Annotated in this window: 51 protein-coding genes, 1 tRNA gene and 1 riboswitch (1 of these 53 running past the window's edge); of the genes, 17 read left to right on the top strand and 35 right to left on the bottom strand. The window is 73.8% G+C overall.

Annotated features, from left to right (window positions below; genetic code table 11):
* The 5 genes from IE170_RS09630 to IE170_RS09610 all read right to left on the bottom strand — a co-directional run.
* Positions 1-180, bottom strand: partial view of a Na+/H+ antiporter gene (locus IE170_RS09630; RefSeq protein WP_189808888.1) — the 5' portion only. It extends 1413 nt beyond the left edge of the window; only the first 180 of its 1593 coding nucleotides appear in the window; its start codon is at positions 178-180; the stop codon falls past the left edge of the window.
* A gap of 39 nt (positions 181-219) precedes the next feature.
* Positions 220-744, bottom strand: coding sequence for a GNAT family N-acetyltransferase (locus IE170_RS09625; protein WP_373298963.1), 525 nt, complete (start codon positions 742-744; stop codon positions 220-222).
* On the bottom strand, positions 741-1682 hold the full coding sequence (locus tag IE170_RS09620; protein WP_125547351.1) for an RluA family pseudouridine synthase: 942 nt from the start codon (positions 1680-1682) through the stop codon (positions 741-743). Before IE170_RS09620 ends, IE170_RS09625 begins: the two co-directional genes overlap by 4 nt.
* A 44-nt stretch (positions 1683-1726) precedes the next feature.
* On the bottom strand, positions 1727-2287 hold the full coding sequence (gene lspA, locus IE170_RS09615; protein WP_189808887.1) for a signal peptidase II: 561 nt from the start codon (positions 2285-2287) through the stop codon (positions 1727-1729).
* A 140-nt stretch (positions 2288-2427) separates the two neighbouring features.
* Entirely contained in the window at positions 2428-3234 is an 807-nt protein-coding gene (locus IE170_RS09610) for a TraR/DksA family transcriptional regulator (protein WP_189808886.1), read from the bottom strand.
* A 582-nt stretch (positions 3235-3816) separates the two neighbouring features.
* Between IE170_RS09610 and ileS the strand changes: the two genes are divergently transcribed.
* Complete coding sequence (ileS, locus tag IE170_RS09605) at positions 3817-6963, top strand: isoleucine--tRNA ligase (RefSeq protein ID WP_189808885.1); 3147 nt, start codon at positions 3817-3819, stop codon at positions 6961-6963.
* Positions 6964-7034: 71 nt separating this feature from the next.
* Here ileS and IE170_RS09600 read toward each other — a convergent pair.
* From IE170_RS09600 to rsmH, 17 genes are all read right to left on the bottom strand, one after another.
* A tRNA-Ala gene (locus IE170_RS09600) sits at positions 7035-7107 on the bottom strand.
* Between the two features lie 126 nt (positions 7108-7233).
* Positions 7234-8403: a DivIVA domain-containing protein gene (locus IE170_RS09595; RefSeq protein WP_114057189.1), complete on the bottom strand. Its 1170-nt coding sequence runs from the start codon at positions 8401-8403 to the stop codon at positions 7234-7236.
* 82 nt (positions 8404-8485) lie between these two features.
* Positions 8486-8782, bottom strand: coding sequence for a YggT family protein (locus IE170_RS09590; protein WP_030155988.1), 297 nt, complete (start codon positions 8780-8782; stop codon positions 8486-8488).
* Positions 8783-8842: 60 nt separating this feature from the next.
* Positions 8843-9451, bottom strand: coding sequence for a cell division protein SepF (locus IE170_RS09585; RefSeq protein ID WP_189808884.1), 609 nt, complete (start codon positions 9449-9451; stop codon positions 8843-8845).
* A 151-nt stretch (positions 9452-9602) separates the two neighbouring features.
* Positions 9603-10322, bottom strand: coding sequence for a YggS family pyridoxal phosphate-dependent enzyme (locus IE170_RS09580; protein ID WP_189808883.1), 720 nt, complete (start codon positions 10320-10322; stop codon positions 9603-9605).
* A gap of 3 nt (positions 10323-10325) precedes the next feature.
* On the bottom strand, positions 10326-11057 hold the full coding sequence (pgeF, locus tag IE170_RS09575; RefSeq protein WP_189808882.1) for a peptidoglycan editing factor PgeF: 732 nt from the start codon (positions 11055-11057) through the stop codon (positions 10326-10328).
* Positions 11054-12262, bottom strand: coding sequence for a cell division protein FtsZ (gene ftsZ / locus IE170_RS09570; RefSeq protein ID WP_189808881.1), 1209 nt, complete (start codon positions 12260-12262; stop codon positions 11054-11056). Before ftsZ ends, pgeF begins: the two co-directional genes overlap by 4 nt.
* Before the next feature lie 280 nt (positions 12263-12542).
* The gene (locus tag IE170_RS09565; protein ID WP_189809019.1) at positions 12543-13268 is read right to left on the bottom strand and encodes a cell division protein FtsQ/DivIB; all 726 of its coding nucleotides are present in this window, start codon (positions 13266-13268) and stop codon (positions 12543-12545) included.
* Positions 13269-13657: 389 nt separating this feature from the next.
* On the bottom strand, positions 13658-14752 hold the full coding sequence (gene murG / locus IE170_RS09560) for an undecaprenyldiphospho-muramoylpentapeptide beta-N-acetylglucosaminyltransferase (protein WP_114057193.1): 1095 nt from the start codon (positions 14750-14752) through the stop codon (positions 13658-13660).
* Positions 14753-14758: 6 nt separating this feature from the next.
* Positions 14759-16153, bottom strand: coding sequence for a putative lipid II flippase FtsW (gene ftsW / locus IE170_RS09555; RefSeq protein WP_189808880.1), 1395 nt, complete (start codon positions 16151-16153; stop codon positions 14759-14761).
* Positions 16154-16218: 65 nt separating this feature from the next.
* On the bottom strand, positions 16219-17658 hold the full coding sequence (murD, locus tag IE170_RS09550) for a UDP-N-acetylmuramoyl-L-alanine--D-glutamate ligase (RefSeq protein WP_189808879.1): 1440 nt from the start codon (positions 17656-17658) through the stop codon (positions 16219-16221).
* Positions 17640-18710, bottom strand: a complete 1071-nt coding sequence (gene mraY / locus IE170_RS09545) for a phospho-N-acetylmuramoyl-pentapeptide-transferase (RefSeq protein WP_125546296.1) — start codon at positions 18708-18710, stop codon at positions 17640-17642. The genes murD and mraY overlap by 19 nt, the downstream gene beginning before the upstream one ends.
* Positions 18707-20131, bottom strand: a complete 1425-nt coding sequence (locus IE170_RS09540) for a UDP-N-acetylmuramoyl-tripeptide--D-alanyl-D-alanine ligase (RefSeq protein ID WP_189808878.1) — start codon at positions 20129-20131, stop codon at positions 18707-18709. The genes mraY and IE170_RS09540 overlap by 4 nt, the downstream gene beginning before the upstream one ends.
* On the bottom strand, positions 20128-21855 hold the full coding sequence (locus IE170_RS09535; protein ID WP_189808877.1) for a UDP-N-acetylmuramoyl-L-alanyl-D-glutamate--2,6-diaminopimelate ligase: 1728 nt from the start codon (positions 21853-21855) through the stop codon (positions 20128-20130). The genes IE170_RS09540 and IE170_RS09535 overlap by 4 nt, the downstream gene beginning before the upstream one ends.
* Before the next feature lie 47 nt (positions 21856-21902).
* A complete protein-coding gene (locus IE170_RS09530; RefSeq protein ID WP_189808876.1) occupies positions 21903-23912 on the bottom strand; it encodes a peptidoglycan D,D-transpeptidase FtsI family protein in 2010 nt (669 codons plus the stop codon).
* 117 nt (positions 23913-24029) lie between these two features.
* On the bottom strand, positions 24030-24593 hold the full coding sequence (gene ftsL, locus IE170_RS09525; RefSeq protein ID WP_229884663.1) for a cell division protein FtsL: 564 nt from the start codon (positions 24591-24593) through the stop codon (positions 24030-24032).
* A complete protein-coding gene (rsmH, locus tag IE170_RS09520; RefSeq protein WP_229884670.1) occupies positions 24590-25519 on the bottom strand; it encodes a 16S rRNA (cytosine(1402)-N(4))-methyltransferase RsmH in 930 nt (309 codons plus the stop codon). Before rsmH ends, ftsL begins: the two co-directional genes overlap by 4 nt.
* A 342-nt stretch (positions 25520-25861) precedes the next feature.
* Here rsmH and IE170_RS09515 point away from each other — a divergent pair, with 342 nt between their 5' ends.
* The 4 genes from IE170_RS09515 (at position 25862) to IE170_RS09500 (ending at position 31370) form a co-directional block, all read left to right on the top strand.
* The gene (locus IE170_RS09515; RefSeq protein ID WP_223856803.1) at positions 25862-26431 is read left to right on the top strand and encodes a beta-class carbonic anhydrase; all 570 of its coding nucleotides are present in this window, start codon (positions 25862-25864) and stop codon (positions 26429-26431) included.
* A gap of 138 nt (positions 26432-26569) precedes the next feature.
* Positions 26570-27577: an AAA family ATPase gene (locus tag IE170_RS09510; protein WP_125543020.1), complete on the top strand. Its 1008-nt coding sequence runs from the start codon at positions 26570-26572 to the stop codon at positions 27575-27577.
* On the top strand, positions 27577-28935 hold the full coding sequence (locus IE170_RS09505) for a DUF58 domain-containing protein (RefSeq protein WP_189808875.1): 1359 nt from the start codon (positions 27577-27579) through the stop codon (positions 28933-28935). The genes IE170_RS09510 and IE170_RS09505 overlap by 1 nt, the downstream gene beginning before the upstream one ends.
* Positions 28932-31370: a transglutaminase TgpA family protein gene (locus tag IE170_RS09500; protein WP_189808874.1), complete on the top strand. Its 2439-nt coding sequence runs from the start codon at positions 28932-28934 to the stop codon at positions 31368-31370. Before IE170_RS09505 ends, IE170_RS09500 begins: the two co-directional genes overlap by 4 nt.
* Positions 31371-31482: 112 nt before the next feature.
* Here the strand turns inward: IE170_RS09500 and tnpB are convergent, their stop codons facing one another.
* The 5 genes from tnpB to IE170_RS09475 form a co-directional block, all read right to left on the bottom strand.
* A complete protein-coding gene (gene tnpB / locus IE170_RS09495) occupies positions 31483-32940 on the bottom strand; it encodes an IS607 family element RNA-guided endonuclease TnpB (protein ID WP_189808873.1) in 1458 nt (485 codons plus the stop codon).
* Positions 32937-33530 (bottom strand): IS607 family transposase, encoded by a 594-nt coding sequence (locus tag IE170_RS09490; protein ID WP_189808872.1) that lies wholly within the window; start codon positions 33528-33530, stop codon positions 32937-32939. Before IE170_RS09490 ends, tnpB begins: the two co-directional genes overlap by 4 nt.
* Before the next feature lie 361 nt (positions 33531-33891).
* Positions 33892-34524: a TetR/AcrR family transcriptional regulator gene (locus tag IE170_RS09485; protein ID WP_125543023.1), complete on the bottom strand. Its 633-nt coding sequence runs from the start codon at positions 34522-34524 to the stop codon at positions 33892-33894.
* Positions 34525-34553: 29 nt separating this feature from the next.
* Positions 34554-36641 carry a YhgE/Pip domain-containing protein gene (locus tag IE170_RS09480; RefSeq protein ID WP_189808871.1) on the bottom strand — a complete coding sequence of 696 codons (2088 nt, stop codon included), beginning with the start codon at positions 36639-36641 and terminating at the stop codon, positions 34554-34556.
* Positions 36613-37410 carry an ATP-binding cassette domain-containing protein gene (locus IE170_RS09475; protein WP_189808870.1) on the bottom strand — a complete coding sequence of 266 codons (798 nt, stop codon included), beginning with the start codon at positions 37408-37410 and terminating at the stop codon, positions 36613-36615. The genes IE170_RS09480 and IE170_RS09475 overlap by 29 nt, the downstream gene beginning before the upstream one ends.
* A 199-nt stretch (positions 37411-37609) precedes the next feature.
* Here IE170_RS09475 and IE170_RS09470 point away from each other — a divergent pair, with 199 nt between their 5' ends.
* The 5 genes from IE170_RS09470 to IE170_RS09450 all read left to right on the top strand — a co-directional run bounded on the left by IE170_RS09470 (position 37610) and on the right by IE170_RS09450 (position 41814).
* Entirely contained in the window at positions 37610-38119 is a 510-nt protein-coding gene (locus tag IE170_RS09470; protein ID WP_189808869.1) for an SAV_6107 family HEPN domain-containing protein, read from the top strand.
* Positions 38120-38202: 83 nt separating this feature from the next.
* Entirely contained in the window at positions 38203-38958 is a 756-nt protein-coding gene (locus tag IE170_RS09465; RefSeq protein WP_189808868.1) for a methyltransferase, read from the top strand.
* A gap of 258 nt (positions 38959-39216) precedes the next feature.
* Complete coding sequence (locus IE170_RS09460) at positions 39217-39618, top strand: SCO2097 family morphological protein (RefSeq protein WP_189808867.1); 402 nt, start codon at positions 39217-39219, stop codon at positions 39616-39618.
* 111 nt (positions 39619-39729) lie between these two features.
* The gene (locus IE170_RS09455; protein WP_189808866.1) at positions 39730-40365 is read left to right on the top strand and encodes a DUF4126 domain-containing protein; all 636 of its coding nucleotides are present in this window, start codon (positions 39730-39732) and stop codon (positions 40363-40365) included.
* A 30-nt stretch (positions 40366-40395) separates the two neighbouring features.
* Positions 40396-41814 carry a phytoene desaturase family protein gene (locus IE170_RS09450; RefSeq protein WP_189808865.1) on the top strand — a complete coding sequence of 473 codons (1419 nt, stop codon included), beginning with the start codon at positions 40396-40398 and terminating at the stop codon, positions 41812-41814.
* 34 nt (positions 41815-41848) lie between these two features.
* Here IE170_RS09450 and IE170_RS09445 read toward each other — a convergent pair whose 3' ends face one another.
* The 5 genes from IE170_RS09445 to IE170_RS09425 form a co-directional block, all read right to left on the bottom strand.
* On the bottom strand, positions 41849-42757 hold the full coding sequence (locus IE170_RS09445) for a hypothetical protein (protein WP_189808864.1): 909 nt from the start codon (positions 42755-42757) through the stop codon (positions 41849-41851).
* A 40-nt stretch (positions 42758-42797) separates the two neighbouring features.
* Positions 42798-43715 carry a methylenetetrahydrofolate reductase [NAD(P)H] gene (metF, locus tag IE170_RS09440; protein ID WP_189808863.1) on the bottom strand — a complete coding sequence of 306 codons (918 nt, stop codon included), beginning with the start codon at positions 43713-43715 and terminating at the stop codon, positions 42798-42800.
* Positions 43716-43785: 70 nt separating this feature from the next.
* Positions 43786-44439, bottom strand: coding sequence for a thiamine phosphate synthase (gene thiE / locus IE170_RS09435; protein WP_189808862.1), 654 nt, complete (start codon positions 44437-44439; stop codon positions 43786-43788).
* An 84-nt stretch (positions 44440-44523) separates the two neighbouring features.
* Positions 44524-44889 carry an Rv2175c family DNA-binding protein gene (locus tag IE170_RS09430; RefSeq protein ID WP_125543032.1) on the bottom strand — a complete coding sequence of 122 codons (366 nt, stop codon included), beginning with the start codon at positions 44887-44889 and terminating at the stop codon, positions 44524-44526.
* Positions 44890-44972: 83 nt separating this feature from the next.
* Positions 44973-46193 (bottom strand): NAD(P)/FAD-dependent oxidoreductase, encoded by a 1221-nt coding sequence (locus IE170_RS09425; RefSeq protein WP_189808861.1) that lies wholly within the window; start codon positions 46191-46193, stop codon positions 44973-44975.
* A gap of 113 nt (positions 46194-46306) precedes the next feature.
* A riboswitch (TPP riboswitch) is annotated at positions 46307-46422 on the top strand.
* Between IE170_RS09425 and thiO the strand changes: the two genes are divergently transcribed.
* The 5 genes from thiO (at position 46418) to IE170_RS09400 (ending at position 51859) form a co-directional block, all read left to right on the top strand.
* Positions 46418-47587, top strand: coding sequence for a glycine oxidase ThiO (gene thiO, locus IE170_RS09420; RefSeq protein ID WP_189808860.1), 1170 nt, complete (start codon positions 46418-46420; stop codon positions 47585-47587). It overlaps the preceding riboswitch by 5 nt.
* Positions 47584-47784 carry a sulfur carrier protein ThiS gene (thiS, locus tag IE170_RS09415; protein ID WP_189808859.1) on the top strand — a complete coding sequence of 67 codons (201 nt, stop codon included), beginning with the start codon at positions 47584-47586 and terminating at the stop codon, positions 47782-47784. Before thiO ends, thiS begins: the two co-directional genes overlap by 4 nt.
* A 5-nt stretch (positions 47785-47789) precedes the next feature.
* Positions 47790-48584 carry a thiazole synthase gene (locus IE170_RS09410; protein WP_189808858.1) on the top strand — a complete coding sequence of 265 codons (795 nt, stop codon included), beginning with the start codon at positions 47790-47792 and terminating at the stop codon, positions 48582-48584.
* 408 nt (positions 48585-48992) lie between these two features.
* Entirely contained in the window at positions 48993-50939 is a 1947-nt protein-coding gene (gene pknB / locus IE170_RS09405; RefSeq protein ID WP_189808857.1) for a Stk1 family PASTA domain-containing Ser/Thr kinase, read from the top strand.
* Positions 50940-50941: 2 nt separating this feature from the next.
* Positions 50942-51859 carry a deoxyribonuclease IV gene (locus IE170_RS09400; RefSeq protein ID WP_189808856.1) on the top strand — a complete coding sequence of 306 codons (918 nt, stop codon included), beginning with the start codon at positions 50942-50944 and terminating at the stop codon, positions 51857-51859.
* 104 nt (positions 51860-51963) lie between these two features.
* Here the strand turns inward: IE170_RS09400 and IE170_RS09395 are convergent, their stop codons facing one another.
* The gene (locus IE170_RS09395) at positions 51964-52596 is read right to left on the bottom strand and encodes a sulfite oxidase-like oxidoreductase (RefSeq protein ID WP_189808855.1); all 633 of its coding nucleotides are present in this window, start codon (positions 52594-52596) and stop codon (positions 51964-51966) included.
* Between the two features lie 171 nt (positions 52597-52767).
* On the opposite strand from IE170_RS09395, the gene bfr reads away from it, so the two are divergent.
* Positions 52768-53247: a bacterioferritin gene (gene bfr / locus IE170_RS09390; protein WP_189808854.1), complete on the top strand. Its 480-nt coding sequence runs from the start codon at positions 52768-52770 to the stop codon at positions 53245-53247.
* 41 nt (positions 53248-53288) lie between these two features.
* Here the strand turns inward: bfr and IE170_RS09385 are convergent, their stop codons facing one another.
* Positions 53289-53546: a (2Fe-2S)-binding protein gene (locus tag IE170_RS09385; protein ID WP_189809017.1), complete on the bottom strand. Its 258-nt coding sequence runs from the start codon at positions 53544-53546 to the stop codon at positions 53289-53291.
* Positions 53547-53733: 187 nt separating this feature from the next.
* Positions 53734-55089, bottom strand: a complete 1356-nt coding sequence (locus tag IE170_RS09380; RefSeq protein ID WP_125546050.1) for a class II 3-deoxy-7-phosphoheptulonate synthase — start codon at positions 55087-55089, stop codon at positions 53734-53736.
* Between the two features lie 281 nt (positions 55090-55370).
* Between IE170_RS09380 and IE170_RS09375 the strand changes: the two genes are divergently transcribed.
* Entirely contained in the window at positions 55371-57284 is a 1914-nt protein-coding gene (locus tag IE170_RS09375) for an anthranilate synthase family protein (RefSeq protein ID WP_189808853.1), read from the top strand.
* Positions 57285-57671: the final 387 nt, after the last annotated feature.

The raw sequence follows: 57671 nt of genomic DNA, 5'->3' as shown, positions 1-57671 counted from the left end.
CAGCACCAGCGGCAGGATGTACTCGGGCGGGATGTCGACGTTCGGGACGGCGGGCACGAGGGCGAGCACGGCCCCGGCCAGCGTCATCAGAACGGGCGCCGGAAGCCCCAACCGGTCCCCGAGGGGCACCGAGACGACCGCCCCGAGCAGCAGCACGAACAGCAGGGCAAGCTGATCCACTCCCCCACCCTGCCAGCCCGCCTCCCGGGGTGCGGGTATTTAGGCGTCCCCGGCGTCCCGGGCGTCCCCGGCGTCCAGCGTGCGCCGCATCGCGCGGTGGGTGATGCCCGCCTCCTCGTACGCGGGGCCGTACGGCTCGTAGCCGAGCCGCTCGTAGAAGCCGAGGGCGTGGACCTGGGCGCCGAGGGTGAGCGCGGTCAGGCCGAGCCGGGCGGCCTCCGCCTCGATCGCCCGGACCAGCGCCGCCCCGACGCCGAGGCCGCGGGCGGGCGCGGCGACGGCGAGGCGGCCGAGCGCGCCGGCCGCCGGGTCGCCGGTCTTGCCGAGGGCGGCCGGGCCGTGCAGCAGCCGGCCGGTGCCGAGCGGGGTCCCGTCGGCCGCGACGGCCAGGACGTGGACCGCCTCCGCGTCGTAGGCGTCGTACTCGACGGACTCCGGTACGGACTGCTCGACGACGAACACCTCGGTCCGCAGCGCGAAGCAGGCCCTCAGGTCCTCCGGCGAGACGGCGCGCCGGACGGTGTACGGGGCGGGCGGCGCGGCGGGGTCCGGCACGTCCGTCACTCGCTCTCGGCGCGGATCACGTCCAGGGCGTGCCGGAGGTCCGCCGGGTAGCCGCTCTCGAACTCCACCCACTGCCCGTCGGCGGGGTGCTCGAACCCGAGGCGCACGGCGTGCAGCCACTGGCGGGTCAGCTTCAGCCGCTTCGCGATGGTCGGGTCGGCCCCGTAGGTGAGGTCGCCGACGCAGGGGTGCCGGTGGGCGGACATGTGGACGCGGATCTGGTGGGTGCGCCCGGTCTCCAGCTTGATGTCGAGCAGGGAGGCGGCGCGGAAGGCCTCGATCAGGTCGTAGTGGGTGACCGACGGCTTGCCGTCCTGGGTCACGGCCCACTTGTAGTCGGCGCTGGGGTGCCGGCCGATGGGGGCGTCGATGGTGCCGCTCATCGGGTCGGGGTGTCCCTGGACGAGGGCGTGGTAGCGCTTGTCGACGACGCGCTCGCGGAACTGGTTCTTCAGCGAGGTGTAGGCGCGCTCGGACTTGGCGACCGCCATGAGGCCGGACGTGCCGACGTCGAGGCGGTGCACGATGCCCTGGCGCTCGGCTGCGCCGGAGGTGGAGATGCGGTAGCCGGCGGCGGCGAGGCCGCCGATGACGGTGGTGCCGGTCCAGCCGGGGCTCGGGTGGGCGGCGACGCCGACCGGCTTCATGACGACCACGACGTCGTCGTCGTCGTGGATGATCTCCATGCCGGGGACGGGCTCGGCCACGACCTCCACCGGGCGCGGCGGGGCGGGCATCTCGACTTCGAGCCAGGCGCCGCCGTGGACGCGCTCGGACTTCCCGACGACGCTGCCGTCGACCGAGACCTTCCCCGCGGCGGCGAGCTCGGCGGCCTTCGTCCGGGAGAAGCCGAACATACGGGAGATGGCGGCGTCGACGCGCTCGCCTTCGAGGCCGTCGGGTACGGGCAGGGTGCGGATCTCGGGAATCGTACTCACCCGTCGAGTATGCCGGACTCGGCGGACCCCCGGATCCGGCCCCGTCAGTCCTTGTGGACCGTGCCGTCCGGGTCGAGCCCCCGGAAGGACAGCAGGACGATCAGGATGCCGCCGCAGACGATCGCCGTGTCGGCGAGGTTGAAGACGGCGAAGTGGGCGGGCGCGATGAAGTCGACGACGGCGCCGCGGAACACGCCCGGCGAGCGGAAGATCCGGTCGGTGAGGTTGCCCAGCGCCCCGCCGAGCAGCAGGCCGAGCGCGATGGCCCACGGCAGGCTGTACAGCTTGCGGGCAAGGCGGACGATCACGACGATCACGGAGGCGGCGATCACCGTGAAGAGGATCGTGAAGGCCTCGCCGAAGCCGAAGGCCGCGCCGGGGTTGCGGACGGCCTCGAACCGCAGCAGGTCGCCGATGATCCGGATGGGCGGCTGGTGCTCCAGCTTCGCCACGACGGCCATCTTGGTGCCCAGGTCGAGCAGGTAGGCGATGACCGCGACGACGAGCAGCGCCGCGATCCTCCGGCGCCCCCTGGGCGCCTCGGGCTCGGGCTGGGCTTCGTCCCCGACCTCCGGCGTACCGATGATGCGCTCCGCCTCTGCCACGTGAGTCCCTCGAACTAGCTCGAACCGGTTCCCGCCAGGTTCCGGGGACCCTGACGAGACACGAGGGTACGTCAGGGTCCGCCGCCCGCGCCGCCCGGGACGGCTCCCCGAGGTGCGGAAGACCCGGTCCCGGAGCCCCTCTAGTGCCGCCGCTCCTGCTTCTGTTTGCAGTCCACGCACAGGGTGGCCCGCGGGAAGGCCTGCATGCGGGCCTTGCCGATGGGTTTGCCGCAGCTCTCGCACAGGCCGTAGGTGCCGGCGTCGAGGCGCTCCAGGGCGCGCTCGGTCTGCTCCAGCATCTCGCGGGCATTGGCGGCGAGGGCCATCTCGGACTCGCGGGTGATGTTCTTCGTGCCGGTGTCGGCCTGGTCGTCGCCGGCGCCGTCCCCGGAGTCCCGCATGAGGCCGGTGATCGCCTCGTCCGATGCGTGGAGCTCGTTGCGCAGCCGTACGACCTCGTCGGTCAGCCCGGTTCGGGCCTCGGCGACCTCGTCCTGCGTCCACGGGTCCTCGCCCGGCCGTACGGCGAGCTCGCCGGGGGCGGCGGGGGCCGCGGTGGTCCCCGCCGGCATCCCGCCGCCGACGGCGTCGGCCGTCTTCCTGGCCGTGCCGGTGCTCTTCTTGGCAACCACTTTCCGGGCTCCCGTCTGTTGCGCGGCCTGGGCCGCCCCCTCGGCCCCGGCCGGGGCGGCCGCGGCCTTCCTCGCGGTCGCGGCCGTCCTGCGGGCCGCGGCCGGCTTGCGGGCGGCCTTCCCGGCGCCCTCGGCGCCGGCTGCGGCGCCCGCCTCGGCAGCGGCCGTCTTCACGGCCGTCCGGGCGGCGCCTCCGTCCTTGCGGCCCGCGGCGGACGCCCGCCGCGGGGCTGCGGCCCCGGCTGCCGAAACCTTTCGGGCGGCCTTGCCGACAGCCTGCTCGGGAGGACTCCCGGCGGTCTTCTTCGCCACCATGGCCGCGGCCCCTTCACATACTGTGACCTTGCTCGCGAATCGTGCCGGAACGATAAATCGGCTCCTGTCCCGCGGCAACGGGGCACGCGTCCGTCGAGGCAAACCTGCATCCGTTGTGCCCAGCCGGGGCCCCGGTAATCCGCCCCGCCCGCCCCGCCGCCGCCCGCGCGGGCGCACCGGTCCGTTCGGGTCACTCGCCCCGCACGGGCGGGCGGCCCGCGCGGACACCGCAAAACCGGTCCGCCCCGCGGCGCCCCGCCCCGTACACTGGCCCCAGCGAAAGGCATGGACGGGGACGAGTAGCGTCGGACGCAGCCGTGAGCGACCCGGGGACGGTGAGAGCCCGGGGGCGAGCGCGACGCGAAGGATCACCCCTGAGCCGCCGGAAGAAAGCCGCCACGGCTCCGCGCGCGGAGTCCCGTACGGCAAGTAGAACCGGCTTCGCACCCCAATGAGGGGGCCGCCGGACCCGTCCGGAGGCCAAGGAGGGTGGTACCGCGGGAGCCCGTCCCCGCCGCGGGGGCGGCAGGCTCTCGTCCCTCCGGACGGAAGTGCAGACCGCCGGAGGAAGAGCCCAGCCCCATGACGACACCGCCCCAGTACCGCCCGGTACCCGCCCAGGTCGACCTGCCCGCCCTCGAACACGCCGTTCTCGACTTCTGGCGCGAGAACAAGACCTTCGCCAAGACCCTGGAGCAGTCCGAGGGCCGCCCGGAGTGGGTCTTCTACGAGGGCCCGCCGACCGCGAACGGCATGCCCGGCGCGCACCACATCGAGGCCCGCGTCTTCAAGGACGTCTTCCCCCGCTTCCGCACCATGCGCGGCTACCACGTCGCCCGCAAGGCCGGCTGGGACTGCCACGGCCTGCCCGTCGAGCTCGCCGTCGAGAAGGAGCTCGGCTTCAACGGCAAGCAGGACATCGAGGCGTACGGCATCGCAGAGTTCAACGCGAAGTGCCGCGAGTCCGTGACCCGGCACACCGACGCGTTCGCCGAGCTGACGACCCGCATGGGCTACTGGGTCGACCTGGACGAGGCGTACCGGACCATGGACCCCGAGTACGTGGAGTCCGTCTGGTGGTCGCTGAAGGAGATCTTCAAGAAGGGGCTGCTGGTCCAGGACCACCGCGTCGCCCCCTGGTGCCCTCGCTGCGGCACCGGCCTGTCCGACCACGAGCTTGCCCAGGGCTACGAGACGGTCGTCGACCCCTCCGTCTTCGTCCGCTTCCCGCTGGCCTCGGGCCCGCTCGCCGGCGAGGCGGCCCTCCTCGTGTGGACGACGACCCCCTGGACCCTGGTGTCCAACACCGCGGTGGCCGCCCACCCGGACGTGGAGTACGTCGTCGCGACCGACGGCACCGAGAAGCTGGTCGTCGCCCGCCCGCTGCTGGAGAAGGCCCTCGGTGAGGGCTGGGAGGCGACCGGGCAGTCCTTCACCGGCCGCGAGATGGAGCGCTGGGCGTACGAGCGCCCCTTCTCCCTCGTGGAGTTCCCCGAGCCGGCGCACTACGTCGTGAACGCCGAGTACGTCACCACCGAGGACGGCACCGGTCTCGTCCACCAGTCCCCCGCCTTCGGCGCCGACGACCTCGTGGTCTGCCGGGCGTACGGGTTGCCCGTGGTGAACCCGGTCCGCCCCGACGGCACCTTCGAGGAGGACGTCCCGCTGGTCGGCGGCGTCTTCTTCAAGAAGGCCGACGAGAAGCTGACGGCCGACCTCGACGCCCGCGGCCTGCTGTTCAAGCACATCGCCTACGAGCACAGCTACCCGCACTGCTGGCGCTGCCACACCGCGCTGCTCTACTACGCGCAGCCGTCCTGGTACATCCGCACCACCGCCGTCAAGGACGCGATGCTGCGGGAGAACGCGAAGACCAACTGGTTCCCGGAGTCGGTCAAGCAGGGCCGCTTCGGCGACTGGCTGAACAACAACATCGACTGGGCCCTGTCCCGCAACCGCTACTGGGGCACCCCGCTGCCGATCTGGCGCTGCGAGGACGGCCACCTGACGTGCGTCGGCTCGCGCGCCGAGCTGTCCGAGCTGTCCGGAGCCGACCACTCCGGCCTGGACCCGCACCGCCCGTACATCGACGACGTCACCTTCGCGTGCACCGCCGAGGGCTGCGCGCACACCGCGGTCCGCGTGCCGGAGGTCATCGACGCCTGGTACGACTCGGGTTCGATGCCGTTCGCGCAGTGGGGCTACCCGTACAAGAACAAGGAGGTCTTCGAGAAGCGCTACCCGGCGCAGTTCATCTCGGAGGCCATCGACCAGACCCGCGGCTGGTTCTACACGCTGATGGCGGTCGGCACCCTCGTGTTCGACAAGTCCTCGTACGAGAACGTGGTCTGCCTCGGCCACATCCTCGCCGAGGACGGCCGGAAGATGTCCAAGCACCTGGGCAACATCCTCCAGCCGATCCCGCTCATGGACCAGCACGGCGCCGACGCGGTCCGCTGGTTCATGGCCGCCGGCGGCTCCCCGTGGGCGGCCCGCCGCGTCGGCCACGGCACGATCCAGGAGGTCGTCCGCAAGACGCTCCTGACGTACTGGAACACCGTCGCCTTCCAGGCCCTGTACGCCCGCACCTCGAACTGGGCGCCTTCGGCGGCGGACCCGGCGCCGGCCGACCGCACGGTCCTGGACCGCTGGCTGCTGTCCGAGCTGAACGCGCTGGTGGCCGAGACCACCGAGGCGATGGAGGCGTACGACACGCAGCGTGCGGGCAAGCTGCTGTCGGCCTTCGTGGACGACCTGTCGAACTGGTACGTGCGCCGCTCGCGCCGCCGGTTCTGGCAGGGCAACGCGGCGGCGCTGCGCACCCTGCACGAGGTCGTCGAGACGGTCACGCGCCTGATGGCCCCGCTGACGCCGTTCATCACGGAGCGGGTGTGGCAGGACATGGTCGTCCCGGTCGCCCCGGACGCCCCGGAGTCCGTCCACCTGTCGACCTGGCCGGTCGCGGACGCGTCCGCCATCGACCCGGAGCTGTCCCGGCAGATGCAGCTGGTGCGGCGCCTGGTCGAGCTGGGCCGCGCCACGCGCGCCGAGTCGGGTGTGAAGACCCGCCAGCCGCTCTCGCGGGCGCTGGTGGCCGCGGCCGGCTTCGACGCGCTGTCGCCCGAACTGCAGGCGCAGATCACCGAGGAGCTGAACGTCTCCTCCCTGGCCTCCCTGTCCGAGGTCGGCGGCTCCCTGGTCGACACCACGGCGAAGGCGAACTTCCGGGCGCTCGGCAAGCGCTTCGGCAAGGGCGTCCAGGACGTCGCCAAGGCGGTCGCCGCGGCGGACGCGGCCGCGCTGTCGCTGGCGCTGCGCTCCGGCGAGGCCACGGTCGAGGTGAACGGCGAAACGGTCGTCCTCACCCCCGAGGAGGTCATCATCACGGAGACGCCGCGCGAGGGCTGGTCGGTCGCCTCGGACTCGGGCGCGACGGTCGCCCTGGACCTGGAGATCACGCCGGAGCTGCGGCTCGCGGGCCTGGCCCGTGACGCGATCCGCCTGATCCAGGAGGCCCGCAAGAACTCCGGCCTGGACGTCGCGGACCGGATCGCGCTGCGCTGGACCGCCGCCGACCCGGAGGTCGTGACGGCGCTGACCGGCCACGCGGACCTCATCGCCGAGGAGGTCCTGGCCACGGACTTCGCCGAGGGCGGGGCCGACGACACGTACGGGGAGGCGTTCACCGACGAGTCGCTGACGCTCTCCTTCCGCCTCCGCAAGGCGTAACGGCACCGGAACGGCGAACGGCGCCCTCCCCGCTCGGGGAGGGCGCCGTTTCCGTCGTCGGGGGCGCGCAGCGGGGCGGACCGGATTCGAACCGGCGTCCTCCCTCTTGCCGAGAAGGCGCGACGACCTCTGCGCTACCGCACCGCTGCGCGCGCGGACCACTGTAACGGCGGGCGCACGCACGCGAACGGGCCGGGCCCGGGTTCCGTGGGGAACCCGGGCCCGGCCCGTGCTGCTGACTGCCTGCCGGCCGCTTGGCGGCGGCCTACGTCAGTTGTCGTCCTCGTCGATGAGGAAGCCGCGCATCGGGGACGGCGCCTGCATGGGCGAGGGCCCTGCCGGCCGCACCGGAGCCATCGGCTGCGTCATGGCGGGGGACATCTGCTGCTGTCCGCCGTACGACGGTCCGCCCATCGGGGAGGGGCCGCCCATCGGGGACGGTCCGCCCATGCCCATGGCACCGGCCGGGGCCATCGACGGGGACGGCGACGCCGGCAGCGCGGGGCCCGCGGGGTTCCGCGGCGGGGCCAGGGAGTCGTCGGCCTGGGTCTCCAGCTGCCGCAGCTGGGACTCCAGGTAGGACTTCAGGCGCGTGCGGTACTCGCGCTCGAAGCCCCGCAGGTCCTCGACCTTGCGCTCCAGCGTGGCGCGGGCGGACTCCAGGGAGCCCATCGCGACGCGGTGCTTCTCCTGGGCGTCCCGCTCCAGCGCGTCGGCCTTGGCGCGGGCGTCGCGCTCCAGGCCCTCGGCGCGGCTGCGCGCCTCGCCGACGATCTTGTTGGCCTCGGAACGGGCCTCCGCGATGGCCTGGTCGGCGGTCTGCTGCGCCAGCGACAGGACGCGGGCGGCGCTGTCGCCGCCGGGGCCCTGCTGCGGAAGCTGCGGCTGCTGGCCCATGGGCTGCATCTGCTGGCCCATCGGCTGCATGGGCTGACCCATCGGCTGCATCTGCTGGCCCATGGGCTGCATCTGCTGGCCGAGCGGGTTCTGGCCGCCCATCGACTGCTGGCCCATCTGCTGCATCGGCTGGCCCATCGGCTGCATGGGGCCGCCCATCGGGCCGGGGCCGCCGGGGCCCTGCGGGCCGGGGCCGCCGGGACCGGCGGGAAGCTGCGGCTGGCCGCCCGGGAGCTGCGGCGGGCCCATCTGCGGCGGGCCCTGCTGGGCCGGCGGGCCGGATATGGCGGCGGGCACCGGGGCGCCGGGTCCGCGCTGGTCCTGGGGTTCGGGCTTGCGCATGCCCTGCTGCTGCTGGTTCTGCGCGGCGGCGCGCGTGGCCGCGGCCAGCTTCGCGCGCAGGTCCTCGTTCTCGCGCAGCAGGCGCGTCAGCTCGGCTTCGACCTCGTCGAGGAAGGCATCGACCTCGTCCTCGTCATAGCCTTCTCGGAGGCGGACGGTCGTGAACTGCTTGTTCCGCACGTCCTCGGGAGTCAGCGGCATGTCTTCTTCACCTCTACGTAGTCGTCGGCAGTCGGCAGGACCGTATCGGGACTGTCCCCGCGCTCGCGGGAAAGCTCATCGTTCACACGCTTCTCGCAGCGGTGCTCACGAAGCTGATGAGGATGTAAACGATGATCATCAGAACGAAGAAGGACAGGTCCAGTGCCACGCCCCCGAGACGCAACGGCGGAATGAACCGCCGGAGAAGCTTGAGCGGCGGATCGGTCACAGTGTAGGTCGCCTCCAGGACGACCACCATCGCCTTGCCGGGTGTCCATGAACGTGCGAACTGGAAGACGTAGTCCATCACCAGCCGGAAGATCAGCACGATGAGGAAGCACATCAGAGCGATGTAGACCACCTGTAGTGCGACACCCATCCCGTGCTTCCCTCTCCCCTGCTTCCGCTCTGTTCCCGGCCCCGTGTCTGACGGATCGGTCTAGCTTTGGTTGAAGAACCCGCCCTCCGCGATGCGGGCCTTGTCCTCCGCCGTGACATCGACGTTAGCAGGCGAGAGCAGGAACACCTTCTGTGTCACTCGTTCAATGCTGCCGTGCAATCCGAACACGAGACCGGCGGCAAAGTCGACAAGTCGCTTCGCGTCGGTGTCGTCCATCTCCGTGAGGTTCATGATCACCGGGGTGCCCTCACGGAAGTGTTCCCCGATGGTACGGGCCTCGTTGTAGGTCCGGGGGTGCAGCGTCGTGATGCGGTACGGCTCCCGCTCGGAGACGACCTTGGGCATGATCACGGGGGCGTTCTTCTCCAGGTTCGTGCGTTCAGGTGTGATGGATGCCACGGGGGCGATTCGCGCAGGACGTCCGCTTTCCACCGGGGACGGGACGGGTTCCCGTTGCGCCGGAGGCTGTACGGCTCGTACCGGTTCGTCCGCTACGGGCGGTTGGTGCACGGGCTGCTGGCGCCGGCGGTCCCGCTCCGGTTCCGGCTCGGGTTCGAACTCGTCATCGGGGTCGTACCCCGGGTTGTCGTACCGGTCGTCCTCCACGAGGCCGAGGTAGACCGCCATCTTGCGCATCGCGCCGGCCATTCTCCGAGTCCTCCGCTCTGTGGTGGATCGCCCTGTCGCAGGTGTGTCGTCGTGTCACCAAGGTCACCAACTGCCCGCGATCCACGTGGCCTGCCCGCTCACCAGCGGGAATGACCATATTTTCTGCTGTGGTCCGACTTTCTTCGCGACGTTACCCGAGCCGGGGTCTCGCGCCGAGTACCGCGGTGCCGACGCGTACATGTGTCGCACCGGCCGCCACGGCCTCTTCCAGGTCCGCGCTCATCCCGGCCGACACCATCGTGGCAGCCGGATGGTCTGCGCGCAGGCGGGATGACAATTCCACCAGCCGCTCGAAGGCGGCGCGTTCGCGTCCCGCGTAGGCGCCCGCCAGCGGCGCGACGGTCATCAGGCCGTCGATCCGCAGTCCGGGCGCCGCGGCCACGAGGTCCGCCAGTTCGCCGAGCTGTTCGGGGGCCGCACCGCCGCGGCCGCCGCGCTCGCCGGACTCCGCGTCGAGGGCGACCTGGACGAGGCAGCCGAGCTCCCGGCCGGCCTGTTCGGCCGCCGCCGACAGGGCGGTCACCAGCTTCGGGCGGTCGACCGACTGCACGACATGGGCGTAACCGGCAACGGAACGGACTTTGTTCGTCTGCAACTGGCCCACGAAGTGCCAGGTGAGGGGCAGATCCGCACAGGCCGCCGCCTTGGGCGCGGCATCCTGGTCCCGGTTCTCCGCCACGTGGCGGACCCCGAGCTCCGCCAGCAGTCGTACGTCGCTCGCGGGGTACGTCTTGGTGACCACGATGAGGGTCACCTCCCCGCGGTCGCGGCCCGCGGCCGCGCAGGCGGAGGAGATCCGCTCCTCCACGCGCGCGAGGTTCGCCGCGAGTTCCGCCTTACGATCCGTCATCACCTAGTCCAACCAGACATATCCGGCAAGCCGCCCGGTCACCCGGTCGCGGCGGTACGAGAAGTGGTCCCGCGACTCCAGTGTGCAGACCGGGGAGCGGTGGCGGTTCACCACCCCCGCCTCCGCGAGCTGGGCGTGCACGCCGGCGGCCACGTCGACGGCGGGAGTGCCCCAGCTCGTCTCGGACCGGGCGGCCGGGACCGCGGCCGCGACCTCGTCCCGCATCGCGGCAGGCACCTCGTAGCAGCGGCCGCAGACCGCCGGGCCTGTGCGGGCGATGATCCGCCCGGGCTCCGCGCCCAGAGCGGCCATCGCCTCCAGCACCGCGGGCACCACCCCGGCGACCAGGCCGGGGCGGCCGGCGTGGGCGGCGGCCGCGACCCCGGCGACGGGGTCGGCGAGCAGGACGGGGGTGCAGTCCGCGGTCAGCACCGCGAGGGCGAGGCCCCGGCGGTCGGTGACCACGGCGTCGACCTGCGGGATCTCGGCGCCGGCGGGCCAGGGGCCGGTGACGGTGGCCACGTCCCGGCCGTGGACCTGGTTCATCCAGACCACGGATTCCGGTTCGAGGCCGAGGGACTTCGCCGCGACCGCCCGGTTCGCCAGAACGGCGGCCGGGTCGTCTCCGACCGCGCCGCCGAGATTGAGCTCCTCGTACGGAACGGCGCTCACCCCGCCCCACCGGTCGGTGAAGGCGAAGTGGGCGCCGTTCTCGGTGTGCTGCCCCGGTGTCACTTCAAGAAGTCCGGGACGTCCAGCTCCTCGGCCGGGCTGTCCTGGTAGGGGCGGGCCGTCGGGACCTGCGTCGCGGGGGCCGGCGGCTCGGGCGCGGGGGCCGGCTCGACCGGGGCCGGGGGCTCCTCGCGCGGGGTGACCGTGCCGAGTCCGCCGAAGGCCGGGCGGACCGGCTCGGGGGCGCGGGCGGGGACCGGTGCGGGCTCCTCGCGCTTGGTGGACGCGGCACCGATGACGTTGTCGCGGCGGGCCGGCGGCTGGCCGCCGTCGAAGCCGGCGGCGATGACGGTGACGCGCACCTCGTCGCCGAGGGCGTCGTCGATGACGGCGCCGAAGATGATGTTCGCCTCGGGGTGGGCGGCCTCGCTGACCAGCTGGGCGGCCTCGTTGATCTCGAAGAGGCCGAGGTCCGAGCCGCCGGAGATGGACAGCAGGACGCCGCGGGCGCCGTCGATGGACGCCTCCAGCAGCGGGGAGGAGATCGCCATCTCGGCGGCCGCCACGGCGCGGTCGTCGCCGCGGGCCGAGCCGATGCCCATGAGGGCGGAGCCGGCCTCGGACATCACGGACTTGACGTCGGCGAAGTCGAGGTTGATGAGCCCGGGGGTGGTGATGAGGTCGGTGATGCCCTGGACACCGGAGAGCAGGACCTGGTCGGCCGACTTGAAGGCGTCGAGCACCGAGACCTGGCGGTCCGAAATGGACAGCAGCCGGTCGTTGGGGATGACGATGAGGGTGTCGACCTCTTCGCGGAGCTCGGCGATGCCGTCCTCCGCCTGGTTCGCGCGGCGCCGCCCCTCGAAGGTGAACGGGCGGGTGACGACGCCGATCGTCAGGGCGCCGAGCGAGCGCGCGATGTTGGCGACGACGGGGGCGCCGCCGGTGCCGGTGCCGCCGCCCTCGCCGGCGGTGACGAAGACCATGTCGGCCCCCTTGAGGACCTCCTCGATCTCCTCGCGGTGGTCCTCTGCCGCCTTGCGGCCGACAGCCGGGTTGGCTCCGGCGCCGAGCCCCCGGGTGAGTTCGCGGCCGACGTCCAGCTTGACGTCGGCGTCGCTCATCAACAGGGCCTGTGCGTCCGTGTTGATGGCGATGAACTCGACGCCCTTGAGACCGACCTCGATCATTCGGTTGATGGCATTGACACCACCGCCGCCGACACCGATGACCTTGATGACTGCGAGGTAGTTCTGCGGTGCTGCCACGTCGAAGGCCTCTCGCCTCGAGTTACGTGTCGCCGCCTCGCGGGCCTGCGGTGCGACGACTGATGCCGAAATGTGGGACGGTCCGTACGCGCCGACCCGAACCCTAACCCTGAAGTTTAGGGTTAAGTATGTGCCTGTTCCCTGGACTCTTCCGAACAGGACACTAAGTCGACAAGTAGCGCGTGTTCAACGAACACGCCGAACCTCCCGTTTTTCTTTTCACCCTATGTGATCACCCGTATCGGTGGCCAACCAGGGTGCGCCGCTGTTCGATCCGGCGTCAACTCCCGGACACGGCAGGGGCCGTGGGGACGCTGACGTCGAAGTGCCCCGCCTTGGGCGCGGCCTTGAGCAGGGCGTTCAGCGCACGGCCCTTCGCCGCCCCCTGCTCGCCGCTCCCCCACACCACCTTCCGCCCGCCGGTCAGCTCCAGCACGACCGAGTCGTACGAGGCGACCTTGACCTGCACGGTGTCCTTCGCGACGGGCGCCGGCAGGTCCCCGGCGACCCCCACCGCCTCGCGCAGCAGCCGCTCCTCGTCGAAGCGGCGGCCGCTCGGCGAGCGGGAGGCGTCGAGGGCGAGGAGGGGGACGCCGGCCGGTGCTTTCGCAACCGTGTCGAAGCGCACACCCGAAGCGTCCACTTCCACGAAGTTGGCGTCCTTTTTGATGAGCAGGACGGGTTTGCGCTCCGTCACTTCCAGACCGATTCCGCGCGGCCAGGACCGTTCCACTTCGACCGAATCGACGCGGGGCAGCCGGGCCCGTACGCGGCGTTCGATCTCGCCGGTGTCCACGCTCGCGAGCGGGGCGCCGACGGGCACGGCCGCCGCGGCCAGGACCTGCTCGGCCGTCAGCACCCGGGTGCCGGCGGCGGTGACCTCCTCGACGCGGAACCAGGAGGAGCCGTACAGCACCCAGCAGGCGCCGCCGGCGAGGAGCGCCGCCGCGGAGCCGAAGGCGAGCAGCCGGCCCCGGCCGCGCAGCCGCCCGGCCAGGCGCCGCATCCGGGGCCCGGGACCGGCCGGCCCGCCGCCCGCCCCCGCCGGCTTCGGCCGCCCCGACGGCGCGGACGCCTTCGCGGGCTTGGGCGCCTTCGCGGGCTTGGGCGCCTTCGGGGGCTTCGCGGGCTTGGCCGCCTTGGGCGGCTTGGGCGCCTTCGGCTGCTTCGGCCGGGCGGGCCGTGCCGGCTGCTCGGACGGCTTCGGCACCTTCGGCCGCGCGGGCCGCTCGGGCGCCTCGGACGTTCCGGACGCCCCGGCGGGGCCGGAACCCGGGCCGGAGCCGGGGCCCTTGCGGGCCGGCCGGTCGGACGACCGGTCGGGGAACGGCGTCCCGCCCTGTGTGCTCCTGGCTCCGGCCACTGCTGTGCCTCCTGCGTCTGCGCTGTCCCGCCTCAGCGGTTCCTGTGGGCTGCGACCGCCTCGTACACCATCGCGACCAGCAGCTCGTCGGCGTCCCGGCGGCCGAACTCGGAGGCCGCGCGGGACATCTCGTACAGGCGGTGCGGGTCGGAGAGCACCGGCAGGACGTTGCCGAGCACCCAGTCGGGCGTCAGCTCCGCGTCGTCGACGAGCAGGCCGCCGCCGGCCTTGACCACCGGCTGGGCGTTGAGCCGCTGTTCGCCGTTGCCGATCGGCAGCGGGACGTAGGCGGCGGGGAGCCCGACGGCGGAGAGTTCGGCGACGGTCATCGCGCCCGCGCGGCACAGCATCATGTCGGCGGCGGCGTACGCGAGGTCCATCCGGTCCACGTACGGTACCGGGACATAGGGCGGCATCCCGGGCATGTTGTCGACGTGCGGCAGTTCGTTCTTCGGGCCGACCGCGTGCAGGATCTGGATCCCGGAGCGCTGGAGGGTCGGCGCGACCTGCTGCATCGTCTCGTTGAGGCGGCGGGCGCCCTGGGAGCCGCCCGAGACCAGCAGGGTCGGCAGGTTGGGGTCCAGGCCGAAGGCCGCACGCGCCTCGGGGCGGACCGCGGCGCGGTCCAGGGTGGAGATGGTCCGGCGCAGCGGGATGCCGACGTAGCGGGCGCCGCGGAGCTTGCTGTCGGGCGTGGAGACGGCGACGGCGTGCGCGTACCGGGAGCCGATCTTGTTGGCGAGGCCGGGCCGGGCGTTGGCCTCGTGGACGATGATCGGCACGCCGAGCCGCTTGGCGGCGAGGTAGCCGGGCAGGGCCACGTAGCCGCCGAAGCCGACGACGACGTCCGCCTTGGTCCGCTCCAGGATCTCCTCGGCCGCCTTGATGGTGCCGCGGAGCCGCCCCGGGACGGTGATCAGCTCGGGGGTGGGCTTGCGGGGCAGCGGGACGGCCGGGATCAGGCCCAGCTCGTAGCCGCGCTCGGGCACCAGGCGGGTTTCGAGCCCGCGCTCCGTGCCGAGCGCGGTGATGCCCACGGAAGGGTCCTGCCTGCGCAGGGCGTCCGCGAGGGCGAGCGCCGGCTCGATGTGGCCGGCGGTCCCCCCACCGGCGAGTACGACATGCACCGAATTTCACCGCTCTCCGGACGGACGCCTCGTGACGCGCCGTCTCATCGTCTTCCATCTCTGCCCGGTCCGCAGCCGGCCGTTCTTCGGCCGGCGCATCGCGAGCGCCGCGCGTGCGGCGGGCTCCTCCCGCGCGAAGGCGATGAGCAGTCCGACCGCGAACATGGTCGGCAGCAGAGCGGAACCGCCGTACGAGAACAGCGGGAGCGGGACCCCGGCGATCGGCAACAGGCCGAGCACCGCACCGATGTTGATCACGGCCTGGGCCGTGATCCAGGTGGTCACGCCTCCCGCGGCATACCGTACGAAGGAGTCCTCCGTGCGTCCGGCCACGCGGATACCCGCATAGCCTAGAGCCGCGAACAGGGCGAGTACCGACAGCGTCCCCGCCAGTCCCAGTTCCTCCCCGGTGATGGCGAAGATGAAGTCGGTGTGGGCTTCGGGCAGTTGTCCCCATTTTTCCACACTGGCACCCAGTCCGGAACCGAACCATCCGCCGGAGGCCAGGGCGTAGATCCCGTGGACGGCCTGCCAGCACAGGTCGTCTTTGCCCGGTTCCGTCGCTCCGATGCAGGACAGCCGGGACATGCGGTGAGGGCTGGTCTTGATCAGCAGTGCGATGATCACACCCGCGAAGGCGAGGACCCCCGCGAACAGCCGCGTCGGCGCCCCGGCCAGCCACAGCAGTCCGAGCAGGATGGCCCCGAGGATCATCGCGGTGCCCATGTCGCCGCCGAGCATGATCAGGCCGAGCAGCAGGAACGCCACCGGCACCAGCGGCACCAGCAGGTGCTTCCACTGGGCCAGCAGCCCCCGGTCGCCCTTGCGGGCCAGCAGGTCGGCGCCCCACAGGATCAGCGCGAGCTTGCCGAACTCGCTGGGCTGGAGCATGAACGGGCCGCCGAGCGAGATCCAGTTCTGGTTGCCGTTGACCGCGACCCCTATCCCGGGGACCTGCACCAGGACCATCAGGAAGAGCGTGCCGGCCAGCACGGGGTAGGACAGCGCCCGGTGCAGCTTCACGGGCATGCGCGAGGCGGCGAACAGCAGCAGCGCCCCGATCAGGGCCGCCAGGAACTGCTTCTTGAAGAAGTACGCGTCCCCCAGCCCCAGCTGGAGCGCCTTGATCATCGAGGCCGAGTAGACCATCACCAGGCCGAGCACGGTGATCAGCAGCGAGCTGCCGAAGATCAGGTAATAGGCGGTCAGCGGCCGGTCCCAGGCCCGGCGCACCTGCTGCTGGGTGCGCCGGATCCGGGTCAGCGGCCCGCCGCCCGCGGGGCGCCGCAGGCCCGGCGGGCGGCGGCGGCCCTGCGGTCTGAGGGCCGCGACGCCCCGCGCGGACCGCGCCGGTTTCGCGGCGGACGGCCGCCGCCCGGGCAGCACCTGTCTGGCCGGCATCTCGTGACCTTCCCCTCCACTCGTACGGGGCGGGCGGCCGGTCGGGGCGGACCTTCCTGCCCGGTCTAGGCGCTCCCGGCGGCCAGTTCGCGCACCGCGTCCGCGAACGCGTCCCCGCGCTCGTTGTAGTTCGCGAACATGTCCATCGATGCGCACGCGGGCGCCAGCAGGACCGTGTCGCCGGGCTCTGCGAGCCGGGCCGCTTCCCGGACCGCTGCGAGCATCGCCCCAGTGTCGGTCCGGTCGAGGTCGACGACCGGGACCTCGGGGGCGTGTCGCGCCAGCGCCTCGGCGATGAGCGCCCGGTCGGCGCCGATCAGCACCGCGCCGCGCAGCCGCTTGCCGGACTTCTGCACGAGCTCGTCGAAGGTCGCGCCCTTGGCGAGGCCGCCCGCGATCCACACGACGGGCTCGAACGCGGCAAGCGAGGCCTCGGCCGCATGCGTGTTGGTGGCCTTGGAGTCGTCGACGTACACGACGCCGCCGACCTCGTCCACGCGGGCGACACGGTGCGCGTCGGGCCGGAAGTCGCGCAGGCCGTCGCGGACGGCGCGCGGCGGGACGCCGAAGGCACGGGCCAGGGCGGCCGCGGCGAGGGCGTTGGCGATGTTGTGCGGGGCGGGCGGGTTGACGTCCGCGACCTCGGCGAGCTCCTGCGCGTTGCGCTGCCGGTTCTCGACGAACGCCCGGTCGACGAGGATGCCGTCGACGACGCCGAGCATGGAGGGGCCGGGGGCGCCGAGGGTGAAGCCGATGGCGCGGCAGCCCTCCTCGACGTCGGCCTCCTCGACGAGGCGCTCGGTGGCCGGGTCGGCGACGTTGTAGACGCAGGCGACGGTGTTGCCCTCGTAGATGCGGCCCTTGTCGGCGGCGTACGCCTCCATGGAGCCGTGCCAGTCGAGGTGGTCGGGCGCCAGGTTCAGCACGGCGGCCGAGTGGGCGCGCACCGAGGGCGCCCAGTGCAGCTGGTAGCTGGAGAGCTCCACGGCGAGGACGTCGTACTCCTCGTCGCCGAGCACCACGTCGATGATCGGCGTGCCGATGTTCCCGACGGCCGCGGTCTTCAGGCCGGCGGCCCGCAGGATCGAGGCGAGCATCTGGGTCGTGGTGGTCTTGCCGTTGGTGCCGGTGACGGCCAGCCAGGGGGCGGCCTTGCGGTCCGGGCGGGAGTCGCGCAGCAGCCAGGCGATCTCCACGTCGCCGACCACGTCGACGCCGGCCTCGGCGGCGGCCCGGAACAGCGGGCTCTCGGGCTTCCAGCCGGGCGAGGTGACGACCAGGCCGGTGCCCTCGGGGAGGGTCGCGGCGTCGCCGAGGCGGACGGAGACGCCCAGTCCGGCGAGTTCGGCGGCCTTCGCGCGGTGGCCCTCGGAGTCCCCGCCGTCCACGACGGTGACGGAGGCGCCGAGGCCGGCCAGGGCGCGGGCGGCGCTGATGCCGCTCACGCCGAGGCCGGCGACGGTGATGTTCTTGCCCTGCCAGGAGGTCACTTGTCCGCTGCCCATCCCGCGTAGAAGATGCCGAGGCCGACGATGACGCACATGCCCTGGATGATCCAGAAGCGGACCACGACGAGGACCTCGGACCAGCCCTTGAGTTCGAAGTGGTGCTGGAGCGGTGCCATGCGGAAGACGCGCTTCCCGGTGAGCCGGAAGGAGCCGACCTGGATGACGACCGACAGCGTGATGAGGACGAACAGGCCGCCGAGGAGGGCGATCAGGAACTCCGTGCGGGAGCAGATCGCGAGGCCGGCGAGCGCGCCGCCGAGGGCCAGGGAGCCGGTGTCGCCCATGAAGATCTTGGCCGGCGAGGTGTTCCACCACAGGAAGCCGAAGCAGGCGCCCATCAGGGCGGACGCGACGACGGCGAGGTCGAGCGGATCGCGCACCTCGAAGCAGGCGTTGGGGTTGGTCAGGGTCTGCGCGTTGGCGCAGGACTCCTGGAACTGCCAGACCCCGATGAAGGTGTAGGCGCCGAAGACCATCACGGCGGCGCCGGTGGCCAGGCCGTCCAGACCGTCCGTCAGGTTCACGCCGTTCGACATGGCCAGGATCATGAACAGCGCCCAGACCACGAACAGGACGGGGCCGATCGACCAGCCGAAGTCGGTGACGAACGACAGCTTCGTGGAGGCCGGGGCCAGCCCGCGCGCGTCCTTGAACTGGAGCGCGAGCACGGCGAAGGCGATGCCGACGATCAGCTGGCCGGCCATCTTGGCCTTGGCCCGCAGGCCGAGGGACCGCCGCTTGACGATCTTGATGTAGTCGTCGAGGTAGCCGACGAGGCCCATGCCGGCCATCAGGAACAGCACCAGCACACCGGACAGCGACGGGGACTGCCCGGTCAGCACCTTCGTCAGGGCGTACGCGATGAGCGTGGCCAGGATGAAGGAGATGCCGCCCATGGTGGGCGTGCCCTTCTTCCCCAGGTGGCCGCGCGGGCCGTCGTCGCGGATGAACTGGCCGTAGCCCTTGCGGGCCAGCAGTTTGATCAGCAGCGGGGTGCCGATGACGGTGAGGAACATGCCGATGACACCGGCGAACAGGATCTGCCTCATCGGCCGGCGACCTCGCCCTCGCCGGCCAGCAGCGCCTCTGCGACCCGCTCCAGCCCGATCGACCTGGAAGCCTTCACCAGCACGACGTCACCCGGGCGCAGTTCACTGCGCAACAGGTCGACCGCCGCCTGCGCGTCGGACACGAGCACCGACTCCTCACCCCACGAACCCTCGTTATAGGCGCCCAGTTGCAGCCAGGACGCTTCGATGCCCCCGACTGCGACGAGCTTGCTCACGTTGAGCCGGACGGCAAGCCGTCCCACCGCGTCGTGCTCGGCCAGCGAGGCGTCACCGAGCTCGGCCATGGGACCGAGCACCGCCCACGTGCGCCCCCCGTTCGCCCTGGCGGCGCCGCCCATCGCGGCCAGCGCGCGCAGTGCGGCCCGCATGGACTCGGGGTTCGCGTTGTAGGCGTCGTTGACGACCGTGACGCCGTCCGCCCGCTCGGTGACCTCCATCCGCCACCGGGACAGCGTGCCCGCCCCGGAGAGCGCGGTGGCGGCCTCCTGGGCGGACATGCCCAGCGCGTGGGCGACGGCGGCCGCGGCGAGCGCGTTCGACACGTGGTGCTCACCGTACAGGCGCAAGGTCACTTCGCCGCACCCGGTGGGTGTGTGAAGTGTGAAGGAGGGCTGTCCGGACGGCGTCATCCGGACATCGGCGGCGCGGACGTCTGCGTCGTCGGCCTCGCCGAAGAGCAGCGTACGGGCCTTGGTGCGGGCGGACATGGCGCGCACGAGGGGGTCGTCGGCGTTGAGGACGGCGATGCCGCCGTCGGCCGCCGTGGGAAGGGCCTCGACGAGCTCGCCCTTGGCGACGGCGATCTGCTCGCGGCCGCCGAACTCGCCGATGTGGGCGGTGCCGACGTTGAGGACGACGCCGATGCGGGGCGGGGTCAGTCCGGTGAGGTAGGCGATGTGGCCGATGCCGCGGGCGCCCATCTCCAGGACCAGGTGCCGGGTCTCCTCGGTGGCGCGCAGCGCGGTGAGCGGCAGGCCGATCTCGTTGTTGAGGGAGCCGGGCGTCCACACGGTGGGGGCGTGGGCCTGGAGCACCTGCGCGATGAGGTCCTTGGTGGAGGTCTTGCCGGCGGAGCCGGTCAGGGCCACCACGTCGGTGCCGAGGCGGTGGACGACGGCGCGGGCGAGGGCGCCGAGGGCCTTCTCGACGTCGTCGACGACGATCGCGGGCACGCCGACGGGGCGCGTGGCGAGCACGGCGGCGGCGCCGGCGGCGACGGCGCCTTCGGCGAACTCGTGCCCGTCGACGCGCTCGCCGGCGAACGCGGCGAACAGGCTGCCGGCCTCGACCTGGCGGGAGTCGATGACGACGGGCCCGGTGATGCGCACCGAGGGGTCCGGTATGTCGTGGGGCCGCCCGCCGGTGATGTCGGCGATCTCGGCGAGGGAAAGGGCGATCACTGGTTCACCTCGGCCTCGTGGACGTTCGGTTGGTGCGGCCGCGCGGCGTGCGCGGCCTGTGCCTCGATCGCGGCGCGGAGCACCGCGCGGTCGTCGAAGGGGCGTACGACTCCTGCGGTGTCCTGGCCCTGCTCGTGCCCCTTGCCGGCGACGAGCACGGTGTCGCCGGGCTCGGCGCGCGCGACGGCGGCGGCGATGGCCGCGGCCCGGTCGGCGTCGACGAGGACGGTGCCGCGCTCGGCGGCGGGCACGGAGACGGCCCCCTCGAACATCGCGGCGAGGATCTTCAGCGGGTCCTCGGAGCGCGGGTTGTCGGAGGTGAGCACGGCGGTGTCGGCGAACCGGGCGGCGGCGGCGCCCATCGGGCCGCGCTTGGTGGAGTCGCGGTCGCCGCCGCAGCCGAGCACGATGTGCAGCCGGCCGGCGGTGACCTCGCGCAGGGCGCGCAGCACGGACTCGACGGCGTCGGTCTTGTGCGCGTAGTCGACGACGGCGAGGTAGGGCTGGCCCGCGTCCACCCGCTCCAGGCGGCCGGGGACGCCGGGGACGGCGGCGATGCCGTCGGCGGCGGTCTGCGGGTCGATCCCGGCGGCGGCGAGCGCGGCGATCGCGGCGACGGTGTTGGCGACGTTGAACGGGCCGGGCAGCGGGGCGCGGGCGGCGATGCGCTGCCCGTCCGGGCCGACGACGGTGAGGGTGGAGTCCATGTGCCCGAAGACGACGTCCTCGGCGCGCCAGTCGGCGGCCGGGTCGCCCTGGGCGGAGAAGGTGGTGACGGGGATCGGCGACTCCTTGGCGAGGCGCCGGCCGTACTCGTCGTCGGTGTTGACCACGCCGAGGCGGGCGCGGCGCTCGGTGAAGAGCTGCGCCTTGGCCTGGAAGTAGTCCTCCATGTCGGAGTGGAACTCCATGTGCTCCGGGCTCAGGTTGTTGAAGACGGCGACGTCGAAGACGCAGCCGTCGACCCGGCCGAGCACCAGGGCGTGGCTGGACACCTCCATGGCGACGGCCTCGACGCCGCGTTCGCGCATGACGGCGAACAGGGCCTGGAGGTCGGTGGCCTCGGGGGTGGTCCGCTCCGACTTGATGCGCTCGTCGCCGATGCGCATCTCGACGGTCCCGATGAGCCCGGTGGCGCGGCCGGCGCCGCGCAGGCCGCCGTCGACGAGGTACGCCGTCGTGGTCTTGCCGGAGGTGCCGGTGATGCCGATGCGGAGCAGGCCTTCGCCGGGGCGGCCGTAGATCTCGGCGGCGAGGGCGCCCATGCGGCCGCGCGGGTCGTCGGCGGTGAGCACGGGCAGGCCGGTGGCGGCCGCGCGCTCAGCTCCCGCGGGATCGGTCAGGATCGCCGCGGCGCCGAGGGCCGCCGCCTGGGCCGCGAAGTCGGCGCCGTGCATCCGGGCGCCGGGCAGGGCCGCGTACAGGTCGCCGGGGCGCACCGCACGGGAGTCGTGCGTGATCCCGGTGATCTGCGGGCCCGAGGGCTCCGCGGGGGCGCCGGGGTCCAGCAGGTGCGCGAGCGCGCCGAGCGGGGTCGGGCGGACGGACGCGGGCCGGGGCGCGCCAGGCGGCACTGCCGGGGCGTCCTGCGGGGTGGTTCTGGGCTGATCAGCGTGGGACACGGCGGTGAGCGTACCGGGCGCGGCGGGCCGCCCGCGAAGCGAGGGCCCGCCGGGGGCGGCCCCGGCCGGCTGGTTCCCGGGTTCGGGGGTGATCGTGGTCACTGGTGGTGCCTCACGGTTCCTGGGGGGCCGGCGCGGCGGCCCGGGGGTCACCGGCCTGGCGTCGTGCCGGGTCGGGGGGTGGTCTGGGGGGCGGCCTGCGGGCCGGGCTCGTAGGTGACCGGCAGGCCTGCGGGGGCGGTGCCGGTGGGGGCGACCCGGAGGGTCTTGAGGGCGAACTCCATGACCTTCTTGTAGATGGGGCCGCAGATCTGGCCGCCGAAGTAGTTGCCCTTGGTGGGGTTCTGGATGGCGCAGTAGACGGTGATGCGGGGGTCGTCGGCCGGGGCGAAGCCGGCGAAGGATGCGGTGTAGCCCTTGTAGCGGCCGGTGGCCGGATCCACCCGGTTGGACGTGCCGGTCTTGCCGCCGACCCGGTAGCCGGGGATGCGGGCCTTGGTGCCGGTGCCCTCCTGGTCGTCGACGACGGATTCCAGCATCTGCGCGAGGGTCTTGGCGGTCTCCTCGCTGATCACGCGGGTCTGCTCGGGGGCGGGGGCCGGGGTGAAGCGGCCGTCGGGGCCCTTGGTGCCGCGGACGAGGGTCGGCTCGATCCGCACGCCGCCGTTGGCGACGGTGGAGTAGACGGAGGCGGCCTGCATGGCGTTGACGGAGAGGCCCTGGCCGAAGGGGATCGTGTACTGCTGGGAGGTCGACCAGGCCTCGGGGCGGGCGAGGATGCCGCGGGACTCGCCGGGGTAGTCCAGGCCGGTGGGCCGTCCGATGCCGAACTTGTCGAGGTAGGAGTGCAGGACGCGGTTGGCGTCGGGCTGGGTGGGGCCGAGCTGGCCGGTGGCGAGGATCGTGCCGATGTTGGAGGACTTGGCGAGGACCCCGTTGAGGGTGAGGTACCAGGTCGGGTGGTCGATGTCGTCCTTGAAGAGCCGGTCGCCGCGGTGGAGCCGGTTGGGGACCTCGACGCGCGTCTCGGGGGTGGCCTTCTTCTCCTCCAGCACGGCCGCCATCGAGATGACCTTGGCGGTGGAACCGGGCTCGTACACGTCCTGGAGGGCGGCGTTGCCCATGGCGGCGGAGCTGGCGCGGGAGAGGTCGTTGGGGTCGAAGCCGGGGGCGTTGGCCATGGCCAGGACCTCGCCGGTGCGGGTGTCCTGGACGATGACGTAGCCGCGGTCGGCCTCGGACTTGCGGACCTGTTCGGCGATGGCGCTCTGCGCGGCCCACTGGATGTCGCGGTCGATGGTCAGCTCGATGTCCTCGCCGGGCACGGCGGGCTTCTCGTTGGACCCCGCGGTGGGGACGCGCCGGCCGCCGGACTGGGCGTAGGTGATGGTGCCGTCCCGGCCGGCGAGCTTGCGGTCGAGGGAGGACTCCAGGCCGCCTCCGCCGCGGCCCTCGGCGTTGACGTAGCCCAGTATCCCGGCGGCGAGGTCGCCGTTCGGGTAGACGCGCTTGCTGCTGTCCTCGCTGAAGACGCCGGAGAGGACGTTGGCGCCGGGGCCGTTGTTGCGCTTGTCGGCGGCGGCCTTGTCGGCGAAGACCCGCTTGAGGTCCTTGATCTGGTTCCAGACCTGGGGGGTCTGGCGGCGGGCGAGGACGACGTACCGGCTGTTCTTCGTCTTCAGCTTGGCGGCGAGCTCCCCGGCGTCGGCGCCGAGGATGGGGGCGAGGAGGGCCGCGGCCTGCTCGGGGGCGTCGGGCGCCTTGCTCTCCTGCGGGGTGAACATCTGCGGGTCGGCGGTGATGTCGTGGGCGTCGACGCTGATGGCGAGGGCGACGCCCTTGCGGTCGGTGATCTCGCCGCGCTCGGCGGCGAGGGTGACGGTGGTGAAGCGGTTCGCGGAGGCCTTCGCCGAGTAGGCGGAGGCGTCCACGGCCTGTACCTGGAGCAGGCGCACGGTGAAGGCGAGCATCACGAGGGTGAGGCCGATGCCGACCAGGCGCAGCCGGGGCCGGGGGCTGCCGAGCCGGATGGTGTGGGGGGCGCCGGCGGCGGGCCGGCGGGCGGCGGGCCGGGGGTTGACGCGCGGCCGGTCGGTGTCGGCGGGCCGGGGCCTGCCGGGTCCGGGAACCCGGCGCCGGGGGGTGTCCTGCGGGCTCACCCGGCCACCCCGCGGGGCCGGGCGGCGGGGGTTCGGCGGGGGCGGCCGGGGCGGGGCCCCGGGAAACGGCGGGGGGACGGGGCGGTCGGGCGCCCCGCGGGGATCCGTTTCACGACGTCACCTTCCGGGGGTGGGGCTGGGCCGGTCAGCGCCGGGTGCCTGCTCCGCGGCGCCGCCGGCTGGCGCCGGGGGCGCCGGTGCCGGGGCGGGCGGGGCGGACGGCGGGGCGGTGGCCGCGGCCGGCGGTGCGGCCGGGCCGGGGGAGGCGGCGCCCGGCGGGGGCGCGCTCGGGGCGGCGCCCGGCGCCGCCGCGGACGGGGAGGGGGACGGCGCAGGCGCCTCCGCGGCGGCGGCGGTGCCGGTGACCTTGCCGCCCTCGTCGATGAAGGCGGGGCTGCCGCCGGGGACCATGCCGAGTTCGACGGCCCGGCGCTGGAGGGCGTCGGGGGCCGAGTAGGCGTCGACGTCGCGCTGGAGGGCCTGCTCCTCGTCGGTCAGCGCGGTGGTCTCCTTCTTCAGCTTGGCCAGCCGGAAGGAGCCCTCGTTGAGGGCGGAGTTCAGCAGCAGCAGGCTGATCAGGCCGCCGGCGAGCAGGGCGACCACCAGGAGGACGAACGGTGTGCGCGCCGCCTGCCCGGCGGGGCCGCGCTGCCCGGCCCCGCCTCCGCCGCCCTTGGTCACCGGTTCGCCTCCCGGATGCGCTCGACGCCGCGGAAGCGGGCCGGTGCGGCCCGCCGGTTCTCGGCGATCTCCTCCTCGGTGGGCAGTTCGGCGCCGCGGGTGAGGAGCTTCAGCCGGGGCTGGTACTTCTCGGGGACCACGGGCAGCCCCGGCGGGGCCGTGGAGGCGGCCCCGGCGGCGAAGACCTGCTTGACGAGGCGGTCCTCCAGGGAGTGGTAGGAGAGGACGGCGATGCGGCCGCCGACCGCGATGCGGTCCACGGCGGCCGGGATGGCCCGCTCCAGGACCGACAGCTCGCCGTTGACCTCGATGCGCAGGGCCTGGAAGGTCCGCTTGGCGGGGTTGCCGCCGGTGCGCTTCGCCGCCTGCGGCAGCGATTCGCGGATCAGCTCGACGAGCCGGGCGCTGTGGGAGAAGGGCTCCTTCTCCCGCTCGCGGACGATCGCGGAGACGATCCGCTTCGCCTGCTTCTCCTCGCCGTACTGGCGCAGGATGCGGACGAGCTCGCCGGCCGGGTAGGTGTTGAGCACCTCGGCCGCGCTGACCCCGGTCGTCTGGTCCATGCGCATGTCGAGGGGGGCGTCCTGGGCGTACGCGAATCCGCGGTCGGCCTCGTCGAGCTGCATGGAGGAGACGCCGAGGTCGAAGAGGATGCCCTGGACGGTGGGGGTGCCGAGGCGGTCGAGCACCTCGGGGAGCTCGTCGTAGACGGCGTGGACGAGGGTGGCGCGGTCGCCGAAGGGGGCGAGGCGCTCGCCGGAGAGCCTCAGGGCCTCCTTGTCGCGGTCGAGGCCGATCAGGCGGGCCTCGGGGAATCGGGTCAGCAGGGCCTCGCTGTGGCCTCCGAGGCCGAGGGTGCAGTCGACGACGACGGCCCCCGGCTCGTGGAGGGCCGGGGCCAACAGGTCCAGGCACCGCTGGAGCATCACCGGGACGTGTCGGGACTCGCTGGTCAAAGCGCCCTCTCAGATAACGGCGCGGCAGGCATACGCCGCGCCGCGCACGCGGAGTGTTACCAGGGGGCCGGGCAGCCGGTCAGGGCCGGGCTCCGGCCGGTTCGCGCCACTTTAGTGCAACGGCACGCCGGGTCAACGAACCGGCCCGCGCGCCGTGCGCCCGCCTCGCCCGGAACCCGCAAAAGGCGCGAATCACCCGGATGGCGGCCCCCTCCCCACCCCTGTGGGTCAGCTCACACCGTGCTGCGTTGACCCGTTTCCTCCCGCGGCGTCCCGAGCCGGGCCCGAGGGGCGGCCACTACCGTCGAAGGCATGACGACTTCCGCTCCCCCGCCCGCCGGATCCGCCGCCGGGGCCCCCGGCCCGTCCGGCGGTCCCTCCGGCGGCTCCGTCACCGACCGGCTGGTCGAGGCCAACCGCCGTTACGCCGCCGGTTTCCGCGACCCCGGCATGGACGCCCGCCCCGTCCTCCGGGTGGCGGTCGTGGCCTGCATGGACGCCCGCCTCGACCTGCACGCCGCGCTCGGCCTGGAGCTCGGCGACTGCCACACCATCCGCAACGCCGGCGGGGTCGTGACCGACGACGCCATCCGCTCCCTCACCATCAGCCAGCGCGCGCTGGGCACCCGCTCGGTCATCCTCATCCACCACACCGGCTGCGGCCTGGAGAGCCTCACGGAGGACTTCCGGCACGAGCTGGAGGACGAGGTGGGCCAGCGCCCGCCGTGGGCCGTCGAGGCGTTCCGGGACGTCGACCAGGACGTCCGCCAGTCCATGCAGCGCGTGCGGACCAGCCCCTTCCTCCCCCACCGCGACGATGTGCGAGGCTTCGTCTTCGACGTGCACACCGGGCTCCTGCGGGAGATCGATCCCGACTCGTGAGTGACACAACCCCGTGGAGCCGTCAACAATGCGGGGACGACGCCGCCCGGAACCCCTCCGGGTCCGGCGTCCGTGTCGGGATGGGCCGGCCGTGCGCAAGGGACGCCGGCCCCACCGGAAAGGGCCGAGGAGTACCAGGTGACGACCTATGACGACAGAGCGGGTCTCGCGGATCTGACGAGCACGGCCGAGCGCGTGCGCCGGTCCGTCGAGAGCGTGATCGAGGGCAAGCCCGAGGTCGTGCGCATCGCCCTGACCGTGCTCCTGGCCGAGGGCCACCTGCTGATCGAGGACGTCCCCGGCGTCGGCAAGACGATGCTGGCGAAGACCCTCGCGAAGTCGATCGACTGCTCGGTGCAGCGCATCCAGTTCACCCCGGACCTGCTGCCCTCCGACATCACCGGCGTCAGCATCTACGACCAGCAGCGCCGCGAGTTCGAGTTCAAGCCCGGCGCGATCTTCGCGCAGATCGTCATCGGCGACGAGATCAACCGCGCCTCGCCGAAGACCCAGTCGGCGCTGCTGGAGTCGATGGAGGAGCGCCAGGTCACCATCGACGGCACCACGTACGCCCTGCCCAGCCCGTTCATGGTGGTCGCCACGCAGAACCCGGTCGAGATGGAGGGCACCTACCCGCTCCCCGAGGCGCAGCGCGACCGCTTCATGGCCCGGGTCTCCGTCGGCTACCCGAGCCCGGACGCCGAGCTGCGGATGCTCGACGTCCACGGCGGGCTCTCGCCGCTGGACGACCTCCAGGCCGTCGCGCACGCCCACGACATCGCCAAACTGGTGGAGGCCGTCCGGGACGTGTACGTCGCCGAGCCGGTCCGCCGCTACGTCGTCGACCTGGTCTCCGCCACCCGCAGCCATCCGGACCTGCGCCTGGGCGCCTCGCCCCGCGCCACCCTGCACCTGCTGCGCGCGGCGAAGGCCGCGGCCGCCATGGCCGGCCGCGACTTCGTCCTCCCGGACGACGCGCAGGCCCTGGCCGGGCCGGTGCTGGCGCACCGCCTGCTCCCGACGGCGCAGGCCTCCCTGAACCGCCGCACCGCCGAGCAGGTCGTGCAGGACATCGTGCAGCGCACCCCCGTCCCGAGCGCGCACCCGCGCGGCGAGGTGCCCGGCGCCGGCGTCCGGGGCTTCTGATGGGCGCCGGTGCCCGGAGCGGCGCCGGCGGCGGGGGCCGGAACTCCGGCGGGCTGCGCGCGTCGCTGGCCGGCCTGACCACCCGGGGCCGGTCCTTCCTGGCCGCGGGCATCGCGGCGGCCCTCTGCTCGTACGTGCTCGGCCAGGCCGAGCTGCTGCGTGTCGGGCTGCTGCTGGCCTTCCTGCCGCTGCTGTGCGTCGCCGTCCTGCACCGCACCCGCCACCGGGTCGCCGGCAGCCGCCGGCTGAGCCCGCAGCGGGTGCCCGCCGGGGACGAGGCGCGGGTCCAGCTGCGCGTAGAGAACGTCTCCCGGATGCCGACGGGGATGCTGATGCTCCAGGACCGGGTGCCGTACGTGCTCGGGCCGAGGCCGCGGTTCGTGCTGGACCGGGTGGAGCCGGGCGGCCGCCGCGAGGTGTCCTACCGGGTCCGCTCCGACCTGCGCGGCCGCTACCCGCTGGGCCCGCTCCAGCTGCGGCTGACCGACCCCTTCGGGCTGGTCGAGCTGACCCGCTCGTTCAGCACGTACGACGTGCTCACCGTGGTCCCGCGCACCGAGGAGCTGGCCCCCGTCCGGCTGGGCGGGCAGAGCTCCGGCTACGGCGACGGCAGCGGCCGCGCGCTGGCCCTGGCGGGCGAGGACGACGTCATCCCGCGCGGCTACCGGCGCGGCGACGACCTGCGCCGGGTGCACTGGCGCTCGACGGCCCGCTACGGCGAGCTGATGGTCCGGCGGGAGGAGCAGCCGCAGCGCAGCCGCGCGACGGTCCTGCTGGACACCCGCGGCATCGCGTACGAGGGCGCCGGGCCGGACTCGGCGTTCGAGTGGGCCGTGTCGGGGGCCGCCTCGACCCTGGTCCACCTGCTGGAGCGCGGCTACTCGGTGCGGCTGCTGACCGACGGGGGCAGCGCCCTGGCCGGGGAGGGCGCGGGCTTCTCGCAGGGCGGCCAGGAGTCCGCCGAGGCCGCCGGGATGATCATGGACATGCTGGCCGTCGTCGGGCACTCCGACGGGGCCGGGCTCTCCCGCGCGTACGACGCCCTGCGCGCCGGGGACGGCGCCGGATTCGGCGGGTCGGCCGGCGACGGCCTGCTCGTCGCGTTCCTCGGCGAGCTGGACGACGCGCAGACGGAGCTGGCTGCGAAGATGCGCGGCCGATGCGGCGCAGCGGTGGCCTTCCTGCTGGACCCGGCGCAGTGGGCAGGGCAGCCCTCGCGCGCCCAGAAGCGGCTGGACCGGCTGCGCGAGACGGGCTGGACGGCGCTGGCCGTCCCGCCCGGCGCCGCGTACGGCGACCTGTGGCGGCAGGCCGGGAGCGCGCCGCTCGGCACGGACTCCCCGGGGGGCTGGTCATGAGCGGACGTGCACGGCTGACGGTGTTCGCGGTCCTGGCGACCCTGCTGGCCTCCTGGTCGCTGGCCGCGCTGGTGGAGTCCTCGGGCTGGCTGCTCCAGGCCGCGGCGCTGCTGTGCCTGCAGAGCGGGGTGGGCGCCGCGGCCCGGCGGGCGCCGCTGGCGCGGCCGCTGACCGTGGCCTCGCAGGTGCTGGCCTCCTCCCTGGTGGTGGTCTTCCTCTTCGCGGGGAAGGGCGAGTCGACCGGGACCGGGCCGATGGCCTACCTGGTGACGGACATCGGCGCCCTGTTCCGCCGCGGCGTGCAGGACGTGGCAGAGTTCGCGATACCCGCCCCGCTGACCGACGGCATCCGGCTGCTGCTGCTGACCGGGGTCCTGGTGATCGGGCTGCTGGTGGACCTGCTGGCGGTGACGATGCGCAGCGCCGCCGCGGCGGGGCTGCCGCTGCTCGCCCTGTACTCGGTGGCGGCGGGCCTCTCCGGCGGCGCCGGCGCGCCCTGGTTCTCCTTCCTGCTGGCCGGCGCCGGCTACCTGGTGCTGCTCCTGGCCGAGGGCCGCGACCGGCTGGCCCAGTGGGGCCGCGTCTTCGGCGGCGCCCCGTCCGGCCGGGTGACCGCGTCCTCGGGGTACGGGTCGGGTGGCGCGGGCTCCGGCCGGCCGCTGTCGCCCGTGCGCACGGGGCGCCGGATCGGCGCGGCGGCCCTCGGCCTGGCCCTGGTGGCCCCGGCTGCGCTGCCCTCGCTGGGCGGCGGCGTCCTCGGCGGCCGCACCGAGGCCGACGGCGGCGGCAGCGGGGTCGGCGGGACGATCTCCGCGGTGAACCCGCTGGTGTCCCTGCAGAGCAGCCTGAACGCGCAGGACAACCGGGTGGTGCTGAAGTACCGGACGGACACCCCGGCCCTGGGCGACCACTACCTGCGGATCCTGGCGCTGGACGAGTTCAACGGCGTGAAGTGGGAGGCGTCCGGCCGGGCCCTGACCGACGTCCCGGAGCGGCTGCCGAACCCGCCGGGGCTGGGCGAGCGGGTCCGCCAGGGCGCGGCGGAGGTCCGTACGAGCATCTCGGCGGCGGACACCTATGCGCAGCGCTACCTGCCGATGCCGTACCCGGCGACGGGTGTGGACATCCCCGGCCGGTGGCGGTTCGAGCCGGTCGGCCGGACCCTGGTCGGCGACCAGCTGGCCAAGGACCGCTACCAGAACGTGCAGGGCTCGATGTACACGGTGCGGAGCCTGCTGCTGCGGCCGACGGCGGCCCAGCTGCAGTCGGCTCCCGCACCCGACCCGGCGGTCCGCGCCGAGTACACGAAGCTGCCCGACAACCTGCCGCCGGTGGTGGCGGAGACGGCCCGGCAGATCACCAGGGGTGCGAAGGACGACTACACGCGCGCGGTGCGGCTGCAGGACCACTTCGCCGTGAACGGCGGCTTCCGCTACGACACGAAGGTGGCGTCCGGCACGGGCCCGCAGGCCATCGCCCGGTTCCTGGCGGACAAGGAGGGCTTCTGCATCCACTTCGCCTTCTCGATGGCCGCGATGTCGCGCTCACTCGGCATCCCGGCGCGGGTCGCGGTCGGGTTCACGCCCGGTGAGAAGCAGGCCGACGGCAGTGTGAACGTCTCGATGCGGGACGCCCACGCCTGGCCGGAGCTGTACTTCGAGGGCGTCGGCTGGACCCGGTTCGAGCCGACCCCGCGCCAGGGGCTGACGCTGCCGGACTACGCGCGTGCCGAGAGCCCGGCGGCCCAGCCGTCGGCGCCGGCGCCGCTGCCCTCGCAGAGCGCGGCGGAGCCGTCGGCGGCCCCTTCGCAGGCCGACGCCTGCCCGCCGGAGCTGCGGCGGCTCGGCGAGTGCGGCGGCGCCGCACCGCAGGAGGCGGCCGGCGGGCAGGGCGGCGGGCCGTCCGCCGGGGCGGTCCTCGGCTGGGCGGCCGCGGCGGCGGTCGTCGTCGGCGTGCCGCTGCTGCCGCTGCTGTGGCGCTCCCGGCTGCGCAGGCGGCGGCTGGGCGGGGGCGGCGTCCTGCCGGCCTGGGAGGAGCTTCACGACGCGGCCTGGGACACGGGCATCGTCCCGGACCGGGCGCTGTCCCCGCGGGCGGCCGCCGACCGGCTCGTCGGTGAGGGCCGCCTCGACGGGGAGGCCGCGGCGGCGGTCCGTCGGCTCTCCGGCGCGGTGGAGCGGGCCCTGTACGCCCCGCCCGGCGCACCGGAGGCGGAGCCGCGGGCGGAGGCGGCGCAGGACGTGCTGGCGGTCCGGGCCGCGCTGCTGGCCGGCGCCGGCCGGCGGGGCCGGCTGCGGGCGCTGCTGCTGCCGCGCTCGGCGGCGCGGGTGCGGTGGGCGGTGCAGGCGCGCCGCGACGCCGCGGCGGCCGCGGCCGCCCGTCGTGCGGCGGCGGTGCGGGCCCGGGTGCGGCTGCCGCTGCGCGGCCGCGGCTGACGGCAGGAAGGCGAAGACGCCGGGCGGGCGGTGCGGCATGGCTCGATCCCGTTGCTGAGGCCGTAGTCAGGTCTCAGCATTCCGGGCATTCCGGCCCGGAAGGTCCGTCACATCACCAAAGTGTGGGGGCTTCGGTTTGAGTACGGTCTCTCGTTTCCTGCTGCCGCTGGTGCGGCAGGGTTGCGCCACCTGCCCGCCCACCCGTGGCCTTGCGGCTGCGGGTGGTGGCGCGGGTCTTCTGGTCGGCTCCACGAGGCTTCGACGCCGCCGGGGCGGTGTCCTGGTCTCCGGCCACTCCGGTACCAGTGGTGCAGGCCGCCGCGAGAGCGGCGAGGTTGAGTGCGGCGTTGTCGTCCCGGTCGATGACCAGGTGGCAGGCGTCGCATTCGTAGGTCCGCACGTGCAGCGGCAGCTTGGCTTTCACCGCGCCGCACCCGGAACAGGTCTTGGAGGAGGGGTACCAGCGGTCTGCAACCACGAGGCGGGTGGCGTGGCGCCGGCCGGTCCTGTAGTCGAGCTGACGGCGGATCTCATCGAACCCGGCGTCGGCGATGCGCCGGGCCAAGCGCCGGTTGCGGAGCATCCCGGCGACATTGAGGTCCTCGACCACGACCGTGCCGAACTCGGCCGCCACGGCCGTGGTCAGCTTGTGCAGTGCGTTCTCGCGCAGGTTCGCCACCCGGTGGTGCACGCGGTTGCGGATGTCGTTGGCTCTCTCCCACCGCTTCGACGGCTTGCGTCCGGTCCTGCGGTCGGGGCCCTGCCGGCGGGCCACAGTCCGGGAGGCGCGGCGCAGCCGCTTGCGCGCGGCGTCGTAGTGCCCGGGATTCGCGACGGTGCGGATCTCGCCCGTGCTGTCGGCCATCACCGCGAGGGTCTTCACACCGAGGTCGATCCCGACCACCACGCCTGGGCGCGCCACGCGCCGAATGTCCTGCTTCACTTCGGCCTGGAAGGACACGAACCAGCGTCCCCGCTCGTGTCGCACGGTCGCGGACAAGACGCGGGCGGTCCCGGCCTGGATGCGGGCGTGGAGGCCTGCGGTGGGTTCGTGGGTGCGGATCGTGCCCAGCCTCGGCAGTGTCACATGCCGGCCGTCACCGTCCACGCGGATGGTGCCGGTGGTGAACCGGCAGGCCGGACGCGCCTTCCGCTTCGACTTGAACCGGGGCGCACCCATCCGCTTGCCGCGCCGCTTGCCCTGCTTGGACTTCGCGTAGTTGTCGAACGCGGCGGCGGCGTTCGCGAGACCGGTGGAGTACGCCTCCTTGGAGTTCTCCTGCCACCACCCGGCGAACCTCGGGTCGGTGTGCTTGGCCTCGTTGAACGCCTTCCGCAGCGCGGGCAGCGACCACGGCCGCCAGTCGGTCAGCGCTTCCGCGGGGACGCCGTAGGACTCCTCCGCCTTGCGTTGCCACCAGGAAGCGGTCACCCAGCCGACGGCCCAGTTGTAGGCGGCGCGCGCGGCGCCGCAGTGCGAGCGCAGCGCTGCCTCCTGGAAGGCGTTCGGGTCCAGCGCGAACCGGTATGCCTGTACCACGAATCCGGGCTGCGGGCGGAACTTCTTCACCCGGCGTCCTCGCCGGTCGCCACGGCCGCCGCGCGGGCGGCCCGGTTCTTCGCCGCCCGCCGCCCGTACAGGCGGGCGCACATCGAGGTGAGCACCTCGGTGATGTCCCGTACGAGGTCGTCGGCGGTCTCGGCGGTCTCGGTGGGGTCGAGGACGACCAGGCGCCGCCCGGACGCCGACAGGACCGCTTCGAGGTGCTCGACGCCGAAGTGGGCCAGCCGGTCGCGGTGCTCGACCACGATCACCGCGGCCTGCGGGTCGGACAGCACCCGGTGCAGCTCCCGGCGCCCGCCGTTCACCCCGCAACCGACCTCGGCGACGACCTCGGCGACGGCCAGACCCAGCCCGTTCGCACCGGCCACGACCCGGGCCACCTGCCGGTCAAGATCCGCTTTCTGGTCGACCGACGACACTCGGCAGTACGCCACCACCCGCCCCGCCCCCACGACGGCAGCCGGAGCAGGCTCATCGACCAGCCACGTCCCGGACGGCGCCTGGCGGATCGGCACGGGCATCTTCCCGTCCCTCACCCACCGCCAAGCGGTCTGGTAGCTCACGCCCTGCTGACGGGCCCACTCCGAAAGCTTCACAAGGCCAACGTACGCGCCACAGCCGACTAGAGATGACTATGAATGACTAGGAAACATGTAGCAGCTTTCACCCCCGAGCCGGGCCGCACCGGCGCCGCCGGTGCACCGGGCAGGCCGTCAGGATCCGTCCCGGTGGCGGCAGGGTCCCGGTCCGCACCGGCCGCCCCGTGTCGGCGGTCCGGACCGGTTCCCCGTCCGATGCCCCAAGTCTGGCGTCCGCGCAGAGGGGAGCCCATCCGCGCACGTACTCATTCCGCTCCTGGGTACGGGTACTCAGGCTCGGCGGCGGACCGGGGCGGGTCCCACCAGTTGTACGCGGCCGGGCGCCGCCGGCGGCACCGCCGATCGGGGGTCCGTTGCGTCAGCGGTTGCCGCTGACCCGTCCCCGCAGCAGCAGCGACAGTGCGGAGTGCACGTCGTCCAGGGACCGCTCCCGCTGGAAGGACTGCCAGTCCAGCGCGGCCACCAGCACCATCCCGACGAGGGCCGCGGCCGTCAGCGGGACGTCGATCTCCGGGCTGAGCTCGCCGCGCTCCACGCCCTCGGCGAGGACCGTCTCGACGACGGCCACCGCCTCCTGCCGCACCACCATCAGCGTGGACTGCCACGCCCGGTTGGTGCGCCACAGCTCGGCTACGTACAGCTGGGTGAAGGCGGGGTAGCGGTCGATGAAGACGAGGCCGGCGCGGATCATCGCGTCCAGTGCCTCGACGCGGCTGCCGCCGCGCGCCTCCGTGGACTCGGCCGCCTCCCGCAGGGAGGCGGTGAGCAGGCCGACGCCGTGCCGCAGCAGCTCCTCGAAGAGGTCGTTCTTGCTCGCGAAGTTGTAGTAGACCGTGCCCTTGGCGACGCCGGCCCGTTCGGCGATCTCGTCGACCGTGGTCGCGGAGAACCCCTGCTCGGCGATGAGCGTGACGGCCGCTTCGTAGAGCTTCTGGCGTGTCGCCTGCCGGCGTCCGCCGCCGGCGGACGCGCCGGTGCTGCTGCTTTCCATGGCGCTGATTCTCACAGGTCACCGGCTCCTTACAGGCTCAGTTCGGGGTGGAGCCGGTCCATCGTCCACACCTGCTTGCCGCGGGCGGCCAGCGCGGTCAGGGCGAGGGCGCCGGCGGTGAAGGCGGCCAGGACGGCGCAGCCCTGCCAGACGGGGCCGAGGCCGCCGCCGGTGATGAGGCGGCGCAGGCTCTCGACGACGTACGACATCGGCAGGTACGGGTGGACCGCGTTGAAGAACCCGGGGCTGGTCTGGACGGGGTAGGTGCCGCCGGCCGAGGTCAGCTGGAGCATCAGCACGGCGAGGACCAGGATGCGCCCGGCCGCGCCGAACTTGGCGTTCAGCCACTGCACGATGGCCGCGAAGCAGCCGGTGACCAGCACGAGGAAGCCGATGGCCAGGGCGGGGCGGGCGAGTTCCAGGCCGAGGCCCCAGTGGAGCACGGACATCAGCATGGCGACCTGGAGGGCGCCGAGCCCGGCCACGGGCATCCACCCGGCGAGGGCGATCCGCCAGGGCGAGGCGCCGGCGGCCAGGGCCCGCTTGTTCATGGGGGCGATCAGCATGTAGGCGACCATCGCGCCGACCCAGAGGGAGAGCGGGATGAAGTACGGGGCGAAGCCGGTGCCGTAGTTGGGCGCCTTGTGCAGGGACTCGTTGGCGAGCTTGACCGGGTCTGCCATGACCTCGGTGCGCGCGTCGCGCTGCTGCTGGTCGTAGTTCGGGATCTTGCCGGCGCCCTGGTGCAGGCCGTCGGCGAGGTCGGTGTTGCCGTCGACGAGCTTGAACAGGCCGCCGTCGAGGCTGTGCGCGCCGTCGCCGAGCTTGCCGACGCCGTTGCCGATGGCGGTGGATCCGTCGGTGGCCTTGCCGATGCCCGCGTGGAGCTGGGCCATGCCGGTGGCCACCTTCTGGGCGCCGTTGTTCAGCGCGTTGATGTCGGCTGCGGCCGCGTCGAGGCGGGAGGCCAGGTGCGGGGCGCTCTCGGCGAGCTTGCGGGCCTTCTTCTCCAGGTCGGCGAGCTGCTTGCGGAGGGTGGCCAGGTCGCCGTTCGAGTCCTTGGCGAGGGCCTCGACGTCTCCGGTGAGCAGGGCGGCCTCGGCGGTGACCTCCTTCAGCTTCTTCATGTCGGCGCAGGCGGCGGGCAGCGGCTTGGGCGCGCTGCCGGTGCAGGTGCGCGTGTACGTGTCGGAGGCCAGGGCGGCCGCCTGCTTGCTGACGCGGGCGGCGGCCGGCGCCTTCTTGGAGAAGGTGTCCAGGTGGTTCTGCACGACCTTCGCCGTGTCGGCGACGAGGATCGCGGCGTCGGCGACCTGCTTGGGGTTGTCGAGGTGGGGGCGGGCCTGGGAGGCGATGCCGTTGAACTTGTCGGCGAGCTTGCCGGTGCCGGCGGCGATGTCCTTGGTGCCGGTCTCCAGCTTGCCGGCGGCCGTGTCGAGCTTCTTCAGCCCGCCGGTCAGCTCGCCGTTCTTCTCCTCGACGGTGTCGAGGCCCTCGGCGATCTCCTTGGCGCCCTCCTTGGCCTTGGTCGCGCCGTCCTTCAGCCTGTCGGCGCCGTCGGCGGCCTCGGCGGTCTTGCCGTGCAGGTCGGAGAAGGAGACGAAGATCTTGTCGAGGAACTTCCGGGAGGCGTTGGTCGAAGCGGCGGAGCGGACCTCGGCGAACACGGTGCGGGAGATCGAGCCGACGATGTAGTTGTTCGCGTCGTTGGTGCGGACCTGCAGCGCGCCGGTCGCCGGGTCGTCGCCGGAGCTGGAGGCGATCTTCTCGCTGAAGTCGGCCGGCATGGTCAGGGACAGGTAGTACGTCCCGTTCTCCAGGCCCTTGGCGGCCTGCTCGGCGCTGACCTCGTGCCACTCGAAGGTCTTGCTGTCGTGCAGCTTCCTGGTGATCTCGTCGCCGGCGGCGATGCGCTCGCCTTCGACGGTGGCCCCCTTGTCGGCGTTGACGAGGGCGACGGGCACCTTGTCGAGGCGGCTGTACGGGTCCCAGAAGGACCACAGGTACAGGGCTCCGTAGAGCAGCGGCAGCAGGAGCAGCGCGACGAGGGCGGCCCGCGGCAGCTTCCCCCGCCCGAACCGCTTCAGCTCAAGCGCGGCCAGTTTCGGCGAGCGCATCGTCGGCCCCCTTCGTGTCGTCGTCGGTGCGGTCTTCGGCGCCGGCCGGGCCGGCGGGGTCGGCGGGCTCCGCGCCCGGCTCGGTGCGCACGACCCGGACGCCTTCGGGGGCCTGGCTGCACACCGCGAGGACGGTGGTCCCGGAGGCGGCGATCGAGCGGAGCAGCTCCCAGGCCTCCTCGCGCTCGGTGTCGGAGAGCTTGAGGTCGACGTCGTCGAGGGCCAGCAGCCGGGGGGCGCCCAGCAGGGCGAGGGCCAGGGAGAGCCGGACGGCCTCCAGGCGGTCCAGGTCCCGGACGGAGGTCCGCAGCCCCTTGGGCAGGGTCTCCGGGTCGAGGCCGACGGCGTCCAGCGCGGCGTCGATCCGGGCGGCGGCCGCCTTGCCGCGGCTGCCGGGCGGGCGCAGGAGGGCGCGCAGGGGGCTCTCGTAGCGGCGCTGGAGCAGGGCTCCCTCGCGCAGCTGCTCGCCGACGGTCAGCGCCTGGTCGAGGTCGTTGACCCCCGGTACCGGGCCGAGGCCGGCGAGGCGGCGGACCGCGCCCATCCGCTTGGGCAGCGGGAGCCCGGCGACCTCGGCGCGGCCCGCGGTGGGCTTCATGCGCCCCGTGAGGGCGAGCAGCAGGCACGTGCGGCCGCTGCCCGACGGGCCTTCGATCGCGATGAGCGTGCCGGGCGCGGCATCGACGTCCACCCCTCGGAACGCCCAGCCGCGCGGGCCCTTGAGTCCGAAGTCCTCGGCTTTGACGGCCGCGCCGTGCGGGCTGTCCACTCCGCCCCCTCCCTTTTGAACTGACCGGTCAGTCCAAAAACTAGCACCCTTGTCGCCGGTTCGCGCGCCCCGGGGGCCGATTGCCCCGATGTGAGCAGGAAAACCGCAGGTCGGCGCGATTGTCAGTGGTGCCCGCGACGATGGAGCCAGGCATCACCAGGCGCCGCCAAGAGCAGTACGCAACGACAGGAGGTTCGTCATGGCCACACCGTCCCCGTCCCCTGTCCACCCCGTCCCGCGCAGGTCGGCCGCTCCGCCGGCCGCGCTCGACCTGCTCGCCAAGGCCCGCAGCGGCCTGGCCGAGGCATCCGCCCTGAGCCGCCCCAACGAGCGCTACGCCACCGCCCACCTCGCCGCGCTGCGCACCGCGGCCGCCGTCCTCGCGGCCCGCGCCCGGCCCGAGCCCGCCCACCCGCGGCGCCGCCCCCGCATACGCAGCGCCTGGGAGGTCCTCCCGGAGCTCGCACCGGAACTGGCCGAGTGGAGCGCGCTCTTCGCCTCCGGAGCGGCCCGCCGGGCCCGCGCCGAGGCCGGCATTCCCGACGCCGCGAGCGAGGAGGACGCCGCGTACCTCCTGCGCGCCACGGAGATGTTCCTGCGGCTGGTCGAGCGGATGCTCGCCCTCCGGCCGGTGGCGCAGCCGCTTCCGCAGCAGGCGCTCCCGCAGCCCCGCCCCGAGCCGCGCCCGGAGCGTCCGGACGCGGGATGAGCTGCACCGCTGCCGGAGGCAATAGGGTGGGGCACGCATCGCACGCTTTGCCCGCCCCCTTCCGCGCCGAGGAGCCATCAGCCGTGTCGGACACTTCCCGCCCCCGTGCCTCCCTCCGCACCGCCGTGGTGTGGGAGGTCCTCAAGGAGGCCCTCGACCGCCGGGTGAAGGCGACCGGGCGGGACGTGCTCGACGTGCTGGACACCGGCGGCGGCACCGGCATGTTCGCGGTCCCGATCGCCCGCCTCGGCCACCGCGTCACCGTGGTCGACCCCAGCCCGAACGCCCTGTTCGGGCTGGAGCGCCGGGTCGCCGAGGCCGGCGTCGCCGACCGGGTCCGCGGCGTCCAGGGCGACGCCCAGGGCCTGCTCGACGTCGTCGAGCGGGAGGCCTACGACGTGGTCGTCTGCCACGGCGTCCTGGAGTACGTCGACGACGCGGCGGAAGGCGCCGCCAACGCCGTCGCCGCGCTGCGCCCCGGCGGGACGCTCAGCCTGCTCGCCGCCGGCCTCGGCGGCGCCGTCCTGGCCCGCGCCCTGGCCGGCCACTTCACCGAGGCCCGCGCGGCCCTCGGCGACCCGGCCGGCCGCTGGGGTGCGGGCGACCCGGTGCCCCGCCGCTTCACCGCCGACCAGCTCGCCGACCTCGTGGCCGGCGCCGGCCTGGAGGTGGGCGCGGTCCACGGCGTCCGCGTCTTCGCCGACCTCGTCCCCGGCGTCCTCGTCGACACCGAGCCCGGGGCCGTCGAGGCGCTGATGCGCCTGGAGGAGGCCGCCGCCGAGCTGCCCGCCTTCCACGCCATCGCCACCCAGCTGCACGTCCTCGGCGAGAAGCGCTGACCGCCTCCGTTCCGGGCGGGCGCGCCGTATGATCGGGGCACCGCCCGGCATGGCGGGCGGATCAGCGGGGAATAACGACCTCACTGCCCCGGCCCCCGGCCGCACGGCCCCGCGCCGTACCGGCGGTGGGCAGTGCTTTTCCGGGCGGTGCATTTTTCGAACCCGGCGCGGAGGGCGGGTGTCACGGGGGCGATTCCCCGCCTATCCTGAAGGGACCCTGGTCGCTCCCCCCGCGACCGACGGATGAGGAGGACTCCCGTGCCGCTCTCGGAGCACGAGCAGCGAATGCTCGAGCAGATGGAGCGAGCGCTGTACGCCGAAGACCCCAAGTTCGCGACAGCGCTTGAGGGAAGCGGACTGCGCACGTACACCCGGCGACGGGTCTACCAGGCAGTCGCAGGCATTGTGGTGGGTATCGCGCTCCTCATGACCGGTGTGATCGTCCCGAACGTACTCTGGGTCAGCGTGGTGGGTTTCCTCGTCATGCTCGGCTGTACGCTCCTCGCGGTCACCGGTTGGCGCAAGGCGCCCAAGCCCGGCGAGCAGCCCGTCTCCGGCAGTGCAGGCGGTTCGGCCCGTGGCCGGAACCGGCAGCGTCGGTCGATGATGAACCGCATCGAGGAGCGGTGGCAGCGCCGCCGCGACGAGCAGGGGCACTGACGTCCCGGCCGGGCGCGATGACGGGGACGGCGGCGCACCGCGGCCGCTCCCGGACACGTCCGGCCCAGGGCCGCGCCTGCCGGATGCCGCGCGCTGCGGCACGATGATGCGGTGAGCGTCCTCCCCCTGGTCTTCACCAGCGGCTGGGCCAGCGGCATCAACGCGTACGCCGTGGTCCTCCTGCTGGGCGTCTTCGGTGCGACCGGTCTCAGCGACGACGTCCCCCCGGCCCTCCAGCGCACCGACGTCCTCGTCGCCGCCGGCGTCCTCTTCCTGTGCGAGGCCGTCGCCGACAAGATCCCGTACGTGGACTCCGCCTGGGACGCCGTCCACACCGTCGTCCGGCCCGTCGCAGGGGCCGTCGTCGGGGCGCTGCTGGCCGGGCAGAGCGGCTCCCTCTCCGATCTCGCCGCCGGCGCGATCGGCGGCTCCACCGCGCTGGCCAGCCATGCCGTCAAGGCCGGCACCCGCATGGCCGTCAACACCTCCCCGGAACCGGTCAGCAACATCGCGCTGAGCACCGCCGAGGACATCGGCGTCGCCGGCATCGTCGCCTTCGCCGTCTTCCACCCCGTAGCCGCCGCCGTCGTCGCGGCCGTCCTCCTCGCCCTCGGCCTGGCCGTCCTCGTCCTCCTGTGGACCCGGATCCGCCGCTTCCTGCGCCGCCGGGCGCAGCGCCGCGAGGAGAACCGGCTGGCCGGCCATGCCCGGGAGCCCTCCGGTCCGGCGGCGGGCCCGCCCCGCTGACCCGGGCCGCCGCTCGATAGGGTCGGGCGCATGGCACGAATTGCGGTGATCGGCGCCGGCATGGGCGCGATGGCCACGGCGGCCCGGCTGGCCGTCGCAGGGCAGCAGGTGACGGTGTACGAGCAGGGGCCGACGTACGGGGGCGCCCTCGGCCGCCGCACCCGTGACGGCTTCGCCTTCGACACGGGGCCGGGGCTGCTGCACCTGCCCGCCGTCTACCGCGACCTGTTCGTCAAGACCGGCAAGCGCCCCCTCGAGGACTGCGTCGACATGGTGCAGGTCGACCCCGCCGTCCGGCACGTCCTCGCCGACGGCACCGAGGCCGTCCTCCCCGCCGTCTCCCGCGGCGGCGCCGCGGCCGCCCTCGACCGGGCCTTCGGCACCGGCACGGGGGACCGCTGGAACGAGGTCCTGAACCGGGCCCGCGACGCCTGGGACGCCACCCGCCGCCCCCTGCTGGAGGAGCCCCTGCGCCCCGACTGGCAGGTGCTGGGCCGCGACCCCTACCCGGCCGTCCGCAAGAGCGGCCTGCTGCGCCGCCGCCCGCCCACCCTCGCCGAGATCGCCGCCCGCGAGCTCGGCGGGCCCGCCGGGGAGCTGCTGGCGGCCCGCGTCCGGGCGTACGGCCTCGACCCGGCCGCCGTGCCGGCCTCCGCGGCCGTGCTGCCGTACATGGAGCAGACCTTCGGCAGCTGGTACGTCCGCGGCGGCATGCGGGCGCTGGCCGCCGCCCTGTACGAGCGCTGCCTGGAGCGGAAGGTGTCCTTCGTCTTCGACGCCCCGGTCCGGGAGGTGCTCGCCCGGGACGGCCGGGCGGCCGGGCTGCTGCTGGCCGACGGGACGGAGGCCGCGGCGGACTCCGTGGTGTGCGCGGCCGACCCGCGCGGCCTCGGCGGGGTGTCGCTGCCGTCCGGCGGGGTGCCCGCCCGCGGCACGGGCGAGGCGAGCCGGCTCACGCTCTTCCTCGCGCTGCGCGGCGAGCGGCCGGCCGGCACCGTGCACCGCACCCTCGTCCACTCCCCCGGCGCGCTGCTCACCGTCCTGCGCCCCGACGACCCGGCCGTCGTCCCCGACGCCGGCCACGAGGCGGTCACCGTGACGGCCGTCTGCCCCGCAGCCGGAAGGGGCCCCGCGCCCGACGCGGAGGCCCTGCTGGACCTGGCCGCGCGGGCCGTTCCCGGGCTGCGCGACCGGCTGCTGTGGCACGAGGTGCACGCGCCCGCCGACATCGCGGCCGCCACCGGGGCCGCGGGCGGTGCGGTGCCGCCGCCCGCGCTCGCCGGAGCGGACGGCCGGCTGCTGTACCCGGCCAACACCACCGGCCTGCCCGGCCTGTACCTGGCGGGCGGGTGGGCGCACCCCGGCGGCGGGCTGGCGCACGCCGGGATGACCGGAGCCCTGGTGGCCGGGCTGATCGTGGAGGGCGCCGGCTTCCGCGGTTCCCGATGAGGGTGCCCGGCCGGGGCGGCCGGCCGGGCGGCACTCAGTAGCGGTACTGCTCGTACTCCCCGGTGCCCTGGTACGGGTACTGCTGCGGCTGCTGGTACGGCCCGCCCGCCTGGTCGTCCTCGGGGTACGGCTGCGCGACGTCCCGCTGCTGCGGCACCCACACGCCGCCGGGCGGGGTGTCCATCGCGTACGGGTCCTGCGCGGCGCCCCCGCCGTACGGGTCCGGGGCCTGGCCCGCGTACGGGGTGTAGTCGTACGGCTGCTGCGGGATGACGCCGCCGCCGGTGCCGATGTACGGGTCCGAGTAGGCGGCGTACACCTGCCGGCCGCCCTCCTGGTAGCCGGCGGAGTAGTCGAAGCCGCCGCTCTGGGACTGCTGGTCCTGGTAGGCGGCGTAGCCGTGCGCGTCCTGCTCGGCCGGGCCGGCGGCGAAGCTCTGTATCCCGTACGTGCCGGTCTCGTCGGGCAGCGGCTCCGGGCTGTAGAACTCCTCGGTCGCCGCCCGGAAGCGCGGGCGGGGCTCCTGCTCCGCCGGCTCCCGGTCGCCGTCCGCGCCGCCGCTCCCGTCCGCCGTGCCGGCTCCGTCGGAGCCGTACTCCAGCGAGGTCACCTCCAGCGCGGGCTCGGGGCGTGCGGCGCCGCTCCGGCGCCGCCCCCGGGCGGGCCGGCCTGGCGCCGCGGCCGCCTTGCCGCGGCGCAGCGCCCAGCCGGCCTCGAAGCCCTTGCGGAAGGACAGCGTCACCAGCGTCTGGCCCACGGCGAACGCGGTCGCGCCGACGGCGATGACGAGGACCGACGGCAGGACCACCCCGGCGACGACGCCGGCGAACCCGGCGAACGCGAGCAGCCGCCAGCGCAGCCGGGCCTTGTACTGCATCAGGACCTCGGCGAGCAGCCACAGCGCGACGAAGCCGAACGCGATGTAGAGGACCGTCATTCCCATGCGTGGCACCCCTCGGTACGGCCGCCCTGGGAACGGCCGATCAGGCCCGCTTGTGCAGGCCCAGGTTCTCGTAGATCTCGAGGGTCGCCGTGGAGTTGTTCAGCGTGATGAAGTGCAGCCCCGGGACACCCTCGGACAGCAGCCGCGCGCAGAACTCCGTGGCGAACTCGATCCCCATGGAGCGTACAGCGGCCGGATCGTCCTTGACGGCGAGCATGCGCTCTTTCACGGCACCGGGGAAGACCGCGTTGCTGAGTTGCGGCAGCCGGTCGAGCTGCTTGACGGCCACAACAGGCATGACCTCAGGGATGATAGGGGTCTCGCAGCCCGCCTTCTCGGCGCTGTCGCGGAGCCGCAGATAATTCTCCGGATCGAAGAACATCTGGGTGATCGCATAGTCGGCGCCCGCGCGGCACTTGTCCACGAAGTGCCGGATGTCCGTGTCCCAGTCGGTGGACCGCGGGTGCATCTCGGGGAACGCGGCGACGCCCACGCAGAAGTCGCCGGACTCCTTCAGCAGCCGGACCAGGTCGGCGGCGTAGTGGACGCCGTCGGGGTGCGCCACCCACGGGCCCATGGGGTCGCCCGGCGGATCGCCGCGTACGGCCAGCATGTTGCGGATGCCCGCGTCGGCGAACTGCCCGATGACGTTGCGCAGCTCGGCGATCGAGTGGTCGACCGCCGTGAGGTGCGCGACGGGGGTCAGGGTGGTGTCGGAGGCGATCTGCTGGGTCGCCTTGACGGTGCCGCCGCGGGTGGACCCGCCGGCGCCGTAGGTGACGGATACGAAGCTGGGGGCGACCGCCTCGATGCGGCGCAGCGCGTCCCAGAGGTTGCGTTCGCCCTTCTCCGTCTTGGGCGCCCAGAACTCGAAGGAGTACGAGGGGTCCCCGGACGCCAGCAGGTCGCGGACCGTGCGGGCGCGGTCCGTTCGGGTGGAAGCTGTTCCAAGGGCCATACCGGCAGGTTAGACGGGCGTTCGCGGACTCCGAAGCCGTGTCCACCTGCTGGACGGCCTTTTGGACACCTCAGGCCGTGCGGGCCCGGACGCGGGCGGCCAGGGCGGCCGCCGCAGCCCCGGGGTCGGAGGCCTCCGTGAGGGCGCGGACGACGACGATCCGGGTGGCGCCGGCGTCGAGGACCTCGTCGAGGTTGCCGGCGTCGATCCCGCCGATGGCGAACCAGGGGCGGTCCTGGCGCAGGGAGGCCGCATACCGGACGAGGTCGAGGCCGGGGGCGTGCCGGCCGGGCTTGGTGGGGGTGGGCCAGCAGGGGCCGGTGCAGAAGTAGTCCACGCCCGGTTCGGCGGCGGCCGCGGCCACCTCGTCCTCCGCGTGGCAGGAGCGGCCGATCAGGACCCCGTCGCCGAGGATCGCCCGGGCGGCCGGGACGGGGATGTCGCCCTGGCCGAGGTGGAGGACGTCGGAGCCGATGGCGTGCGCGACGTCGGCGCGGTCGTTGACCGCGAGGAGCCTGCCGTGGCGGCGGGCCGCCTCGGCGAACACCTCCAGGTGCTCCAGCTCCTCGCCGGCCTCCATGCCCTTGTCGCGGAGCTGGACGATGTCCACGCCGCCGGCGAGGACCGCGTCGAGGAACTCGGGGAGGTCCCCCTGCCGCCTGCGGGCGTCCGTGCACAGGTAGAGCCGGGCGTCGGACAGCTGCTGCCGCACGTTCGCGGACATGGGTACCCCCCTGGGTGGTGCGGCGGGCGGGCCCGCCGCACCGGGCGGGGGCCCGCCCGCCGGGTCGGATCCGTCGGGCTCGGCTCAGAGGGCGAGCGCCTGGGCGCGGCGCTTGACCTCCGTGCCGCGATTCTCGCGCAGCGCCTGCACGGGGGTGCCGGGCAGGGTCGGGTCGGCGGTGAAGAGCCACTCCAGCATCTCCTCGTCGGAGAAGCCGTCGTCCTTCAGCACGGTCAGCAGGCCGGTGAGTCCCTTGACCAGCTTGTCGCCGTCGATGAAGTCGGCGGGGACCTGGAGGGCGCGGTTCTCCCCGCGGCGCACCGCGATCAGCTGACCTTCCTTGACCAGCTGGCGGACCCGGGTCACTTCGACGCCCATCATCTCGGCGATGTCGGGGAGGTGGAGCCAGGCGGGGACAAGGGCATCGATCTTTGCGTCAATCTCGGTCACGGCACAAGCCTGCCACCTCCCACGGGCCGCCGGTACCCGAGCCGACCCGTACGGGGCCGCCCGCGCGCCCGGGCGGGCGGCGGTCACGCGGCCGCGGCCTTGAGCGGGGTCTCCGGGTCGGCGACGCGGGCCGGGTCGACGGGGCTGCCGGCCTCGATGAGCCGGCGGCCCTGGGCGAGGTCGCGGGGGCGGCCCACCGCGAGGATCGCGACCATGGCCCCGGCACGCAGCCAGCACACCGACCAGGCCTGCCCGGCGGGGTCGCCGCGCCACAGCAGGGTGTCGGCGTCCGCATGGTGGCCGGCGTACTGGACGAACCGGCCGAACTGCTCCGACCAGAAGTACGGAACCGGGTCGTACGCCTCCACGGGCTCCCCCGCCAGGATGTTCGCGGCGACGACCCGCGGCCCCTGGAGGGCGTTGTCCCAGTGGTGCACGAGCAGCCGGGCCCCGTACCGGGCCGACGGGAAGGAGGCGCAGTCGCCGACCGCGTACACCCCGGGGACGGAGGTCCGCAGGTGGGCGTCGGCGGTGACCGAGCCGTCGGGGCCGAGCTCGACGCCCGACCCGGCGAGCCAGCGCGTGGCGGGGCGGGCCCCGATGCCGACGACGACCGCGCCGGCGGGCAGCTCCCGGCCGTCGGCCAGCACGACCCGCCCGGCCTCGACGGACTCCACCCGGGCGGAGGTGAGCAGGTCGGCGCCGATCTCCCCGTACCAGCGGCCCATCGCGGCGGCGACCTCGGCGGGCAGCGCCCCGGCCAGGACCCGGTCCGCGGCCTCGACGACGGTGACGGCGCAGCCGGCCTCGCGGGCGGCGGTCGCGAACTCGGCGCCGATCCAGCCGGCGCCGACGACGACGGTCGCCGGGGCTCGGGCGATGACCGGCCGCAGCCGGGCCGCGTCGTCGAGGGTGCGCAGCAGGTGGACGCCGGGCACGCCCTCGGCGCCCGGCAGGGTCAGCGGCTCGGCGCCGGTCGCCAGCACCAGGATGTCGTAGGGGACCGGCCCGGCCTCGGTGTCCAGCTCGTGGTCGGCCGGCCGCAGCCCGGTGACCTCGACGCCGAGCCGGAGCGTGATCCCGAGCCCCTCGAAGTCGACGTCGAAGGCGGAGTCCTCGGCCTTTCCGAGCAGCACCGCCTTCGACAGCGGGGGCCGGTCGTACGGCTGGTGGGGCTCGGCGCCCAGCAGGGTGACGGGGCCGGTCCAGCCCTGCTCGCGCAGGGCGACCGCGGTCTGGACCCCGGCCATCCCGGCGCCGACGACGACGACGCCGCGCTCGTGGTTTTCCGTCTGCTCGCTCACGAAACCCACCCTAGCGACCTGACGATCAGTCAGTGAAGTTCCCGCGGGGGGTCCGGCGGGGCGGCCCTGCGGCCTCCTCCCGCTCCCGGAAGGGGAACGGCTACTGTGGCCACCGTACCTGTCGCGGGAGTCCGGGCGCACCGGGCTGAGAGGGAGGCTGAAGCTGCCTCCGACCGTACGAACCTGATCCGGGTCATGCCGGCGAAGGGAGGGGCTGGACGCCCATGCACTCATCTCGGAAGGGATCCGACGTCCTCGTCATCGGGGGCGGGATCATCGGCCTGGCCACCGCCTGGCGGGCGGCCCGCCGCGGGCTGCGCACCGCGCTCGCCGACCCCGCGCCCGGCGGCGGCGCGGCCCGGGTCGCGGCGGGCATGCTCGCCGCGGTCACGGAGCTCCACTACGGCGAGGAGACCCTGCTGGGCCTCAACCTCGCCTCCGCCGCCCGCTACCCGGAATTCGCCGCCGAGCTGGCCGACGCCAGCGGCGGCATGGACATCGGCTACCGCGCCTGCGGCACCCTCGCCGTCGCCCTCGACGCCGACGACCGGCTCCACCTGCGCGAACTGCACGCCCTCCAGCGCCGCTGCGGCCTGGAGTCGGAATGGCTCACCGGCCGCGAGTGCCGCCGGCTTGAGCCGATGCTCGCCCCCGGCGTCCGCGGCGGGCTGCGCGTCGACGGCGACCACCAGGTGGACCCCCGCCGGCTCGCGGCCGCCCTGCTCGCCGCCTGCGAACGCACAGGGGTGGAGATCTGCCGGTCGCGCGCCGAACGCCTCCTCGTCGATGGGGACCGGGCGGCCGGCGCCGTCCTCGACGACGGCACCGAGCTGCGCGCCGGGCAGACCGTCCTGGCCGGGGGATCCCTCAGCGGGCGCCTCGCCGGCGTACCGCAGGAGGTCCTGCCGCCGGTCCGGCCCGTCAAGGGGCAGGTGCTGCGCCTCACCGTGCCGGCGGCGTACGGGCCGTTCCTGTCGCGGACGGTCCGGGCGGTCGTGCGCGGCAGCCACGTCTACCTGGTGCCGCGGGAGAACGGCGAGCTCGTCGTCGGCGCCACCAGCGAGGAACTCGGCTGGGACACCACGGTCACCGCCGGCGGCGTGTACGAACTTCTCCGCGACGCGCACGAGTTGGTGCCCGGCATCACCGAACTCCCGCTGACCGAGACCCTCGCCGGGCTGCGGCCCGGCTCCCCCGACAACGCCCCGCTGCTCGGCCCGACCGCCCTGCCCGGCCTGCACCTGGCCACCGGGCACTACCGCAACGGGGTCCTGCTGACCCCGCTCACCGGCGACGCGATGGCGGATCTGCTCGCCACCGGCACGCTGCCGGACATCGCCCTGCCGTTCAGCCCGAGCCGCTTCTCCGCCGCACGTCAGGAGGCGTACGCATGACCATCTCCGTCAACGGCGAGCCGCGCGAGGTCGCGGCCGGCACCACCCTCGACGCGGTGGTCGCCACCCTCACCACGGCGCCGTCGGGCGTCGCGGCCGCCCTCAACGAGGCGGTCGTACCGCGCGGCCAGTGGCCGCGGACCCCGGTCGGCGACGGCGACCGGATCGAAATCCTCACCGCCGTCCAGGGAGGCTGAGCGCGATGGCCGACGACGTGCTCACCCTCGGCGGGCGCACCTTCACCTCCCGCCTGATCATGGGGACGGGCGGGGCGCCCAGCCTCGACGTCCTGGAACGGGCCCTGGTCGCCTCCGGTACCGAGCTGACGACCGTGGCGATGCGCCGCCTCGACCCCACCGTGCAGGGCTCCGTCCTCTCCGTCCTCGACCGGCTCGGGATCGCGGTCCTGCCGAACACGGCGGGCTGCTACACCGCCGGCGAGGCCGTCCTCACCGCGCGGCTCGCGCGGGAGGCGCTCGGCACCGACTGGATCAAGCTGGAGGTCGTCGCGGACGAACGGACGCTGCTCCCGGACGGGGAGGAGCTGCTCCAGGCCGCCGAAACCCTGGTGGACGACGGCTTCACCGTGCTGCCGTACACGAACGACGACCCCGTCCTCGCGCGCAAGCTGGAGGACGCCGGGTGCGCGGCCGTCATGCCGCTCGGCTCGCCGATCGGCTCCGGGATGGGCATCCGCAACCCGCACAACTTCGAGCTGATCGTGGAACGGGCCGGTGTGCCGGTGATCCTGGACGCGGGGGCCGGTACGGCGTCCGACGCCGCCCTGGCGATGGAGCTGGGCTGCGCGGGCGTCATGCTCGCCTCGGCCGTGACGCGGGCGCAATCCCCGGTGCTGATGGCTGCCGCGATGCGGGACGCGGTGTCCGCGGGCCGGCTGGCCCACCGCGCCGGCCGCATCCCCCAGCGCCGGTTCGCTGCCGCGTCGTCCCCCGTGGAGGGCCTGGCCGCCCTGGACCCGGAACGCCCGGCGTTCTGACCGTCGGGGCCGCTCCCGCCCGAGCGGCCCCTCCCCGGGCATCCGCGCGCTGCGCGCCCGTCGCGCTCAAACGCCGCGTGGGCTGGAAGCACATCCGGCCTCGCCGGCGTTTGAGGCGCGGGGTCCGGGGCGGAGCCCCGGGGGCTTGGCTTGGGCGGGCTGTCGGAGGCGGGGGCCGGGGTGTCCCGACCGCCCCGGCCCCGTGCCGGGGCGGGCCGCGGGGCCGGTGCGGTGGGCAGCCCGCCGGCGTTCGTGGCGACGCGGGGTCCGGGGCGCAGCCACGGTTTCGGGAAGGGGCGGGGTGGGGGAACGGCTCCGCGCAGCGGCGGGGGCGTGCGCCGCGTCACAACTGCGCACCAGCCTGGCTCTCCCGGCGGAGCCCACAGGTGCCGCTCGTAGAATCACCGGGTGGACACGACCCTGGATGACCCCCTCGTCGGGCAGACGCTCGACGGCCGCTACCGCATCGACGCCCGTATCGCGGCCGGCGGCATGGCCACGGTCTACCGGGCCCTGGACACCCGCCTGGACCGGGTTCTCGCGCTGAAGGTGATGCATCCGGCGCTGGCTGCGGACGGCGCGTTCGTGGACCGTTTCATCCGCGAGGCGAAGTCGGTGGCGCGGCTGGCGCATCCGAATGTGGTCGCGGTGTTCGACCAGGGCACGGACGGCCCGTACACGTATCTGGCGATGGAGTACGTCTCCGGCTGCACTCTGCGGGACGTGCTGCGGGAACGCGGCGCGCTGCAGCCGCGGGCGGCGCTGGACATCCTGGAGCCGGTGCTGGCGGCGCTGGGCGCGGCCCACCGGGCGGGTTTCGTGCACCGGGACATGAAGCCGGAGAACGTGCTGATCGGCGACGACGGCCGGGTGAAGGTGGCCGATTTCGGCTTGGTGCGGTCGGTGGACACGGTGACGAGTACGACGGGTGCCGTGCTGGGCACGGTGTCGTATCTGGCTCCTGAGCAGATCGAGAGCGGTGTCGCGGACACGCGTGTGGACGTGTACGCGTGCGGGGTCGTCCTGTACGAGATGCTGACGGGCGGGAAGCCGCATGCGGGCGGTACGCCGGCGCAGGTGCTGTACCAGCACCTGCACGAGGACGTGCCGCCTCCGTCGGCGGCGGTGCCGGGTCTGCCAGGTGCCCTGGACGGGATCGTGGCGCAGGCGGCGGCGCGGTCGCCGGAGCTGCGTCCGTTCGATGCGGCGGCGCTGCTGGGCGTGGTGCTGGCGGTGCGGGCGGAGCTGTCGGATGCGGAGCTGGATGCGGTGCCGCCGCAGGCCCTGTCGGGCGAGCGGTCGGCGGCGGAGGACCGTACGAGTGTGATCCCGCGGATGGTGGGGGCGCGGCAGGGCGGCGGTGACGGCGTGGAGCACACGTCGGTGCTGGCGTCGGCGCCGGTCGCCCCGCACCCTGATCCGCCGGGTCCGGCGGGTCCGGTCGCGGGCCCGCGTCCGGCGGGCCGGGTGCGGCGGGGTCCGCTGCTGGTGGTGGCGGCGGTGCTGCTGGCGCTGGGGCTGGGTACGGGCGTCTGGTACATCAGCGCGGGCCAGTTCACGAAGGTCCCGAACCTGCTGGGCAAGTCGGAGGCGGAGGCCCGTTCGGAGCTTTCGGCGGCCGGCCTGGGGGTGAAGCGCGTGGAGCGGAAGTTCAGCGAGGCCTTCGAGCGGGGCACGGTGATGGCTTCGGATCCGGGGGGCGGCAAGCGGATCCGCGGCAACGGCGCGGTGGTGCTTACCGTTTCGCGGGGCCCGCAGGTCGTGGTGGTCCCGGATGTGAAGGGCCGCCCGCTGGACGATGCGAAGGCGGAGCTGACGAAGAGCGGGCTGGCGCCGGGGATCGTGAACGAGGTGTTCAGCCAGGACGTCGCGAAGGGTGCGGTGATCGGCACGGACCCGGAGGGCGGGCAGAAGCGGGCGCCGGACACGGCGGTTGCGATCACGGTGAGCAAGGGCCGGCCGGTGCAGGTACCGAACGTGGCGGCGCGGCCGGTGGAGCAGGCCCGTACGGCCCTGCAGGACCTCGGGCTGAAGGTCGAGGTGGCTGCGGAGCAGGTCAACTCCCCGGTGCCGGCGGGCACGGTGGCGAACCAGTCGCTGAGTGCCGGTGCGCAGGCGGCGGCCGGTGACACGGTGGTGCTGACGGTGTCGAAGGGCCCGCGTCTGGTGCCGGTGCCGAACGTGACGGGGCAGGAGGCGGATGCGGCGCGCCGGACGCTGGAGGCGGCCGGGTTCAAGGTGCGGGTGGAGAAGCCGCTGATCTCCTTCTCGAACACGGTGGACGCGCAGTCGGTGCCGGGCGGCCAGAACGCCCCGGAGGGCAGCACGGTCGTCCTGCGGATCAAGGGGCTTTAGCCGTGTCGGAGTCGCAGGCCGTTTCGGAGTCGAGGAGGGACCCGTCCTCCGCCGGCCGGCGCGCGCGGAATCCGGTCGGCGGGCACGTTCCCGTGGCGGGCGGGCTCGCTTCGGTGGGGTTGTCGTACGCGCGGGAGTTGGCTGCGGAGGCGGTGCAGGTCTTCGTGGCGAATCCGCGCGGCTGGGCGACTCCGGCGGGCAGTCCGGCTCAGGACGAGCTGTTCCGGGCGGGCTGCGCGGAGATGGGGATCCCGGCGTTCGTGCACGCCCCGTATCTGATCAACTTCGGTTCGCACACGGCCGCGACGGTGGAGCGCTCGGTGGAGTCGCTGCGGCATTCGCTGCGGCGCGGCCGGCGGATCGGGGCGCGCGGGGTGGTCGTGCACACGGGGTCGGCGACGGGCGGGCGTCCGCGGGAGGCGGCGTTGGCGCAGGTCAGGGAGTTCGCGCTGCCGCTGCTTGAGGAGCTGGTCCATGACGACGACCCGTTCCTGCTGCTGGAGTCGACGGCCGGGCAGGGTTCGTCGCTGTGCTCGCTGATGGAGGATTTCGGCCCGTATTTCGAGGCGCTGGACCACCATCCGAAGCTGGGGGTCTGCCTGGACACCTGCCATGTGTTCGCCGCGGGGCACGATCTGGCGGAGCCGGGCGGCGCGAAGGCGGCGCTGGACCTGCTGGTGGACACGGTGGGCGAGGGGCGGCTGAAGCTGGTGCACGCCAACGACTCGAAGGAGGGTGTGGGCGCGCACAGGGACCGGCACGCGAACATCGGGCAGGGCCGCATCGGCCGGGAGGCGTTCGCGGAGTTGTTCTCGCATCCCGCGATGGACGGGGTGCCGCTGGTGATCGAGACGCCGGGCGGCAAGGAGGGGCACGCGGCGGACGTGGCCCTGCTGAAGGAGCTTCGCGACCTGCACTGAGCCCCGGCCACGAGGCGCGGGCGGGCCTGGGCCGTCTCTTCCGCATCCTGCCCGACCCATGCCGTCCGGTGCGGGCTTGCCCGGCAAGATCCGAGAGAGACGGCCTAGAGCTCGGGCCCGTCGCCCGGTTCCTCCTGGTAGGAGTAGCGCTGTTCCCGCCAGGGGTCGCCGATGTTGTGGTAGCCGCGCTCTTCCCAGAAGCCGCGCCGGTCGGCGGTCATGTACTCGATGCCGCGGACCCATTTCGGGCCCTTCCAGGCGTACAGGTGGGGCACGACGAGCCGCAGCGGGAAGCCGTGTTCGGCGGTGAGGGGCTCGCCGCCCTGGTGGGTGGCGAAGACGGTCCGCTCGGAGGCGAAGTCGGCCATCCGCAGGTTGGAGCTGAAGCCGTACTCGGCCCACACCATCACGTGCGTGGCCTGTGGTGACGGCGGCGCCAGGGCGAGGATCTCGCGGGCGAGGACGCCGCCCCACTCGGCGCCGACCATGCTGAACTTGGTCACGCAGTGCAGGTCGGCGACGACGCTCTCGAAGGGCAGGGCGGTGAACTGCTCGTGGTTCCAGCAGTGCTTCTGCCCGTCGGCGGTGGCGCCGAAGACGCGGAACTCCCACCTGTCGGGCTTGAACCGGGGTACGGGCCCGTAGTGGGTGACGGGCCAGCCCCGCTGCAGCCGCTGTCCCGGGGGAAGCTCCAGCTGTTCTGCTCCCGGAGATTCCCGGCTGTCCGGCTGACCCATGTCTCCATGGTGACAGACGTGGCGGGGTGGTCATGACCAGGCGGGAGCTGATTCGGGCATGTCATGGCAACTCCCACTAAGGAGGCACTTACTGGACGGTTCATGGCCGCGGTGCAAGGATGCGCGCACAGACCCGTCACTAGCTGACATTGCCTGGAAGGAGCCTCTGCGATGCAGGGCGACCCCGAGGTCCTCGAGTTTCTGAACGAGCAGCTGACCGGCGAGCTCACGGCGATCAACCAGTACTGGCTCCACTACCGGATCCAGGACAACAAGGGTTGGACCAAGCTCGCGAACTACACCCGTGCCGAGTCCATCGACGAGATGAAGCACGCGGACAAGCTCACCGAGCGGATCCTGATGCTCGACGGCCTGCCGAACTACCAGCGCCTCTTCCATGTGCGGGTGGGGCAGACGCTGACGGAGATGTTCCAGGCGGACCGCCAGGTGGAGGTCGAGGCGATCGACCGGCTGAAGCGCGGCATCGAGGTCATGCGCGGCAAGGGCGACATCACCTCGGCGCGGCTCTTCGAGGACATCCTGGAGGACGAGGAGCACCACATCGACTACCTGGACACGCAGCTGGAGCTGATCGAGACGCTCGGGGAGCAGCTGTACATCGCCCAGCTGATCGAGCAGCCGGAGGGCTGACGGGCGGCGGCAGAACGGCTGGGGTGGTCGTGCGCGGGGCCTCAGGCGGCCCCGGCGAGCTCCTTCTCCGCGGTGGCGGTGTCCGCGGCGAGCGCGTCGGCGGCGGTGCGGCCGTTCTCCAGCAGTTCGCGGCGCGGGCAGGCCCCGCGGCCGAGGAGGCCCTGGATGGTGCGGACGCAGGAGCCGCAGTCGGTGCCGGCCTTGGTCACGGAGGCTATCTGGCGGGGGGTGCAGGCCCCGGCCGCCGCGTGTTCCTTGACCTGCTTGTCGGTGATGCCGAAGCAGGAGCAGACGTACACGCGGTTCACCTCCCTGGGTGGTCTTGCAGCCACCCCTATTTGGTGAGGCTTACCTAACCGTACCCAAAGTACGGGTGGCCCAAAAGCCCCCGATACGCCAGTGGGGCGCGGATCACACCGATCCGCGCCCCACTGTCATCGTCTGTCACACCGCGCTCACCCGCTGCCGCGGGCGGCGGCCTGGCCGCTACTGGTCGCGGTACATCTCCGCGACGAGGAACGCCAGGTCGAGGGACTGGCTGCGGTTCAGCCGAGGGTCGCAGGCCGTCTCGTAGCGCTGGTGCAGGTCGTCGACGAAGATCTCGTCGCCGCCGCCCACGCACTCGGTGACGTCGTCGCCGGTGAGCTCGACGTGGATGCCGCCCGGGTGGGTGCCCAGCGCCTTGTGGACCTCGAAGAAGCCCTTGACCTCGTCGAGGACGTCGTCGAAGCGGCGCGTCTTGTGGCCGGAGGCCGCCTCGAAGGTGTTGCCGTGCATCGGGTCGGTGACCCAGCCGACGACCGCGCCGGAGGCGGTGACCTTCTCGACGAGCTCGGGCAGCTTGTCGCGGACCTTGTCGGCGCCCATGCGGACGACGAAGGTGAGCCGGCCCGGGTCGCGCTCGGGGTCGAGGCGGTCGATGTAGGTCAGCGCCTCGTCCACGCTGGTCGTGGGGCCGAGCTTGATGCCGATCGGGTTGGCGATCTGCGAGCAGAACTCGATGTGCGCGTGGTCCAGCTGCCGGGTGCGCTCGCCGATCCACACCATGTGGCCGGAGGTGTCGTACAGCTTCCCGGTCCGGGAGTCCGTACGGGTGAGGGCGCCCTCGTAGTCGAGGAGCAGCGCCTCGTGCGAGGAGTAGAACTCCACCGCCTTGAACTCGGCCGGGTCGGTGCCGCAGGCCTTCATGAAGCTCAGGGCGTTGTCGATCTCCCGGGCGAGCTGCTCGTAGCGCTGGCCGGAGGGGGACGACTTCACGAAGTCCTGGTTCCAGGCGTGCACCTGCCGCAGGTCGGCGTAGCCGCCGGTGGTGAAGGCGCGCACCAGGTTCAGGGTCGACGCGGAGGCGTGGTACATGCGCTTGAGCCGCTCGGGGTCCGGGACGCGGGCCTCGGGGGTGAACTCGAAGCCGTTGACGGAGTCGCCGCGGTAGGTCGGCAGGGTCACCCCGTCGCGGGTCTCGGTGTCCTTGGAGCGCGGCTTGCTGTACTGGCCGGCGATGCGCCCGACCTTCACGACGGGCACGGAGGCCGCGTAGGTCAGGACGGCGCTCATCTGGAGCAGCGTCTTCAGCTTGGCGCGGATGTGGTCGGCGGACACGGCGTCGAAGGCCTCGGCGCAGTCGCCGCCCTGGAGGAGGAACGCCTCACCCCGGGCGACGGCTCCCAGACGGGCGCGCAGCTGGTCGCACTCGCCCGCGAAAACGAGCGGAGGATACGACTCGAGGTCCGCGACGACTGCGCGCAGGGCCTCGGCATCGGGGTACGAAGGCTGCTGCGCCGCGGGCAGGTCTCGCCAGGTCGCCTTGGCGGCGGGGGCGTGGGTTTCAGCGTTCACGGTCACCCCTACACATTAAGGCGTCCCACCTCGTGCCCTGCCGGATGCCCATCAGTTGAGACGGACGTCTCCCATCGTGTTTCCCCCGCACGCCGTCCTTCCGGGTGGGCTAGGGTGGCCCGCATGTACGCGCACTCCTGCCGCTCCTGGTGGTGGACCGCTCCCGGCGGCCCACACCTCGCGCGTACCCACTGACACGACCGACGCGAAGGCCGCCCCGAGGGGCGGCCTTCGCGTATGCGCTGCGGCCGGCCGCCCCTCCCACCCGGAAGGACGACCGACCCCGCATGGAAACCACGACCAGCCGACTGCTCGACCTGCTCGGCGACGACCGTCCCCCGTTCGCGCTGCTGCGCCGGCGCACCCCCGGCCGTGCCCACGACACCGTCGAGGTGCTCGTGGGCCCGGTCCACGAGGCGGAGCGCCTCGCCGACCTGCCCGTCCGCGGGCTGCCGACGCTCGCCCTGGTGCCGTTCCGGCAGATCCGCGAGCGCGGGTTCGACGTCCCCGACGACGGCACGCCGCTGAGCGTGCTGGCCGCGGAGGAGGCGTACGAGGTCACGCTCGCGGAGGCGCTGGCGGTGCTGCCGGCGCACCCGGTGCGGGTGGAGGGCGGCGGCTTCGACGTCCCCGACGAGGAGTACGCGCGGACCGTCCGGCGGGTCGTCGAGGAGGAGATCGGCCGCGGCGAGGGCGCGAACTTCGTCATCCGGCGCACGTACGGCGGCCGCATCGACGGCTTCGGGCGGGCGGACGCGCTGGCGCTGTTCCGCCGGCTGCTGCTGGGCGAGCGGGGCGCGTACTGGACGTACGTGGTCCACACGGGCTCGCGGACGCTGGTCGGGGCGAGTCCGGAGGTGCACGTGCGGATGTCCGGCGGGACCGTCGTGATGAACCCGATCAGCGGGACGTACCGGTACCCGGCCGGGGGGCCGACGGCCGAGTCGCTGCTGGCGTTCCTGGGCGACCGCAAGGAGACCGAGGAGCTGTCGATGGTGGTCGACGAGGAGCTCAAGATGATGTGCACGGTCGGCGACCGCGGCGGTGTGGTGGTCGGGCCGCGGCTGAAGGAGATGGCGCACCTGGCGCACACCGAGTACGAGCTGCGCGGCCGGTCCTCGCTGGACGTGCGGGAGGTGCTGCGGGAGACGATGTTCGCGGCGACGGTGACGGGCTCGCCGGTCGAGAACGCCTGCCGGGTGATCGGGCGGCACGAGCCGGTCGGCCCGGACGGGGTGGGCCGCGGCTACTACGCGGGCGCGCTGGCCCTGCTGGGCGTGGACGCCGGGGGCGGGCAGACGCTGGACTCCCCCATCCTGATCCGCACGGCGGACATCGGCGCGGACGGCTCCCTGCGCGTGCCCGTCGGGGCGACGCTGGTGCGCCACTCGGACCCGGCGGGCGAGGTCGCCGAGACCCACGCGAAGGCGGCAGGGGTGCTGGCCGCGCTGGGGGTCCGCCCGGAGGCGCCGCGGCCGGCCTTCGCGGGGGCCGCCCGGCTGGCGGAGGACCCGCGGGTGGTGCGGGCGCTGGCCTCCCGGCGGCGGGACCTGGCGCCGTTCTGGCTGCGGATGCAGGAGCGGCCCCCGGCCGCGGCCGGGGACTGCCTGGTGGTGGACGGCGAGGACACCTTCACGGCGATGCTGGCCCACGTGCTGCGGGCCGGCGGGCTGTCGGTGTCGGTACGCCGCTACGACGAGCCGGGGCTGCGGGAGGCGGCCCTCGCGCACACGGGCCCGGTGGTGCTCGGTCCGGGGCCCGGCGACCCGTCCGACCCGGCGGACCCGAAGATGCGGCTCCTGCGCGGCCTGGCCCGGGAGCTGCTGGCCGGGCACGCGGGCGGGCTGCTCGGGGTGTGCCTGGGGCACGAACTGATCGCCGCCGAGCTGGGCCTGCCGCTGGTCCGCAAGGCGGAGCCGGCGCAGGGGGCGCAGGTGGAGGTCGACCTGTTCGGCGGCGCCGAGGTGGTCGGCTTCTACAACACGTTCACGGCCGCCTGCGACGACGCGGCCGCGGCGCGGCTGGCCGCACGGGGCGTCGAGGTGGCCCGGGACCGGGCGACGGGCGAGGTCCACGCCCTGCGCTCCGCATCCGGCGGCTTCGCGGGCGTCCAGTTCCACCCCGAGTCCGTCCTCACCCTGCGCGGCGCGGACCTGCTGCACGACCTGCTGGCCGGCATCCGCACGGGCGCCCCGGCGTAACGCGGGCCGTCGCCCCGGCAGCGGCGGGGCGCGTCGGCACACGCGGCAGGCCACGACACCGCCGGCCCGGCGGGGCCGGCGTCCCCGGGGCTGCCGCCCCGGCCGAGGAGACGTCCGTCGGGCGCCCGGCGGAACGGGCCCGGCCCGGCCCCGGACGCCGAAGGCGGACCGTACCAAGGCGCCGCCTCGGCCCTCCGGCAGCTCCGGCCCGGCCGCCCACACGGCAGGCCCGGCCCAGCCCCGGACGCCGAAGGCGGACCGTACCGAGGCGCCGCCTCGGCCCTCCGGCAGCTCCGGCCCGGCCGCCCCACACGGCAAGCCCGGCCCAGCCCCGGACGCCGAAGGCGGACCGTGCCGGGGGCGGCCTCGGCCCTCCCCCGGCAGCTT

The organism is Streptomyces toxytricini, assembly GCF_014649915.1.
Lineage (GTDB): Bacteria > Actinomycetota > Actinomycetes > Streptomycetales > Streptomycetaceae > Streptomyces > Streptomyces toxytricini.
The sequence above is the reverse complement of the archived record's forward strand: the minus strand, read 5'-3'. Positions and strand labels throughout refer to the sequence as shown.

Bases quoted from the DNA above. Each gene is read 5' to 3' on its own strand.
- IE170_RS09585 (WP_189808884.1), bottom strand. From the start codon at position 9,451: ATGGCCGGCGCGATGCGCAAGATGGCGGTCTACCTCGGCCTCGTGGAG.
- murD (WP_189808879.1), bottom strand. From the start codon at position 17,658: ATGGGCAGCGGACAAGTGACCTCCTGGCAGGGCAAGAACATCACCGTC.
- mraY (WP_125546296.1), bottom strand. From the start codon at position 18,710: ATGAGGCAGATCCTGTTCGCCGGTGTCATCGGCATGTTCCTCACCGTC.
- IE170_RS09395 (WP_189808855.1), bottom strand. From the start codon at position 52,596: ATGGGTCAGCCGGACAGCCGGGAATCTCCGGGAGCAGAACAGCTGGAG.
- IE170_RS09445 (WP_189808864.1), bottom strand. From the start codon at position 42,757: ATGGGAATGACGGTCCTCTACATCGCGTTCGGCTTCGTCGCGCTGTGG.
- metF (WP_189808863.1), bottom strand. From the start codon at position 43,715: ATGGCCCTTGGAACAGCTTCCACCCGAACGGACCGCGCCCGCACGGTC.
- IE170_RS09565 (WP_189809019.1), bottom strand. From the start codon at position 13,268: ATGCGGCGCCTGGCCGGGCGGCTGCGCGGCCGGGGCCGGCTGCTCGCC.
- IE170_RS09610 (WP_189808886.1), bottom strand. From the start codon at position 3,234: ATGGTGGCGAAGAAGACCGCCGGGAGTCCTCCCGAGCAGGCTGTCGGC.
- IE170_RS09580 (WP_189808883.1), bottom strand. From the start codon at position 10,322: ATGACGGATCGTAAGGCGGAACTCGCGGCGAACCTCGCGCGCGTGGAG.
- IE170_RS09410 (WP_189808858.1), top strand. From the start codon at position 47,790: ATGGCCGACGACGTGCTCACCCTCGGCGGGCGCACCTTCACCTCCCGC.
- IE170_RS09480 (WP_189808871.1), bottom strand. From the start codon at position 36,641: ATGCGCTCGCCGAAACTGGCCGCGCTTGAGCTGAAGCGGTTCGGGCGG.
- IE170_RS09500 (WP_189808874.1), top strand. From the start codon at position 28,932: ATGAGCGGACGTGCACGGCTGACGGTGTTCGCGGTCCTGGCGACCCTG.
- IE170_RS09590 (WP_030155988.1), bottom strand. From the start codon at position 8,782: ATGGGTGTCGCACTACAGGTGGTCTACATCGCTCTGATGTGCTTCCTC.
- IE170_RS09450 (WP_189808865.1), top strand. From the start codon at position 40,396: ATGGCACGAATTGCGGTGATCGGCGCCGGCATGGGCGCGATGGCCACG.
- thiE (WP_189808862.1), bottom strand. From the start codon at position 44,439: ATGTCCGCGAACGTGCGGCAGCAGCTGTCCGACGCCCGGCTCTACCTG.
- bfr (WP_189808854.1), top strand. From the start codon at position 52,768: ATGCAGGGCGACCCCGAGGTCCTCGAGTTTCTGAACGAGCAGCTGACC.
- ftsW (WP_189808880.1), bottom strand. From the start codon at position 16,153: ATGCCGGCCAGACAGGTGCTGCCCGGGCGGCGGCCGTCCGCCGCGAAA.
- IE170_RS09375 (WP_189808853.1), top strand. From the start codon at position 55,371: ATGGAAACCACGACCAGCCGACTGCTCGACCTGCTCGGCGACGACCGT.
- IE170_RS09505 (WP_189808875.1), top strand. From the start codon at position 27,577: ATGGGCGCCGGTGCCCGGAGCGGCGCCGGCGGCGGGGGCCGGAACTCC.
- IE170_RS09485 (WP_125543023.1), bottom strand. From the start codon at position 34,524: ATGGAAAGCAGCAGCACCGGCGCGTCCGCCGGCGGCGGACGCCGGCAG.
- IE170_RS09515 (WP_223856803.1), top strand. From the start codon at position 25,862: ATGACGACTTCCGCTCCCCCGCCCGCCGGATCCGCCGCCGGGGCCCCC.
- thiO (WP_189808860.1), top strand. From the start codon at position 46,418: ATGCACTCATCTCGGAAGGGATCCGACGTCCTCGTCATCGGGGGCGGG.
- IE170_RS09595 (WP_114057189.1), bottom strand. From the start codon at position 8,403: ATGCCGCTGACTCCCGAGGACGTGCGGAACAAGCAGTTCACGACCGTC.
- thiS (WP_189808859.1), top strand. From the start codon at position 47,584: ATGACCATCTCCGTCAACGGCGAGCCGCGCGAGGTCGCGGCCGGCACC.
- ileS (WP_189808885.1), top strand. From the start codon at position 3,817: ATGACGACACCGCCCCAGTACCGCCCGGTACCCGCCCAGGTCGACCTG.
- rsmH (WP_229884670.1), bottom strand. From the start codon at position 25,519: ATGCTCCAGCGGTGCCTGGACCTGTTGGCCCCGGCCCTCCACGAGCCG.
- IE170_RS09470 (WP_189808869.1), top strand. From the start codon at position 37,610: ATGGCCACACCGTCCCCGTCCCCTGTCCACCCCGTCCCGCGCAGGTCG.